The sequence below is a fragment of the Sphingobium sp. genome (genome assembly GCF_033795625.1).
Lineage (GTDB): Bacteria > Pseudomonadota > Alphaproteobacteria > Sphingomonadales > Sphingomonadaceae > Sphingobium.
This window is the reverse complement of sequence record NZ_JARYGI010000012.1, coordinates 1-57,671: the sequence shown is the minus strand read 5'-3', so window position 1 is coordinate 57,671 and position 57,671 is coordinate 1. Positions and strand designations below refer to the sequence as shown.

48 protein-coding genes and 2 tRNA genes (1 of these 50 running past the window's edge) are annotated in these 57,671 nt (G+C 61.9%); 29 read left to right on the top strand and 21 right to left on the bottom strand.

Features of this window, described 5'->3' with window-relative positions; all coding sequences use genetic code 11:
* From QHC67_RS08295 to astD, 8 genes are all read right to left on the bottom strand, one after another.
* A protein-coding gene (locus QHC67_RS08295) for a phosphoadenylyl-sulfate reductase (protein ID WP_319293122.1) crosses the window boundary here: on the bottom strand, positions 1–102 show its 5' portion. The gene continues 675 nt to the left of window position 1, outside the view; the window shows 102 of its 777 coding nt (coding positions 1–102); the start codon lies at positions 100–102; the stop codon falls past the left edge of the window.
* Positions 95–535 (bottom strand): DUF934 domain-containing protein, encoded by a 441-nt coding sequence (locus tag QHC67_RS08290; RefSeq protein ID WP_319293120.1) that lies wholly within the window; start codon positions 533–535, stop codon positions 95–97. The genes QHC67_RS08295 and QHC67_RS08290 overlap by 8 nt, the downstream gene beginning before the upstream one ends.
* On the bottom strand, positions 528–2,159 hold the full coding sequence (locus QHC67_RS08285) for a nitrite/sulfite reductase (RefSeq protein ID WP_319293118.1): 1,632 nt from the start codon (positions 2,157–2,159) through the stop codon (positions 528–530). The genes QHC67_RS08290 and QHC67_RS08285 overlap by 8 nt, the downstream gene beginning before the upstream one ends.
* A gap of 1 nt (position 2,160) precedes the next feature.
* Positions 2,161–2,457 (bottom strand): DUF2849 domain-containing protein, encoded by a 297-nt coding sequence (locus QHC67_RS08280; RefSeq protein ID WP_319293116.1) that lies wholly within the window; start codon positions 2,455–2,457, stop codon positions 2,161–2,163.
* Positions 2,454–3,230, bottom strand: a complete 777-nt coding sequence (gene cobA, locus QHC67_RS08275) for a uroporphyrinogen-III C-methyltransferase (RefSeq protein ID WP_319293204.1) — start codon at positions 3,228–3,230, stop codon at positions 2,454–2,456. Before cobA ends, QHC67_RS08280 begins: the two co-directional genes overlap by 4 nt.
* Positions 3,231–3,323: 93 nt before the next feature.
* Entirely contained in the window at positions 3,324–3,647 is a 324-nt protein-coding gene (locus QHC67_RS08270; RefSeq protein WP_319293114.1) for a hypothetical protein, read from the bottom strand.
* A complete protein-coding gene (locus QHC67_RS08265; protein ID WP_319293112.1) occupies positions 3,584–4,348 on the bottom strand; it encodes an acyltransferase in 765 nt (254 codons plus the stop codon). The genes QHC67_RS08270 and QHC67_RS08265 overlap by 64 nt, the downstream gene beginning before the upstream one ends.
* A gap of 124 nt (positions 4,349–4,472) precedes the next feature.
* Positions 4,473–5,906 (bottom strand): succinylglutamate-semialdehyde dehydrogenase, encoded by a 1,434-nt coding sequence (gene astD, locus QHC67_RS08260; protein ID WP_319293110.1) that lies wholly within the window; start codon positions 5,904–5,906, stop codon positions 4,473–4,475.
* Between the two features lie 169 nt (positions 5,907–6,075).
* Here astD and QHC67_RS08255 point away from each other — a divergent pair, with 169 nt between their 5' ends.
* The 4 genes from QHC67_RS08255 (at position 6,076) to QHC67_RS08240 (ending at position 9,815) form a co-directional block, all read left to right on the top strand.
* A complete protein-coding gene (locus tag QHC67_RS08255; RefSeq protein WP_413818511.1) occupies positions 6,076–6,975 on the top strand; it encodes an alpha/beta fold hydrolase in 900 nt (299 codons plus the stop codon).
* Complete coding sequence (locus QHC67_RS08250) at positions 6,968–8,098, top strand: glycosyltransferase (RefSeq protein ID WP_319293108.1); 1,131 nt, start codon at positions 6,968–6,970, stop codon at positions 8,096–8,098. The genes QHC67_RS08255 and QHC67_RS08250 overlap by 8 nt, the downstream gene beginning before the upstream one ends.
* 105 nt (positions 8,099–8,203) lie before the next feature.
* The gene (locus QHC67_RS08245; RefSeq protein ID WP_319293106.1) at positions 8,204–9,607 is read left to right on the top strand and encodes an NAD(P)H-dependent flavin oxidoreductase; all 1,404 of its coding nucleotides are present in this window, start codon (positions 8,204–8,206) and stop codon (positions 9,605–9,607) included.
* Between the two features lie 4 nt (positions 9,608–9,611).
* Entirely contained in the window at positions 9,612–9,815 is a 204-nt protein-coding gene (locus tag QHC67_RS08240) for a DUF2093 domain-containing protein (RefSeq protein WP_319293104.1), read from the top strand.
* On the opposite strand, the gene QHC67_RS08235 is transcribed toward QHC67_RS08240, so the two are convergent.
* Positions 9,812–10,810 carry a D-glycerate dehydrogenase gene (locus QHC67_RS08235; protein WP_319293102.1) on the bottom strand — a complete coding sequence of 333 codons (999 nt, stop codon included), beginning with the start codon at positions 10,808–10,810 and terminating at the stop codon, positions 9,812–9,814. The genes QHC67_RS08240 and QHC67_RS08235 overlap by 4 nt on opposite strands.
* A gap of 128 nt (positions 10,811–10,938) precedes the next feature.
* Here QHC67_RS08235 and QHC67_RS08230 point away from each other — a divergent pair, with 128 nt between their 5' ends.
* Together QHC67_RS08230 and QHC67_RS08225 are read left to right on the top strand one after the other, a co-directional pair.
* Positions 10,939–11,421, top strand: a complete 483-nt coding sequence (locus tag QHC67_RS08230) for an SH3 domain-containing protein (RefSeq protein WP_413818509.1) — start codon at positions 10,939–10,941, stop codon at positions 11,419–11,421.
* A gap of 46 nt (positions 11,422–11,467) precedes the next feature.
* Positions 11,468–12,145 carry a peptidylprolyl isomerase gene (locus tag QHC67_RS08225; RefSeq protein WP_319293100.1) on the top strand — a complete coding sequence of 226 codons (678 nt, stop codon included), beginning with the start codon at positions 11,468–11,470 and terminating at the stop codon, positions 12,143–12,145.
* Here the strand turns inward: QHC67_RS08225 and QHC67_RS08220 are convergent.
* From QHC67_RS08220 to QHC67_RS08205, 4 genes are all read right to left on the bottom strand, one after another.
* Positions 12,142–13,761 carry an NAD(P)/FAD-dependent oxidoreductase gene (locus QHC67_RS08220; protein WP_319293098.1) on the bottom strand — a complete coding sequence of 540 codons (1,620 nt, stop codon included), beginning with the start codon at positions 13,759–13,761 and terminating at the stop codon, positions 12,142–12,144. The two genes, QHC67_RS08225 and QHC67_RS08220, sit on opposite strands and share 4 nt — an antisense overlap.
* Before the next feature lie 132 nt (positions 13,762–13,893).
* Positions 13,894–14,268 carry a 50S ribosomal protein L7/L12 gene (rplL, locus tag QHC67_RS08215; protein WP_319293096.1) on the bottom strand — a complete coding sequence of 125 codons (375 nt, stop codon included), beginning with the start codon at positions 14,266–14,268 and terminating at the stop codon, positions 13,894–13,896.
* 83 nt (positions 14,269–14,351) lie between these two features.
* Entirely contained in the window at positions 14,352–14,867 is a 516-nt protein-coding gene (rplJ, locus tag QHC67_RS08210; protein WP_319293198.1) for a 50S ribosomal protein L10, read from the bottom strand.
* A 641-nt stretch (positions 14,868–15,508) separates the two neighbouring features.
* Positions 15,509–16,330 carry an aspartyl/asparaginyl beta-hydroxylase domain-containing protein gene (locus QHC67_RS08205; protein WP_319293094.1) on the bottom strand — a complete coding sequence of 274 codons (822 nt, stop codon included), beginning with the start codon at positions 16,328–16,330 and terminating at the stop codon, positions 15,509–15,511.
* Positions 16,331–16,607: 277 nt separating this feature from the next.
* Here QHC67_RS08205 and QHC67_RS08200 point away from each other — a divergent pair, with 277 nt between their 5' ends.
* The 4 genes from QHC67_RS08200 to QHC67_RS08185 all read left to right on the top strand — a co-directional run bounded on the left by QHC67_RS08200 (position 16,608) and on the right by QHC67_RS08185 (position 22,961).
* The gene (locus QHC67_RS08200; RefSeq protein ID WP_319293092.1) at positions 16,608–17,771 is read left to right on the top strand and encodes an efflux RND transporter periplasmic adaptor subunit; all 1,164 of its coding nucleotides are present in this window, start codon (positions 16,608–16,610) and stop codon (positions 17,769–17,771) included.
* Between the two features lie 7 nt (positions 17,772–17,778).
* Complete coding sequence (locus QHC67_RS08195) at positions 17,779–20,979, top strand: efflux RND transporter permease subunit (protein WP_319293196.1); 3,201 nt, start codon at positions 17,779–17,781, stop codon at positions 20,977–20,979.
* Positions 20,976–22,409, top strand: a complete 1,434-nt coding sequence (locus QHC67_RS08190; RefSeq protein ID WP_319293090.1) for an efflux transporter outer membrane subunit — start codon at positions 20,976–20,978, stop codon at positions 22,407–22,409. The genes QHC67_RS08195 and QHC67_RS08190 overlap by 4 nt, the downstream gene beginning before the upstream one ends.
* 144 nt (positions 22,410–22,553) lie before the next feature.
* Positions 22,554–22,961: a hypothetical protein gene (locus tag QHC67_RS08185; RefSeq protein ID WP_319293088.1), complete on the top strand. Its 408-nt coding sequence runs from the start codon at positions 22,554–22,556 to the stop codon at positions 22,959–22,961.
* 14 nt (positions 22,962–22,975) lie between these two features.
* Here QHC67_RS08185 and eda read toward each other — a convergent pair whose 3' ends face one another.
* The 4 genes from eda to zwf are packed head-to-tail and all read right to left on the bottom strand — an operon-like array spanning position 22,976 to position 27,878.
* The gene (eda, locus tag QHC67_RS08180; RefSeq protein WP_319293086.1) at positions 22,976–23,593 is read right to left on the bottom strand and encodes a bifunctional 4-hydroxy-2-oxoglutarate aldolase/2-dehydro-3-deoxy-phosphogluconate aldolase; all 618 of its coding nucleotides are present in this window, start codon (positions 23,591–23,593) and stop codon (positions 22,976–22,978) included.
* Between the two features lies 1 nt (position 23,594).
* Entirely contained in the window at positions 23,595–24,584 is a 990-nt protein-coding gene (gene glk / locus QHC67_RS08175) for a glucokinase (RefSeq protein ID WP_319293084.1), read from the bottom strand.
* Between the two features lie 5 nt (positions 24,585–24,589).
* The gene (gene edd, locus QHC67_RS08170) at positions 24,590–26,419 is read right to left on the bottom strand and encodes a phosphogluconate dehydratase (protein WP_319293082.1); all 1,830 of its coding nucleotides are present in this window, start codon (positions 26,417–26,419) and stop codon (positions 24,590–24,592) included.
* On the bottom strand, positions 26,412–27,878 hold the full coding sequence (gene zwf, locus QHC67_RS08165; RefSeq protein WP_319293080.1) for a glucose-6-phosphate dehydrogenase: 1,467 nt from the start codon (positions 27,876–27,878) through the stop codon (positions 26,412–26,414). Before zwf ends, edd begins: the two co-directional genes overlap by 8 nt.
* Positions 27,879–28,085: 207 nt before the next feature.
* Between zwf and QHC67_RS08160 the strand changes: the two genes are divergently transcribed.
* Positions 28,086–28,170, top strand: a tRNA-Leu gene (locus QHC67_RS08160).
* A 36-nt stretch (positions 28,171–28,206) separates the two neighbouring features.
* Here QHC67_RS08160 and QHC67_RS08155 read toward each other — a convergent pair.
* Complete coding sequence (locus tag QHC67_RS08155) at positions 28,207–29,511, bottom strand: cation:proton antiporter (protein WP_319293078.1); 1,305 nt, start codon at positions 29,509–29,511, stop codon at positions 28,207–28,209.
* Positions 29,512–29,800: 289 nt separating this feature from the next.
* Here QHC67_RS08155 and QHC67_RS08150 point away from each other — a divergent pair, with 289 nt between their 5' ends.
* From QHC67_RS08150 to QHC67_RS08135, 4 genes are all read left to right on the top strand, one after another.
* Complete coding sequence (locus QHC67_RS08150) at positions 29,801–30,718, top strand: cellulase family glycosylhydrolase (RefSeq protein WP_319293076.1); 918 nt, start codon at positions 29,801–29,803, stop codon at positions 30,716–30,718.
* Between the two features lie 48 nt (positions 30,719–30,766).
* Positions 30,767–31,114, top strand: coding sequence for a hypothetical protein (locus QHC67_RS08145; protein ID WP_319293074.1), 348 nt, complete (start codon positions 30,767–30,769; stop codon positions 31,112–31,114).
* A 112-nt stretch (positions 31,115–31,226) separates the two neighbouring features.
* Positions 31,227–32,267, top strand: coding sequence for a rod shape-determining protein (locus QHC67_RS08140; RefSeq protein WP_319293072.1), 1,041 nt, complete (start codon positions 31,227–31,229; stop codon positions 32,265–32,267).
* A gap of 87 nt (positions 32,268–32,354) precedes the next feature.
* Positions 32,355–32,428 (top strand) — tRNA-Gly (locus QHC67_RS08135).
* 26 nt (positions 32,429–32,454) lie between these two features.
* Here QHC67_RS08135 and QHC67_RS08130 read toward each other — a convergent pair.
* Positions 32,455–33,324: a GNAT family N-acetyltransferase gene (locus tag QHC67_RS08130; protein WP_319293070.1), complete on the bottom strand. Its 870-nt coding sequence runs from the start codon at positions 33,322–33,324 to the stop codon at positions 32,455–32,457.
* Between the two features lie 53 nt (positions 33,325–33,377).
* Here QHC67_RS08130 and QHC67_RS08125 point away from each other — a divergent pair, with 53 nt between their 5' ends.
* From QHC67_RS08125 to QHC67_RS08105, 5 genes are all read left to right on the top strand, one after another.
* Positions 33,378–33,941 carry a transcriptional regulator gene (locus QHC67_RS08125; RefSeq protein ID WP_319293068.1) on the top strand — a complete coding sequence of 188 codons (564 nt, stop codon included), beginning with the start codon at positions 33,378–33,380 and terminating at the stop codon, positions 33,939–33,941.
* A gap of 117 nt (positions 33,942–34,058) precedes the next feature.
* Positions 34,059–36,095, top strand: a complete 2,037-nt coding sequence (locus tag QHC67_RS08120) for an autotransporter assembly complex protein TamA (RefSeq protein WP_319293066.1) — start codon at positions 34,059–34,061, stop codon at positions 36,093–36,095.
* Positions 36,095–40,279 carry a translocation/assembly module TamB domain-containing protein gene (locus QHC67_RS08115; protein WP_319293064.1) on the top strand — a complete coding sequence of 1,395 codons (4,185 nt, stop codon included), beginning with the start codon at positions 36,095–36,097 and terminating at the stop codon, positions 40,277–40,279. The genes QHC67_RS08120 and QHC67_RS08115 overlap by 1 nt, the downstream gene beginning before the upstream one ends.
* A 63-nt stretch (positions 40,280–40,342) precedes the next feature.
* Positions 40,343–40,609 (top strand): hypothetical protein, encoded by a 267-nt coding sequence (locus QHC67_RS08110; RefSeq protein ID WP_319293062.1) that lies wholly within the window; start codon positions 40,343–40,345, stop codon positions 40,607–40,609.
* Positions 40,610–40,622: 13 nt separating this feature from the next.
* The gene (locus tag QHC67_RS08105; RefSeq protein WP_319293060.1) at positions 40,623–41,573 is read left to right on the top strand and encodes a YihY/virulence factor BrkB family protein; all 951 of its coding nucleotides are present in this window, start codon (positions 40,623–40,625) and stop codon (positions 41,571–41,573) included.
* A gap of 2 nt (positions 41,574–41,575) precedes the next feature.
* Here the strand turns inward: QHC67_RS08105 and QHC67_RS08100 are convergent, their stop codons facing one another.
* Positions 41,576–42,382, bottom strand: coding sequence for a DUF1206 domain-containing protein (locus QHC67_RS08100; RefSeq protein WP_319293058.1), 807 nt, complete (start codon positions 42,380–42,382; stop codon positions 41,576–41,578).
* 209 nt (positions 42,383–42,591) lie between these two features.
* Between QHC67_RS08100 and QHC67_RS08095 the strand changes: the two genes are divergently transcribed.
* From QHC67_RS08095 to glgX, 8 genes are all read left to right on the top strand, one after another.
* A complete protein-coding gene (locus QHC67_RS08095; RefSeq protein WP_319293056.1) occupies positions 42,592–43,458 on the top strand; it encodes a heparin lyase I family protein in 867 nt (288 codons plus the stop codon).
* 86 nt (positions 43,459–43,544) lie between these two features.
* A complete protein-coding gene (locus QHC67_RS08090; RefSeq protein WP_319293054.1) occupies positions 43,545–44,237 on the top strand; it encodes a hypothetical protein in 693 nt (230 codons plus the stop codon).
* A gap of 74 nt (positions 44,238–44,311) precedes the next feature.
* Complete coding sequence (locus tag QHC67_RS08085; protein WP_319293053.1) at positions 44,312–45,556, top strand: serine hydrolase domain-containing protein; 1,245 nt, start codon at positions 44,312–44,314, stop codon at positions 45,554–45,556.
* Between the two features lie 111 nt (positions 45,557–45,667).
* Positions 45,668–48,139 (top strand): glycogen/starch/alpha-glucan phosphorylase, encoded by a 2,472-nt coding sequence (locus QHC67_RS08080; protein ID WP_319293051.1) that lies wholly within the window; start codon positions 45,668–45,670, stop codon positions 48,137–48,139.
* A complete protein-coding gene (gene glgB, locus QHC67_RS08075) occupies positions 48,108–50,303 on the top strand; it encodes a 1,4-alpha-glucan branching protein GlgB (RefSeq protein WP_413818508.1) in 2,196 nt (731 codons plus the stop codon). Before QHC67_RS08080 ends, glgB begins: the two co-directional genes overlap by 32 nt.
* Positions 50,304–50,318: 15 nt before the next feature.
* The gene (gene glgC / locus QHC67_RS08070; protein WP_319293047.1) at positions 50,319–51,590 is read left to right on the top strand and encodes a glucose-1-phosphate adenylyltransferase; all 1,272 of its coding nucleotides are present in this window, start codon (positions 50,319–50,321) and stop codon (positions 51,588–51,590) included.
* Complete coding sequence (glgA, locus tag QHC67_RS08065; protein WP_319293045.1) at positions 51,587–53,020, top strand: glycogen synthase GlgA; 1,434 nt, start codon at positions 51,587–51,589, stop codon at positions 53,018–53,020. The genes glgC and glgA overlap by 4 nt, the downstream gene beginning before the upstream one ends.
* Positions 53,017–54,891 (top strand): glycogen debranching protein GlgX, encoded by a 1,875-nt coding sequence (gene glgX, locus QHC67_RS08060; RefSeq protein ID WP_319293043.1) that lies wholly within the window; start codon positions 53,017–53,019, stop codon positions 54,889–54,891. The genes glgA and glgX overlap by 4 nt, the downstream gene beginning before the upstream one ends.
* Here the strand turns inward: glgX and QHC67_RS08055 are convergent, their stop codons facing one another.
* Positions 54,892–55,911, bottom strand: a complete 1,020-nt coding sequence (locus QHC67_RS08055) for an SDR family oxidoreductase (RefSeq protein ID WP_319293041.1) — start codon at positions 55,909–55,911, stop codon at positions 54,892–54,894.
* Between the two features lie 425 nt (positions 55,912–56,336).
* Here QHC67_RS08055 and QHC67_RS08050 point away from each other — a divergent pair, with 425 nt between their 5' ends.
* Positions 56,337–57,599, top strand: coding sequence for an alginate export family protein (locus QHC67_RS08050; RefSeq protein WP_319293040.1), 1,263 nt, complete (start codon positions 56,337–56,339; stop codon positions 57,597–57,599).
* The last annotated feature ends 72 nt before the right edge of the window (positions 57,600–57,671 follow it).

Here is a 57,671-nt window from a genome sequence, read left to right as displayed (position 1 = left end):
CGTGTCGACGCCCGCGAATCGCGCGTTCAGAGCATCGGCATCGGCCTGCGTAAACACTGGGCGAGCGTCAATTATGTCTATCTTGCGTGCGGCCTCACCCATTTGCTGTCTCCGGGTGGCGCTTGGCCCAGACGGGCGTTCGGCCATCGATGGTTTTTTGATATACGTCGTCATAGCGGGCGAGCGTCGCATCCACGACGGCCTGATCGAAAGGATGATCGGGCTGAAAGCTGTCGAAACCGCAACGGCGCATCGCGACAAGCTGATCCACAAGCACGTCGCCTACAGCGCGCAATTCGCCGGTATAGCCTGCTTCCCGCAGGATACGCGCCGCCGAGTAGCCGCGCCCGTCGCCAAACGCCGGGAAGTTCACTTCCACGAGCGAAAGGCGGTCCAGCATCGGCAGCAATTCGCGTGCGTCTTCGCCCGGCTCGACGCGGACCGCGGTTGCGTTCGTCTGGCCCGCAATGGCTTCGAGCGTGACGGTCGGCTCCTGCGCGGGTTCGTCATCGCGAAATGACAGAAAATCAACCATATAGCGCGTCCTTGAAAGGCTTCATGCCAAGCCGGCGATAGGTGTCGAGGAAGCGTTCGCCCTCGATCCGCTCACGTACATAGATGTCCGTGACCTTCTCGATGGCATCGACAACGCCGTCTTCATCGAAGCCCGGCCCCGTTATGCTGCCAAGGCTCGCATCTTCCGCGCCGGACCCGCCGAGCAGCAACTGGAAGTTCTCCTTGCCGCGCCTGTCGACGCCCAGAATGCCGATATGCCCGGCATGATGGTGCCCGCAGGCGTTGATGCAGCCGGAAATCTTGAGCTTCAGTTCGCCCAGATCCCGCTGCCGGGCCGGATCGGCGAAGCGCTCGGCGATCTTCTGCGCGACCGGTATGGAACGCGCATTGGCAAGGCTGCAATAATCGAGACCGGGGCAAGCGATGATGTCGCTGATCAGGTCCAGATTGGCTTCGGCAAGGCCCACGTTGTCCAGCGCCTGCCAGACGGTGTGCAGGTCCGCCTTCTTCACATAGGGCAGCACGATATTCTGCGCATGGGTGACGCGCAGTTCGTCCAGCGAGTAGCGCTCGGCCAAATCGGCGATCAGATCGATCTGTGCGGAAGATGCGTCGCCGGGTATGCCGCCAGTGGGCTTGAGGCTGATGTTGACGATCGCGTAGCCCGCCTGCTTGTGCGACTTGACGTTCTGGTCGACCCAAAGCGCGAACGCTGGATCGGAACGGTCGATCTCTTCGGAGAGGCCGGTTTCGTAGGCCGGATCGGCGAAGTAGCTGCGGATGCGGTCAAGTTCGGCCTTCGGTGGATCGAGCGCGAGTTGCTTGATCGCGGCGAACTCTTCCTCGACCTGGCGGCGATATTCGTCCGCGCCCAGAGCATGGATCAGGATCTTGACCCGCGCCTTGTACTTGTTGTCGCGGCGGCCATAGCGATTATAGACGCGCAGGCACGCCTCGACATAAGAGATCAAGTCATCTTCGGCTACGAAGTCCTTGATTTCAGGCGCGACCATCGGAGTACGGCCCATGCCGCCGCCCGCGAATATACGCGCGCCGACCACGTCATCGCGCTTCACGAGTTCGATGCCGATATCGTGCAGGCGCATCGCGGCGCGATCTTCCTGCGTGGCGATCACGCAGATCTTGAACTTGCGCGGCAGGTACGTGAACTCGGGATGGAAGCTCGACCACTGGCGCAGCAGTTCGGCCCAGGGGCGCGGATCGGCGACCTCCTCGGCTGCGACCCCGGCATACTGATCGGACGAAATATTGCGGATGCAGTTGCCGCTGGTCTGGATGGCATGCATCTCGACCGTCGCCAGTTCGGCAAGGATGTCCGGCGCGTCTTCCAGCTTGATCCAGTTATACTGGATGTTCTGCCGGGTGGTGAAGTGCCCGTAATCGCGGTCGTACTTGCGCGCGATATGCGCCAGCATCCGCATCTGCCTGGCGCTCAGCGTGCCATAGGGCACAGCCACGCGCAGCATGTAGGCGTGCAATTGCAGATAAAGGCCATTCATCAGCCGTATTGGCTTGAACTGGTCCTCGGTCAGAGCGCCCGCCAGACGGCGCTTGGTCTGGTCGCGGAATTCCTCGACACGCGCCTCGACGATGGACTGGTCATATTGGTCGTAACGATACATGTCAGATCACCCACTGGCCGACATCTGGGTCGGCGGGTTTCAACGTTAGGTCGGGACGCACCGTAGGCCCAAGTGCCCGGATGCGATCCTTGATGTGAGCGGGGCGGGGGCCTTCGTCCGTCAGCGTGGCGTCGATGACATAGGCGCCGACAACATGCCGGGCCGCTTCCTCGCGCCGGGCGAGGTCGTCGCCTTGCTCGCCGACATCCACCGCATCCGCGACGCGCCGCGACCAGCCATCGCCGGCCCACCAGATGACATCGCCTGTCGGCAAGTCGTTGCCGGTCAGTATCTTCACGAAAAGCTCTCCACTTGGGCAGCGAACGCCGCCAGCCTGTCCTGCGCATTGCCGTGCAGGACGACGTCGCCCACTACAATCAGCGCGGGGCTCTGTACATGCTCGCGTCCAATCATTCCGCCCAAATCGGCAAGAATGGTGCGGATTGCGCGGCTGTCTCTGCGCGTGCCCTTCTCCAGCACCGCAACGGGAGTAGAGGGGGAGACGCCATCGGCCATCAGCTTGTCTGCAATGTCATTGGCTGTCGCTACGCCCATGTAGATCACCAGCGTTCGCCCAACACCTGCCAGCCCCGACCAATCCTGATCGGCAAGGCCCTTGCACTGGCCCGCAACGAAAGTGACGGCGCTGGACGCATCGCGATGCGTGAGCGGCATTTGCGCCTGCGCTGCGCAGCCGATTGCGGCGCTGATGCCCGGCACGACCTCAACGGGTACGCCGGCCGCGCGGCATTCTTCCGCTTCCTCCCCGCCGCGTCCGAAGATAAAGGGATCGCCGCCCTTCAGCCGGATCACGTCGCGCCCCGAAAGAGCCTCGCGGATCAGCAGGGCATTGATCTCATCCTGCGGCACCGAATGACGGCTACGGCTCTTGGCTACCGACACAAGGCGCGCATCGGGCCGCGCCATCGCCAGGATGGCATCATCCACCAACCCGTCATGCACGATCAACTCCGCCGCGCCGATCAGCCGCGCCGCCCGCAAAGTCAGCAGATCCGGGTCGCCCGGGCCTGCACCTACGAGATAGACTGTTCCGCATTCGACGGGAAAAATGGCAGGGTTCTTGAACACAGCCTCTTTATGGTGATGCTGCTTCGCCAATCCAAATCAGATTGGCTATCGATGGCATAAGCAAATGTTGAACAGTCAGATGGCGCTCGGCGCAGGCTTCGATATGTCTACGGACGCTTTACGTCGGGAAAGTTGCTGGCCAATCTTTATCATGGGCTGCTCGATCAAGTGGAAGGTCAGCGTTGACGCCAATATCCCTATGCCGAGCACCAACAGAGCATATTGCAGGAACACGACCTCGGGCGGTCCGGGCAAAAGCTCAACCACGCCTCTTGTGAAATGAATGACAGCGAAATGAACCAGATAGAGGCTGAAACTGATTTTCCCCAGATAACTCAGACCTGCGCCCTCGAAGATCCGGCTGCCGGAAACAGCAGCAAAGAAAACAATCCCGGCCAAATGTAGGATGTTGTGACACCGTTTCGTAAGATGCCGATGTCGCAAATCCCCACGAGGAAAAGGACTAACGCAGAAACCCATAAGCCTGCCGTTGCTGTTCTGGGATCCAATCGATCGACCCGGCTATCCCTCAACAAAAAGAATAAAGTAATTCCGAGCAGAAAAGCCGGCAGGCTCGTGATAAACCCGAAGTGGGAAAAGGGCGCGGCCACATCACCCAAAAACCTGGCCCCCGCAAAAGACACGATAGTTGCTACACCTAATGCGATCAGCGATCGATTGAGGGTCGTTAGGCAAGCAAGTATGAGTGGAAACGTCGCGTAGAACAGAGCTTCCGCAGCAATGCTCCAACCGCCGGGAACGACACTATTGATGCTGGAAAAAGTAAAGCCGTGCAGGAACGTCAGCGTGAGGCCGACATCAATCAAGGTGAATTTGCCATGCTCACCTGTCGCTTCGGCAAGCAAAGAGTAACCGACAATGGCAAGATAGAACATGGGCGCTATACGAAAAAAGCGCCGAACGTAAAAACTCCTGGGATCGAACGCCTTATAACGATAGGCGAAGGAAAGTGTCAGCGCACTCACAATGAAGAAGAGTTGTACACCGCGAAATCCATGAGCAGTAAAACGCGCAGCCCAGGGCGATAAACCATGCACCATCTGACCAACGTGAATCATCACGACGCCAATGATTGCCATTCCACGTAAGCCATCTAGATACGCGACGCGCTGCATCTTTGTTACCCCCCGGTATTCCAAAGTTTACGAGCGGTGCATGAATATTCTTCCCGTTACAACATCTATCTTCGAGCAGGAGCGGGCTTCAGTCCCCCATCGCCGCCACGTCGACTTCCTTGAGGCCCACACCCATCGTCGCGCGCGGCTGTTCGGATTCCGACGATACCACCGGATAGGCGCAGTAATCCGCGGCATAGTAGGCACTGGCGCGGTGATTGCCCGACAGGCCGACGCCCCCGAAAGGCGCGGCCGACGAAGCGCCGTTGGTCGGGCGGTTCCAGTTGACGATGCCCGCCCGCACATTCGCCCAGAATTGCTCGTATTGCTCGGGCGACCCTCCGATCAGGGATGCGGACAGGCCGTAGCGCGTGTTGTTGGCTTCGGCGATGGCGCTCTCGAAATCAGGAACCCGGATCACCTGCAACAGCGGCCCGAACAGTTCGATGTCCGGCCGCTCCCGCATGTCCGTAACATCAATGATGGCCGGCGAGACGAACGGCAGATCCTGATGCGGACGCACCATATGCTTGATCGGCCGCCCCCCGTTGCTCATCAGGATCAGGAAACTGTCGGTAAGTCCGTCCGCCGCCTCATTATCGATGACCGGCCCCATATAAGGCTGCGGGTCGGAGTGGGGGTGATCGACGATCATGCGGTCGGCCAGCTTCTTCACTTCCTTCAGCAGCGGACCGGCCAGACTATCGCGCACGATCAGCCGCTTCGCGGCAGTGCAGCGCTGCCCGGCGGAGAGGAAAGCCGATTGGGCGACGAGCACGGCGGCGCTCGGGATATCGGGCGTGTCCCACACGATGATCGGATTGTTGCCGCCCATCTCCAGCGCGAGGATTTTGTCAGGCTGTCCGGCAAAGGCCTTGTTGATGGCGATGCCGGTTGAGGCCGATCCCGTGAACAGGATTCCGCTGACATCGGAATGCGCGGTCAGCGCCCTGCCTTCGTCCGGGCCGCCGACGATCAGCCGGACCAGATCCTCGGGCACGCCGGCCTGATGATAGAGGTCGACCAGCATCGCGCCGACCGCCGGGGTCTTCTCGGACGGCTTGAAGACCACGGCATTGCCAGCGATCAAGGCCGGAACGATGTGGCCGTTGGGCAGATGCGCGGGGAAATTATACGGCCCCAGCACCGCCATGACGCCATGCGGTTTGTGCCGTACGGCCTGCTTCATGCCCATCGCGCCGTCCAGCCGCTTCATGCCGGTACGCTCGGAATAGGCGGCGATGGATATGTCCACCTTGCCGATCACCGCCGCGACTTCCGTCCGAGCATCCCACAGGGGCTTGCCCGTCTCGCGCGCGATCAGGTCAGTCAGCGCGTCTTCCTTGGCACGCACGGCATTGGCGAAGCGCCGCATCGTTTCGATCCGGATGGCGAGCGGCTTTGCGGCCCACAATGGCCAGGCTTCACGCGCACGCGCCACTTCGGCGGCGACATCGCTCAGCGGCTGCTCCCACAGCAGGGCGCCGGTTGCAGGTTCGATGGAAATCAGGGTCGAGGACATCGTGATGATATGGCCCAGATGCAGCGAGGGTTAAAGGGGTGCGAAACCGATGAGGCACCGAGGCTGAACCAATTCGGAACGCGTCGTGGACAGGTACGATGCCATTCCCTCCCCAGATGCAAAACCCGCATCCATTTCGCGGCTTGCGGGCGCTCCCGCATCGGGCGATATGGAGCGCGGCACGGAGGGATCGACATTGGCTGCATTTCGCGACGCTTACTGGTGGTCCAATGACGGCCTGAGACTGCATTACCGCGACTATACAGGCGATGACGAAACACGGCCGCCGCTCCTGTGCCTGCCCGGCCTGACGCGCAATGCCCGCGATTTTGAACCGCTTGCTGAGCGGCTGGCGGGCAATTGGCGGCTGATCTGTCCCGATCTGCGTGGGCGAGCCGAAAGCGCCTATGCCAAAGACCCGATGACCTATGTGCCGCTTACGTATCTGCAGGATCTGGAAAGGCTGCTCACCGATCTTGCGCTGACGCGGTTCGTGGTGGTCGGCACGTCGCTTGGCGGCATCATCGGAATGCTGATGGCGGCGACTCGGCCGGACCGGCTTGCGGGCGCAGTGCTGAACGATGTCGGACCGCTGATCGAGGAGGCCGCCCTCGCGCGCATTCGCGGCTATGTCGGCACGGGCAGCACGCATCCGACCTGGGTCCACGCCGCACGGGCGCTGGCGGAGAACAATGCCGACATCTATCCCGACTATACGCTGGAGGACTGGCTGGGCATGGCCAAGCGCCTCTATCGCCTGAACAGCGGCGGGCGTGTCGTGCTCGATTACGACATGCGCATCGCCGAGCCGTTGCGCGTGCCGGGCGGCGAGGCGGGCGTCGACCTGTGGCCCTCGCTGGCGGGCTTCCGCAATGCGCCGACCCTGATCCTGCGCGGGGAGCTTTCCGATCTTCTGAGCGTCGCGACGGCCGACCGGATGGTTCGGGAGATCGGCGCTACGGCGACGCTGGTCACGGTGCCACGAGTAGGCCATGCTCCCACGCTTGCCGAGCCGGAAGCGGCGGGGGCGATCGACCGACTGCTGGAGCGCATCCTGGCCGATGGATGACCGGCCGCGCCTGCTGCACCTCCACAGCAGTTTCGACCTCGGCGGAAAGGAAGCCCGCGCCGTCCAGTTGATGAACCATTGGGGCGACCGTGTGTCCCATGCGGTGGTAAGTGGCGTCACCGGCGCGATGAGCGCGCGGAACGCCATCGATTCAGGACTCTCGGTGGATTTCCCGGAGGCGCCGCCCTTGCAGGGCCGCCCCGGCCTCTCGAGATTTCGTGCTCTGGCGCGGTATATGCAGGGCTTCGACCTTGTGCTCACCTATAATTGGGGCGCGGTGGACGCCGTGATGGCGCACAGGCTGTTTGGACGCTTCATGAGGCTGCCGCCGCTGATCCATCATGAAGACGGCTTCAGCACCGACGAAGCCGACGGCCTGAAGCGAAATCGCAACCTTTATCGTCGTGTAGGGCTTGCCCGTGCCAACGCGCTGGTCGTGCCGTCGAAGGTTCTGGAACGGATTGCGCTGGAGCAATGGCGTCAGCCCCCCAGCCGCGTTCAGCTCATCCCCAATGGCATCGATGTAAGCCGCTATCTTGCGCCGCCGGACCCCGGCGCGCTGCCCGGTTTCACGCCGGCGCCCGGCAAAGTCGTGGTCGGCACGCTTGCCGGCCTGCGCACGGTCAAGAACATCCCCCGGCTGATCCGCGCCGTCGCGCCGCATCGGGATCGCGTGCAACTCGTGATCGTAGGCGAGGGGCCGGAGCGTGCGGCCATCGAAGGGGAAGCCGTTGCTCAGGGTCTGGACGATATCCACTTCGCGGGCTTTCAGCGGAACCCGTGGCGCTTCATCGGGACGTTCGACATCTTCGCCCTGTCGTCGGACAGCGAGCAGTTTCCGATCTCCCTCGTCGAAGCGATGGCCGCAGGGCTGCCTGTGGTTTCGACAGACGTGGGCGACGTGGCCGCCATGGTGTCGCCGGAAAACCTGCCGTTCATCACTTCGGACGAGTCCCGATATTCGGCCGCCCTCGACTGCCTCGCATCCGACTTGGAGTTGCGCCATATGCTCGGTGCCACGAACCGCGCCCGGGCGCAGGCGCTCTACGGCCAGGACGCGATGTTCGACGCTTATGCGCGCCTCTACGGCATGGCTCTGGCAAGGCCCGGCGTTTTGCGCTAGGGCGCGCCAGATTTTCCGGTCCTCGTGCGCAAAAACTTGGTATAGTAGCCAATATTGCAGTTGGGGCTGCCGGTACTATTTTGGCCCGAAAGTTGGGAGAGTATATTGTTCAAGGGTTTGAAACCCATCGTCTATGGCGGCCGCGAAGTGTGGCCGCTGGTCGAAGGCGGCAAGGGCGTTGCGGTGTCCAACCACATGAGTTCGGGCGCATGGGCGGCTGCGGGCGGAATCGGCACCGTGTCGGCCGTGAACGCGGACAGCTATGATGCGACCGGCAAGATCATCCCCCAGATCTATCACGCCAAGACCCGGCGCGAACGCCACGAGGAACTGATCGCCTACGCCATCGAAGGCGCGGTCGAGCAAGTGAAGCGCGCCTATGAAATTTCCGGCGGCAAGGGCGCGATCAACATCAACGTGTTGTGGGAAATGGGCGGCGCCCAGCGCATCCTGCATGGCGTGCTGGAGCGGACGCGCGGCATGGTCGCAGGCGTCACCTGCGGCGCGGGCATGCCCTACAAGCTCAGCGAAATCGCGGCGTCATATAACGTCAGCTATCTGCCTATCGTGTCCTCGGGCCGCGCTTTCCGCGCCTTGTGGAAACGCGCCTACAGCAAGGCGGCGGAGTTCCTGTCCGCTGTCGTCTACGAAGATCCCTGGCTCGCAGGCGGCCACAACGGCCTCTCTAATGCCGAAGATCCCCGCAAACCCGAGGACCCCTTTCCACGCGTGAAGGCCCTGCGCGACACGATGCGCGAAGGCGGCATTTCGGACGACGTGCCGATCGTCATGGCGGGCGGCGTCTGGCATCTGCGCGACTGGAACGACTGGATCGACAATCCCGAGCTTGGCAATATCGCGTTCCAGTTCGGCACTCGTCCGCTGCTGACGCAGGAAAGCCCGATCCCGCAGGAGTGGAAGGACCGCCTGCCGTTGCTGGAGGAAGGCGACATCCTGCTGCATCGCTTTTCACCCACCGGCTTCTATTCGTCGGCGGTCCGCAATCCGTTCCTGCGCCATCTGGAATCGCGTTCGGAACGGCAGATCGCTTTCAGCCTGGAGCAGGCGGGGGACCACACGCATCAACTCGATGTCGGCGTGAAGGGCAAGAATTTCTGGGTCACGCGCAACGACTTGCTCCGCGCCCGCCAGTGGTTTGGCGAAGGCTTCACCAGCGCCTTGAAGACGCCGGACAACACGCTTGTCTTCGTGACCGAAGACGAGAAGGGCATCATCCGCAAGGATCAGGCGGACTGCATGGGTTGCCTGTCGCAATGCGCCTTCTCAAGCTGGATGGACAGCGACACCAACTCTACCGGGCGTCTCGCCGATCCGCGCAGCTTTTGCATTCAAAAGACGCTGCAGGACATCGCCCATGGCGGTCCCATTGACCAAAACCTGATGTTCGCGGGACATGGCGCCTATCGTTTCGGCAAGGATCCGTTCTATTCCAATGGCTTCGTGCCCACGGTGAAGCAGCTGGTCGACCGCATCCTGACGGGTGAATAGGGCGGTGGCGGATATTCCCGGCTTGGCCGTGCTGCATTACGACACTCCTGATTTTCAGGTGGTGAAGGGCGGCACCTTCGTGCTCTGCGCGATCAGCGGAGAACGGATTCCGCTCGATCGACTGACCTACTGGAGCGCTGAATTTCAGGAAGCCTATCGCGGCGCAGTGGAAGCGACGCAGGGCTTCCTGCGCAAGCGCGGGGTCTAAACCCAGCCTTCCAGCACCTGGTCCGGCGGGCGGTGCCCGTCCACCCAGGTACGGATATTGGCGATCACCTTGGCCCCGGTAGCATCGCGGCCTTCGATGGTGGCCGATCCCACATGCGGCAGCAGCACTACATTGGACAACGCCAGCAGCCGAGGATCGACTGCCGGCTCATGCGCATAGACGTCGAGGCCCGCACCTGCGATCCGCCCCGCCGCGAGCGCGTCCACCAGTGCTGCCTCGTCAGTGATTTCCGCTCGCGAGGTATTGATGAAATAAGCGGATGGCTCGATCAGGCCGATCCGGCGCGCGTCGATCATGCCACGGCTATCGGCATTCAGCGGACAGTTCACCGAAATGATGTCGCTGGTCTCCAGCAGCATGTCGAGTTCGGGATGCCACATCGCACCCGTCTCCCGCTCGACGGCCTCGGGCAGCCTGTGACGATTGTGATAGGATATCGACAGGCCGAACGCGGATGCCCGCCGCGCCACGGCCTGCCCGATCCGGCCCATGCCGATGATCCCCAGGCGCTTGCCGCCGATGCGATGCCCCAGCATCGCTGAAGGACTCCAGCCCGACCATTCGCCGGAGCGCACCAGCTTTTCGCCTTCCGCCAGACGGCGCGGCACCGAGAGGATCAGCGCCATCGTCATGTCGGCCGTGTCTTCGGTGAGCACGCCCGGCGTATTGGTGACGATGATCCCCCTGGCTCGCGCCGCGCGCAAGTCGATATGGTCGACACCACTGCCGAAGCTGGCGATCAACTGCAGCCGGTCGGAAGCAAGCGCGATCAGGTCCGGTTCCAGATGATCGGTCACGGTGGGCACCAGCACGTCGCACCGAGTCATGGCCTCGGCCAGTTCTTCGCGCGTCATCGGCACATCATTCGACCGCAACCGCGTATCGAACAGTTCGCTCATCCGGCTCTCCACGGATGCAGGCAGACGCCGGGTCACGATGACGGTGGGTTTTGCCGGACGAGGTCTTTTGGCCATCCCTTGCCGCTATGCCCGGCGCGGACGGAGGTCAAGCGGATATGGCGGACGCTGCACAGCATGGTTGAACCTTGGGGCGCGGAGTGGCAATCAGGCGGCACGAACGGAATATGTCGAGGACGCCGATAATGCTGCGAGGAAAATGGGCGCACGACTTTTTGATTGCGGCGTTGGCCGTTGCGGTGATGCAGGTCGGCCCAGCCGTTGCCAGTCCGCGCAAGGCAGTACCCTACTGGGCTTCGATCTCCGAACCGGAAGCGCGGATGCGGGTCGGCCCGAACCTGGATTATCCGAGCAACTGGATCTACCGCCGCCGCGACTTGCCGGTGAAGGTGGTGCAAGTGCTGGGCAACTGGCGCAAGATCGAGGATAGTGCGGGAACGCAGGGCTGGATGCACGTACGCCTGTTGAGCGACGCGCCGACTGCGATCGTGATGGGCGGTGTCACGGAGATGCGCGGGAAGCCCAGCGATGAGGCCAGGCTGCTCTATCGCGTGGAACCAGGAGTAGTCGGCCGCATTTCGGACTGTGGATCGGGATGGTGCGCGCTGAATGTCGGCGGACGCAAAGGCTTCATTCGCGCAAGCAGCCTCTGGGGCGCCGTGCAATAGGGGAGGCCCGCGTCGTTGCGCTTCCCTCCACCTCAGACTGAGAGATATGTCTTTGAGTTTCAAGGCTGTACCGCATCTCCTCTTCGCATTTCTCGTGCTTTTCGCTCCCCATGTTTCAGCCCGCGAAAGGACCGCTCCCGGCATTGTCCGCGTCAGGCTGGTGACATCGAGCGGCCCCATCGTGTTGGCGCTGGATTCGCGGAGAGCGCCGCGTACTACGGCTAACTTCATGGCCTATGTGGATGACGGACGGTTCGACGGCACGACCTTCTACCGCGCAGCGCGGCGCAAGGCCCTGCCGGGCCGCGGGCTCATCCAGGCTGGCATTCGAACCAATGCGCGGCGCAGCCTGCCGCCGGTCGCCCACGAACCGACCAGCGTCACCGGCATCCGTCATCTGGACGGGACAGTCTCCATGGCGCGCGGGGGCGAGCCGGGCACGGCGATGGGCAACTTCTTCATTACCATCGGCCCCATCGCCAGCATGGATGCGCGCGGCGAATATCCCGGCTATGCCGCGTTCGGCCACGTCGCGTCCGGCATGGACGTCGTGCGCAAGATACTGGCCGAGCCGACGGGCGGCGGCGAAGGCCCGATGCGCGGACAGATGATCCTGAAGCCCATAACGATCATCCGCGCCGAACGACTGGATGGCCGCCCCAGGCCCACCGGCGGGCCAAAGCCCTGGCTGATCGAAATACCCTTGAGCAAGAAGCCGCGCTAGGCCGTCATGCTGAGCGCCACGGCTTCGGCGACCTTGATCCCGTCCACTGCCGCCGAGAGAATGCCGCCCGCATAGCCTGCGCCTTCGCCTGCGGGGTAGAGGCCGGCCGTATTGAGGCTCTGGAGATCCTTGCCCCGCGTGATGCGAATGGGCGAGGAGGTGCGAGTCTCCACGCCCGTCATCATCGCGTCGGGATGCGCGTAGCCGGGGATTTGCCGACCGAACACCGGCAACGCTTCCCGCATCGCCTCGATCACGAAGTCGGGGAGGCATTGCGCAAGATCGGTCAACGTCACGCCCGGCTTGTAGGAGGGCACCACCTCGCCAAGCGTCGTTGAAGGGCGGCCCGCAAGGAAGTCGCCAAGCTTCTGTCCCGGCGCGGCATAGCTGGACCCGCCCGCGACGAAAGCGAGCGACTCCCAGTGCTGCTGCAGCGCAATCCCCGCCAGCGGCCCTTGCGGATAGTCCCGCGCCGGATCGATGCCCACGACCAGCCCGGAGTTGGCGTTGAACTCCTGCCGCGAATATTGGCTCATCCCGTTCGTCGCCACGCGCCCGACTTCCGACGTGGCCGCCACCACGCGCCCGCCCGGACACATGCAGAAGCTGTAGACTGTCCGTCCATTCGCGCAGTGATGCGACAGGCTGTAGGCCGCGGCGCCCAGATCGGGATGCCCTGCACAGGCGCCGAACCGCGCCTTGTCGATCCAGGATTGCGGATGCTCGATTCGGACGCCGAGGGAGAACGGCTTGGGCTCGATGAACACGCCCCGCTCGTGCAGCATGTGGAAGGTATCGCGCGCGCTATGCCCCACCGCCAGCACGACATGGTCGGCTTCCAGATAATCGCCGGTGTGAAGCTGAAGGCCCCGAACCCGGCGCGTACCGTCCGGCTGGACGTCCGTATCGATGTCCTCGACCCGGTTGCCGAACCGATATTCGCCGCCCAGGCTTTCGATCGTCGCGCGGATGCTCTCGACCATCGTCACGAGGCGGAAGGTGCCGATATGCGGATGCGCTTCGGTCAGGATTTCCGGCGGTGCGCCCGCCTTCACGAACTCGGTCAGCACCTTGCGGCCCAGGAAACGCGGATCCTTGATCTGGCTGTACAGCTTGCCGTCCGAGAATGTGCCCGCGCCGCCTTCCCCGAACTGCACGTTGGATTCCGGATCGAGCACGCCGCGCCGCCATAGCCCCCAGGTGTCCTTGGTCCGTTCCCGCACCACCTTGCCACGATCGACGATGATCGGGCGGAACCCCATCTGCGCCAGGATCAGCCCGGCGAACAGCCCGCAAGGCCCGGTGCCGATGACGACCGGGCGCGGTCGGCCGGGCGGGGGCGAGGCGCCGGTCACGAAGCGGTATGTGGTATCGGGCGTCAGCCGCACATGGCCGTCGCTCGCGCACTTGGCCAGCACCGCAGCCTCATCCGCCACCGTCACATCGACCGAATAGACCATCAGGATCGCCGACTTGCGTCGCGCGTCATTGGCGCGTCGCGCGATGCTGTAGTCCAGCAGGTCCTCAGCCGCGATGTCCAGCCGCGCCAATATGGCCTGGCGCAGTGCCTCGGGCGGATGATCCAGCGGGAGCTTCAATTCGGTGACGCGCAACATGGCGTCGCTTTAGCGGGGATGCCTGCGCCGCGCCAGCGGCGGTGCAGCAGGATGCGCACAAGAAAAGGGCGGCCCCGCGGGACCGCCCTCTCATGTTCGTACGTCCATGAAGGACGCGCGACGCGATCTGAATTACTTCAGTTCGACGGTCGCACCGGCTTCTTCGAGCTGCTTCTTGACCTTCTCGGCCTCGTCCTTGCTCACGCCTTCCTTGATCGCCTTGGGAGCCGACTCAACCAGCGTCTTCGCTTCGGTCAGGCCGAGACCGGTGAGGGCGCGGACTTCCTTGATGACGTTGATCTTCTTGCCGCCATCGTTGACGAGAACGACGTCGAATTCGGTCTGCTCTTCAACAGCCGGGCCAGCAGCGGCAGCAGCCGGGCCAGCAACGGCAACAGCAGCGGCAGCCGAAACGCCCCACTTTTCTTCCAGAGCCTTCGACAGGTCGGCGGCTTCGAGAACGGTCAGGGCCGAAAGCTGATCGACCAGTGCATTGATGTCTGCCATGTTACTTCACATTACCTTTCTGGGCGGAGGCTTGAGGCCCCCTTAAACTAGAGTATTTTCGAACGATCGGAGGGGAGATCCGCTTACGCGGCATCCTTCTCCGCATAGGCGTTGAAGACGCGCGCCAACTGCGAAGCCGGGGTCTGGATGACCGTTGCGAGCTTGGTTGCCGGAGCTTGGATAAGCCCGATAATCTTCGCGCGCAGTTCGTCCAGGGACGGCATCGATGCGAGGGCTTTGACACCTTCCGCATCGAGCAGCATGCTGCCCATCGCACCGCCAACGATCTCAAGCTTGTCGTTGGTCTTGGCGAATTCGATCGCTATCTTTGCAGCAGCGACCGGATCGGCCGAGGTGGCCAGCGCAACCGGACCAGTCAGCAGATCGCTGAGTTGTTCGTATTGCGTGTCCTTCAGCGCGATCCTGGCGAGGCGGTTCTTCGTAACCTTGAAGGACGCACCGGCGTCACGCATTTTCTGCCGCAGGTCCGTCGACTGAGCGACGGTCATACCGAGGTTGCGTGTGACCACGACAACGCCGATTTCGGCAAAAGTAGCGTGCAGCGTGGTGACGACCTCGGATTTTTGATTACGATCCATGCCATTCTCCACTTCAAATCTCCCGGACTATCCGGAAGACGGCAAAACCCGCATGACGACGCGAACGCCGAAAGACGGGGCATTAGTCCGAAGGGGAGAGGTCGCCGGCCCGTATCGTTCGTTTGAAGGAACATGGGCAGACCCGGTGTGCACAAAGCACCCGGCAAAGAACTTTTCCCCGTCTAGGCTGGACATTAAGAGAGGCAAATTCCCCTCACCAACTGTCTCGGACGGACGCATCCCGAAAGATGCGGTGGCGGGCCGATAGCGGAAACCGGGGGGGATGTCACGGGGTTTTTGAGGATGCGGGAACCACCGCCAGTCGACATTCCCCCTGTCCTACAGCGCTTCGCCCGCGCTACACTCCCCGTTCGAGCCTTTAGCGTGCCGCCCTGTCAGCAGTCCGTCCGGCGTGCAATTCCTCAGGGGGCTTCGGCTGGCCTGAACTTATGTGGTGGAGAGGAGATGATGATGCACCAAGCCAGCAACTTTAGTCCGAGCACGGTCGTCGCTCTTAAGCCGCTGCCCGAACTGTCCAGCCAACCCCCGCACACCGAAAGGACCCCAGGTGGGGGGTGACGTAGTGTCACCTTTGTCACCTTCCGGCCCAACACGCGCTTCTCGGCGGCGTATGGCGCCAGCTATCCGACGCGCTCCGCGGACCATTGCGCGATGCCCTTGCGCGCGTCCTGCACGAAGCGCGAACGGCGCACGCCTTCAAGGAACAGGTTGCCGACGATCTTGCCGACGATGCCGACGGGCCGCTTGAACTGAATCAGCAGGACGATGCGCGTCTCGTCGGTCTCGTTCAGCACTTCATGATCGTAGCAATCGTCGAAGATCAACGCCTTGCCCTCGGTCCAGTGTACCCATTGATCGACCACGCGCATCCGGCACTTCTCCTTCTCGCGCGGCACCTGGATGCCCAAGTGACAGGTCAGGAACGCCTTGGTCACGCCGGTGTGCGGCGGAATGTGCGTGCCGGGCACCAGCACGGAGAAGAAGGCGGAATTGAGGCCGGGAATACGCTCGATGATCTCCGTGGTCTTCGGACATTTGGCGCAGTTCGCGTCGTCGCGATACCGATAGCCGATCAGGAAGAACGAGCGCCACCGGCCCGCGGGGGCGATGCGGCGGTGATCGGGGGAAATGGTGGCGAGCGGCGGCACCTTCTCCAGATCCTGCAAGGCAGCGGCCGCCTCCGTCCGGATCGTATCCCAGTGCGACTCCAGTTCCTTAACCCACGGGAACTGGGCGGTGTCGTAGACCGGCGGGTCGCCGAGCTTTGCAGAATTGGCGATCCAGCGGTTCGTCTTGGGCTGCATCCACTTGCCGAAGCGCATGATGAGGGGCTTCTTCGGCACCAGCTTCGAGCTTGGAGCAAGCGTTGCATCCATTGCATCGGGAATGGCAAGACCTGCACGCGGCGCATTCTTGTTGGGAAGACGATGGGAGTCAGTCACACGGAATCCATGTAGCGGGATTGATGTACGTTGACGCCGTTAACGGCTGCGGGCCGATTTCGCCACTGTATAACGGCGAGTAAGTGGCAGGCATCTCTGTGGCGGCTGATTTCTGTTGAAGTTGAGCGGAACAGAAGATGTAATAAAGTGTAACCTCACCAATCCGGGGTTGAAGCGCCATAAGCCTTCATCCAGACAACGATCGCCTTTCTCCATCAAGTAGACAATGACATTGCGCCAGCGAACAGACCGGTCGACATTCGGCCAACTTGCCTTCATGGCTTCAGCCTCCGCCTTGGTCCTCTCCGCTTGCAGTGGCGGGGAAGACGGTAGGGAAAAGCGAACGCCCCCGGTTCCGCAAGTCGGCTTCGTCGTAGTCCGCCATGCCAACGTTCCGCTGAACGTCGAACTCACCGGCCGGGTGGCGGCATTCCAGATGTCCGAAGTTCGTCCGCAGGTGAGTGGGATCATCCGGCGGCGGTTCTTCACCGAAGGCTCTCTCGTGCGTGCCGGACAGACCCTATACGAGATCGACCCGCGTCTCTATCGCGCTGCCGCCAACGAAGCGCAGGCGAACCTCGCCAGTGCCCAGGCCAATGCGGAGGCGACGCGGGTTCGGGCGGAGCGCTACCGCCCGCTGGCAGAGGCAGAGGCCGTCAGCAAGCAGGACTATACCGACGCCGCCGCACAGGCGCGACAGGCGAGTGCGGCGGTCGCGCAGGGCCGCGCCCAGTTGGAGACCGCCCGTATCAACTTGCGCTTCACCAGCGTTCCCGCTCCGATCTCCGGGCGGATCGGGCGATCGCTGTTCACCGAAGGGGCGCTCGTCACGAGCAATCAGGCCGATCCGTTGACGGTTATCCAGCGGCTCGATCCCATCTTCGTGGACATTCAGCAATCGAGCGCCGACCTGCTCGCCCTTCGACGGTCGCTGGCAGGGCAGGGGGCGGTGCCGTCCACGGCTTCGGTCAAGCTGATCCTTGAAGACGGCAGCGAATATGCGCAGACGGGCACGGTGCAGTTTTCCGAAGTCATGGTGAACGCCAGTACCGGCACCGTCACCCTGCGCGCCCGCTTCGCCAATCCGCAGGGGCTGCTGCTGCCCGGCATGTTCGTGCGGGCACGCTTTGCCCAGTCGATCAACACCAACGCCATACTCGTTCCGCAACCCGCGCTCAGCCGTACGACGAGGGGCGCGGCGAGTGTCTTTGTGGTAGGGCCAGGCAACAAGGCGGTTCAGCGCTCCGTGACGGCCGAGAGGACGCAGGGCCCGAACTGGGTGGTCACTCAAGGCCTCAAGCCCGGAGAGAAAGTCATCATCCAGGGCCTCGCCAACGTGAAGCCGAACGCCCCCATCCGGCCTGTGCCCGCCAGCAGCCCCCAGCGTGTCGCTCCGCCGCCGCAAGGCGCTCCTGCGGGACAACAGGGCAAGGGCGGCTGACCGGCAGATGTCGAGGATCTTCATCGAGCGGCCCATCTTTGCATGGGTGATCGCCATCATCGTCATGTTGCTCGGCACCGGCGCGATCTTCGCTCTGCCGATTGCGCAATATCCCGACGTGGCGCCGCCGCAGGTCAATGTCCGCGCGACCTATCCCGGCGCATCCGCTGAGACGATCCAGAACAGCGTCACGCAGATCATCGAACAGCAGCTGACCGGCATCGACGGCCTGCTCTATTTCAGTTCCTCGTCGAGTTCGCGTGGCCAGGTGACGATCAGCTGCACCTTCACCAAAGGCACAGACCCCGACATCGCTCAGGTGCAGGTGCAGAACCAGGTGCAGCAGGCGCTGTCCCGCCTGCCGCAGCAAGTGCAACAGCAGGGATTGCGCGTAACGAAGTCGAACCCCGATTTTCTGCTGATCGTGGGGGTCTATGACGAGACGAACCGCAGCACCAATCAGGACGTTTCCGATTTTCTGGTGTCGAATTTTCAGGACACCCTCGCCCGCGTCCCGGGGGTCGGCGAAACCAACGTCTTCGGCGCGCAATATGCGATGCGGATATGGCTCGATCCGGACAAGCTGGCGAGCTTTTCGCTGGTCCCGGCCGATGTCCTCACTGCGATCCAGAACCAGAACACGGAAGTCGCCGCGGGCGAGATCGGGGGTCAGCCTCAGCCAATGACACAGATGCTGAATGCGACCGTCACCGCGCAGTCACGTTTGCAGACGCCCGATCAGTTCCGCGCGATCATACTGAAGAACGATCCCAGCGGCGGTGCGGTGCGGCTGTCGGACGTTGCGCGCATAGAGCTGGGTGCGGAAAACTACGCGACGGTCAGTCGCATGAATGCCCATCCCGGCGCGGGTATGTCGATTTCGGTGTCGCCGGGTGCGGACGCACTGAGCACGGCGGAGCTCGTCAAGGCGCAGGTCCAGAAGTTGTCCGGGAGCTTTCCTGATGGATACAAGGTAGCCTATGCCAACGACACGACCGCCTTCATCAAGCTGTCCATCGAGGAAGTCGTCAAGACCCTGGTCGAGGCGATCATCCTGGTCGTGATCGTCATGTTCGTGTTCCTGCAAAGCTGGCGCGCGACGCTCATTCCCACCCTCGCCGTGCCCGTGGTGCTGCTCGGCACGTTCGCCATCTTCTACGTGGCAGGCTTCTCCATCAACACGATGACGCTGTTCGGGCTGGTGCTCGCCATCGGCCTGCTGGTCGACGACGCCATCGTCGTGGTGGAGAATGTCGAGCGGGTGATGAAAGAAAATCCGGGCATGAGTCCCAAGGAAGCAACCATCGAGTCCATGGACGAGATTCAGGTCGCCTTGGTCGCCATCGCCATCGTGCTCTCGGCCGTGTTCCTGCCAATGGCGTTCTTCGGTGGCTCCACCGGCGTGATCTACAAGCAGTTCTCTCTTACCATCGTTTCGGCCATGGTTCTTTCCGCACTCGTTGCGCTGATCCTGAGCCCCGCGCTTACCGCCACCTTGTTGAAGCAGCATACGGCAGAAGATCGCCAGAAGGTCGGCTGGTTCACGCGCCGCTTCCCACGCGCATCAGGGTTCGTCGGCCAGGCGCGCGACAAGTTCAATCGCGGTTTCGAGCGAGGTACAGATCGCTACGTTCATAGCATAGCCCGCGTGATCGACCGCAAATGGCTGTTCCTAGCCATATACGCCATCGTGGTCGCTTTGCTGGTCCTGCTTTTCGTCCGCCTGCCGACCAGCTTTCTTCCCACCGAAGATCAAGGGGCGGCCATCATCCAGTTCCAGTTGCCGGCCGGAGCAACCCAGGGCCGCACAACGCAGGTGCAGCGTCAGGTTGAAACCTACTTCTTCGAAAACGAACGGAGCAACGTGAAAGCGCTGTTTACCGTAGCGGGCGGCGGGGGCGGGGGTGCGAGTGGCCAGAACACAGGCCAGGGCTTCGTCAACTTCACGGATTGGGCAGACCGTCCCGGCAAAGAGAACACAGCCGGTGAAATCGTGAAGCGCGCCTCTGCGGCGTTCGCCAATATCCGTGACGCCCGCGTGTTCGCGCTCGTCCCCCCGGCAATTCGCGGCCTTGGCCAGTCCAATGGCTTCAACATGCAGTTCCAGAACGCGAGCGGGATGTCGCGTGAAGCGTTCGCCGCTGCGCGGGAGAAACTCCTGGCCGAAGCAAGCAGGGACCCTCTGCTCACCGGGGTTCGCCTTACCGAGCTTCCCGACGTGGCAACGTTGAAAGTGGACATCGATCAGGCGAAGCTCGCGGCGTTGGGCCTGTCGCAGGCGGACGTCAACAGCACGCTTTCGACGGCGTGGGGCGGGCGTTACGTCAATGACTTCGTGGATCGCGGACGCGTAAAGCGGGTCTATGTGCAAGGCGACGCGCCTTACCGGGATGCGCCTTCCGATCTGGACCGCTGGTTCGTGCGCACCTCCGATGGGCAAATGGCGCCGTTCTCCTCCTTCGCCCGGACATCCTGGTCCACGGCACCGACGACATTATCCCGGTTCCAGGGCATACCTTCCTACGAATTCCAGGGGCAGGCGGCAGAAGGCACCAGTTCCGGCGCGGCGATGGATCGGATGGCGGAACTGGCGTCCAAGATTCCCGGTACGACCGTCGCGTGGTCCGGCCTCTCCTTTCAGGAAAGGCTGTCATCGGGACAGGCGCCGCTGCTGTACGGCCTGTCGCTGCTGGTCGTCTTCCTGTGTCTCGCTGCCCTGTATGAAAGCTGGACCATCCCCATTGCCGTCCTGCTCGTCGTCCCACTTGGCTTGGTCGGGGCAGTGTTTGCCGTGACCCTGCGCGGGCTGGAAAATGACGTGTATCTGCAGATCGGCCTGCTGACGACGATGGGCCTTGCTGCAAAGAACGCCATTCTGGTGATCGAATTTGCCGAACGAGCGGAGAAACAGGGCAAGCGCGTGATCGACGCCGCGCTGGAGGCGGCACGGCTGCGCCTTCGTCCGATCCTGATGACCAGCCTCGCTTTCATCTTCGGCGTGCTTCCCCTCGCCATTTCCACAGGGGCGGGCGCGAACAGCCGCATCGCCATCGGCACGGCGGTGATAGGCGGGATGCTGACCGCGACGGTGCTCGCGATCTTCTATATTCCGCTGTTCTTCGTGCTCGTTCGCCGCACGGCCCGCGATGCCTTCAAGAAGTGGCGCAGGCAGGGCGACAGCCCGGATGGCAGGGGCGCGATCGCATGAAGCGCTTTCTCCTGATCCTCGCCAGCGCGACCGCCGGTTGCACCATGGCCCCGAAATATGTGCGGCCGGAGGCTCCCGTGCCGCCGTCATGGCCAGTGGGCGACGCCTATCTGAAGCAGGCAGAAGCGGCGCTTCCGATCCTGTCATACCGGGATGTGTTCGCCGATACCCGCTTGCAGCAGATCGTAGAGCAGGCGCTGGCGAACAATCGCGACTTGCGGATAGCCGCCGCCAATATCGCCTCGGCCCGCGCCCAGTACCGCATCAATCGCGCCGATATTTTCCCGCAGGTCGGCGCGAGCGGCAGCTACACTTACGCCGACAATGGGGGAAATGGAGGCAACGGCACATTCTCCACATCCAACAGCCGCTACACGGCGGACGTCGGAACGACTGCGTTCGAGCTGGACTTGTTCGGGCGTCTCCGTTCGCTTTCGGACGCGGCGCTCCAGCGCTATTTCGCCACCGAAGCCGCGGCGCGCGCCACGCGTCTCACGCTGATCGGGGACATCGCCGATGCCTGGTTGACCTATGCCGCCGACCAGAGCCTGCTTCGCATTGCCCAGGATACCGCCGTCAGCGCCGAACGCAGTGTCCGCCTGACGCGCCTACGCCTGGAAGGCGGCATCGCCCCACGAACCGACCTCCGGCAGGCCGAGCAGATCTTGACTACCGCGCAATCCGATTTGGCCGAGCAGCGGACGGCACTGGCGCAGGACATGAATGCTCTTCAACTTCTGGTCGGCGCGCCCGTGGACTCGGCACTGCTTCCTGCCTCGATCGAAGAGGTGGCGAAGACCATTCGGGAGCTTCCCGCAGGACTGGACTCCGGCATTCTCTTGCGCAGGCCGGATGTGGTGCAGGCCGAATATGAACTGCGCGCCGCCACTGCGGAGATAGGCGCTGCCCGTGCCGCACTGTTCCCGCGCATTTCCCTGACGGGTTTGGCGGGGTTCGCAAGCACCGCCTTGTCCTCGCTGTTCACTGGCGGCGCGTTCAACTACTCGGCCGGCGCGGATGTCAGCTATTCGATCTTCAATGCAGGGGGCTTGCGAGCGGGCGTAGCGCAGAGCCGCGCGCAACGCGAGGCTGCACTGGCCACCTATGAACGGGCGATCCAGGCTGCCTTCCGCGATGTCTCCGATGGCCTGGCCCGCCGCGGCACCATCGCCGAACAGTTGCGCGCCGATCGCGCAGCGACGGAGGCTGCCCGCGATACCTACAACCTCACCGAGGCGCGGTATCGCGGCGGGATCGAACCGTTTCTCACCAGCCTGGATGCGCAGCGCTCGCTCTATGCGGCGCAGCGTCGGTATGTCGCCACGCAGCTTGTCGGGGCTAGCAATCTGGTGACACTTTACCGGGCGCTCGGCGGCGACGCTCTCGCGGCACAGGACGGCACTGATCGATCCACAAGCCCGCGCGACTAATCATTGTGCGGCTCGATGTGCCGTATCAGGACAGCTTGGGGCGCTGTGGGCGTTAACCTTCCTTTAAGCATGACGGGCTCCCGCGCTGCTTTATACTTTCAGGAAATCCGATGACGTTCATCTGAAGGCCAAGGACTGATACGCATGAAGATCTTGATGGCATTAGCCGCAGCGCCTCTGCTTCTCACCTCCGCGGTATCGGCCGAGGCGTCCCAGCCGCGCGAGCAGGCGAAATGCTTCAAGAACAAGCGCGGGGAGCGCTTCTGCCAGGCGCCCTCGACATACAAAATTCGTGCTGCCCAAACGTCGACGCCGCGGGTGCGCAGGGTGCCTCCACCAGTGTTCCAACCGTCAAGCCCGATCTACCGGCCCGCAGCCTATCGCAGCACGCGGCAGGTCTGCCGATATGAAGATCACTACGCCTATTCGTCACGCCACGGCTATGGCTATGGGCGATACAATGTCGAGCCCCGGATCGTCAGCGTGGACGACGAACTGCGCAAGCGCGACATGCCGGTCTGCTTAAGGGGGCAGTACCCCTACGAGCGCTGACGCTAGAGGGGCGTCTAGCCTTTCAAGGATGCCGCCGCGCGCGCCAGTTCCTCGATCCGGCGCGCATCCACCGGACCTTTAGGCACCAGCCAGCTTCCTCCGACGCACTTCACTGCCGGTTCGGCCAGCCAATTGCCCGCGGTCTCGAACTTTATGCCTCCGGTAGGACAGAAGTGCGCCGTGTGGAACGGAGCGGCCAGCGCCTTCAATGCAGGCAGCCCGCCAGAGGTTTCCGCCGGAAAGAACTTGAAGCGGGACAGGCCCATGTCCATGCCCCGCATGATGTCGGCAGCCGTGGCGGTGCCGGGCAGGAATGCGACGCCGCTTGCAATCGCAGCCTTGCCAAGCGGCTCCGTCAGTCCGGGGCTGACGATGAACTGAGCGCCCGCCTCCAGCGCCTGATCGAGTTGCGACGGGTTCAGCACCGTGCCTGCACCGACGACAGCACCCGGCACCTTCGCCATCTCGCGCATCACGTCCAGAGCCACGGGCGTCCGCATCGTCACTTCCAGGGCGCGCAGACCGCCCTTCACCAGCGCTTCGGCAATCGGCGCGGCGTCTTCGATGCGATCGATGACGAGCACCGGAATTACGGGGGCGAGTTCCATCACCTGATCGACGGTCAATGCCATTTCAATTATTCTCCTCGGCCGGGCGGGCCTGTGCTGGAAGGAAGGCGGCGGCCGCCCCATAAAGTCCGATCTCGTCATGCACGGCAAGGCGCACGGCGGTCTGCGCCATCAGGCTCTGAAAGCGCCCTTTCGCCTTGAACCGGTCGTGGAAGCCGCTTTCGAGCAAGACTGCCTTCATCCGCTGCGTCAGTCCGCCGGCCAGGACGACGCAGCCCGGCCCATGTGCCAGCGCCAGATCGCCAGCCACCGAGCCGTAGCTCAGGCAGAAACGGTCGAGGGCATCTCGCGCAAAACGGTTGCTGCCGTCGAGCGCGGACTGCCAAAGCTCGGAATCCTCCATCAACTCTACACGAGCATGGGATATCGTCGCCATCGCCTTGTAGAGATTGTTGAGGCCGGGGCCCGACACGATCCGCTCGGTCGAGACGCGCAGAAATTTGTCGCGCAAATAATCGACGATGCGGCTTTCCATCGCATCCAGTGGCGCGAAATCGATATGGCCGCCTTCGGTCGCGATGACGTGGGGCAGGCCATCGTCGAACGAAATCAGCGCGACGCCAAGTCCGGTTCCCGGCCCGAGCACCGTCACCGACCCGCGATTGGGAAAGGGCACGTCGGGGCCGAAGAGCAGTTCGAGATTGTCGGTAGGCAGCTTCGCGACGGCATGCGCCACAGCCTCGAAATCATTGACGAGGCGCAGTCGGTCGAGCCCTAGCTCCTCGTCCAGCCGATCGGGACGAATGACCCAGCTGCTGTTGGTGAGCTTGATGACATCCCGTCCGATTGCGGTCGCGAAGGCAATCGAGGCGGCGCGGGGCAGCGGTTCCACCTCGTCCTGCGCGAATGCACCCCAGCAGGCCTGAAGGCTGGGATAATCCGCAACCTTATATTTGCGCACTTTGCCCAGCGTCGGCACGCCGCGGGGTGTAAGTGTCGCACGGGCGAAGCGGGCGTTGGTCCCGCCGATGTCGGCTGCAATGATCTCCGTCATGGCGCTCAGATTTCCGCTTCCATGGCGGCAAGGATAGGCGAGGCACCTGCCTCGGCAAGGTCACTATGCTCCCGGAACAGGGCGAACAGCTCGCGTCCGGTGTCATAAGGCGGAGGCGGTGGAACGGGCGCTTCTCGCGCCTGCCATTCCGCCGCGTCAACCAACGCTTCGACTATGCCGGTTTGCGCGCAGACACGGACGATGTCGCCATCGCGCAGCTTGCCGATAGGACCGCCGCCCAGTGCCTCGGGCGACAGGTGGATGGCGGCAGGCACCTTGCCCGACGCGCCGGACATGCGCCCGTCGGTCAGTAGAGCAACCCTGAAGCCTCGATCCTGCAAAACGCCCAGCGCGGGCGTCAGCTTGTGAAGCTCAGGCATGCCGTTCGCCTTCGGACCCTGGAAGCGCACGACAACCACCACGTCACGCTCCAGTTCGCCCGCCTTGAAGGCGCGGAGCACATCGTCCTGTGTGTGGAAGACGCGCGCGGGCGCTTCGATGGTCCAGCGATCCGGATCGACGGCGCTCGTCTTGATGATGCAGCGGCCAAGATTGCCCGCCAACAACCGCATGCCGCCATCGGGGCTGAACGGATCGGAAACCGGGCGCAGCATCGTTGGGTCGCGCGATTCCGCCGGTGCATCATGCCAAACCAGCGCGTCATTCTCCAGCGCTGGCTCCTTGCCATAGTCAGTCAGGTCCTTTCGAGCGACGGTGCGGATGTCACGATGCAGCAGGCCGTTGTCCAGCAGCTGCGTGATGATCCACGCCATGCCGCCCGCCGCCTGGAAGTTGTTCACGTCGCCGGGGCCATTGGGATACACCCGTGCCAGCAAAGGGATGACCTCCGACAATTCCGCGAAATCGGTCCAGTCGATGCTGATCCCCGCCGCCCGCGCGATGGCGGGCAAGTGGATCGCGTGATTGGTCGATCCGCCCGTAGCCAGCAGTCCGATGATAGCGTTTACGATGGCTTTTTCGTCCACACATTCGCCCAAAGGCCGGTAATCGTCACCATCCCAGCCAATGCTCGCCACGCGATGCGTCGCGGCCCGCGTCAACTCGCCGCGCAGCTTGGTGCCGGGGTTGACGAAGGCGGCATTGGGCATGTGCAACCCCATGATCTCCATCATCATCTGGTTGCTGTTCGCGGTGCCATAGAAGGTGCAGGTGCCCGCGCCGTGATAACTCGCCGATTCCGCTTCCAGTAGTTCCGCCTTGCCAACCTTGCCCTCGGCATAAAGCTGGCGGATGCGGACCTTCTCCTTGTTGGCGAGACCCGATGGCATGGGGCCGCCCGGCACCAGAATGGTCGGCAGATGCCCGAACCGCAAAGCACCGATCAGCAGGCCCGGCACGATCTTGTCGCAAATGCCCAGCAGCAGCACGCCCTCGAACATCGCGTGGCTCAGAGACACGGCGGTCGCCAGCGCAATGGTGTCGCGGCTGAACAGCGACAGGTCCATGCCCGCCTGTCCCTGCGTCACACCGTCGCACATGGCCGGTACGCCGCCTGCGACCTGTGCCGTCGCGCCGACTTCACGCGCCGCGATCTTGATCGCTTCGGGATAGCGGCCGTAGGGCTGGTGCGCTGACAGCATGTCATTGTAGGAGGTGACGATCCCGATGTTCACCGCTGCGCCCGATCGGATGACAGGCTTGTCCTCATCCGAAGCGGCAAAGCCGTGCGCCAGATTGCCGCACGAAAGCTGATCGCGGTTCGTGCCCGCATCCCGCCCGCGCAGGATCAGCTCGAGATACTTCTGTCGGCGCGGCGCGCTACGTTTGATGATGCGTTCCGTGACGGCGGCGATCGTGGGGTGCAGATCAGTCATGCCAGCTAGCTCCATCGCGTTCGATCAACGCAATGGCCGAAGATGGTCCCCAGTTCCCCGAAGCATAAGGAACGGCCTTGATTCCTGCGTCTTTCCAGCCACCGATGATCGAGTCGATCCACACCCATTGCGCTTCGACTTCGTCGCGCCGGACGAACAGCGTCGGATCGCCCTCCAGCAAATCGAGCAGCAACCGCTCATAGGCGATGCGCCGCCGCTGTCCCTCAAAGGCGTGCGCCAGTGAAACGTCGAGACCAACTTCCTGCAGCTTCACACCGCCGCGATCCAGCCCCGGTTCCTTGGCCATGATCAACAGCCTGATGTTTTCTTCCGGCTGCAACCGGATGATCAGCGTGTTCGGTTCCAGCCCGGAACCATGCCCAAGCTTGCCGAAGATGCTGTGCGATACCGGCTTGAACTGGATCATGATTTCCGACTGGCGGGCGGGCATGCGCTTGCCGGTACGGAGGTAAAAGGGAACGCCCGTCCAGCGCCAGTTGTCGATGTGCGCCTTCAAAGCCACGAAGGTTTCCGTGTCCGAAGGCTTGCCAAGTTCGTCGGCATAGCCAGTCACGATCTGACCTGCCACGGCGCCCGGCGTATATTGCCCGCGCACGCTGCAAAGCTTCACAAGCTCCGCATCCATCGGCCGGAGCGAGCGTAGCACCTTCACCTTCTCGTCGCGCACTGCCGTGGAATCGAGGCGGGCAGGGGGCTCCATCGCGATGATCGACAGGATCTGCAGCATGTGGTTCTGCACCATATCGCGCAGCGCTCCGACGCCATCATAATAAGAGACGCGGCCCTCGAGGCCCACAGTCTCTCCCACGGTGATCTGGACATGATCAATGGCCGTCGCGTTCCACAACGGTTCAAAAAGCATGTTGCCGAACCGTAGTGCCATCAGGTTCTGAACAGTCTCCTTGCCCAGATAATGGTCGACGCGGAAGATGGACTGCTCGTCGAACAGCGCGCCTATCGCGTCGTTCACGTCGCGCGAGGATGCCAGATCCTTGCCGATGGGCTTTTCCATGGCGATCCGCGTCTTCGGACCCACCAGTCCTGCTTCGGCAAGGCCCTGCGCGGTCGGCGCAAATAGCGATGGTGGCGTTGAAAGATAGATCGAAATTCCACGATCCAGCCGATCGTTCACACGCTCGGCCAGAGTGGCAAATTGCTCGGCATTCCCCGCTTCGACGGGGCAATAGATGATGATGTCGAATAGCCGCCTGGCGATATCAACGTCATAGCGCTCCGCAGGCAGGAACTTCCGCAGAGCCGCTTCGACATCCTCGTGAAACGCGGCATCGTCCAGCGCGGTGCGGCCGGACGCCACTACCAGGAAGTCTTCGGGCAGAAGGCCGTCGCTCAGCAGGTTATAGAGGGAGGGGAACAGCATCCGGCGGGCAAGATCGCCGGTCGCGCCGAACAGGATGAGTGTGGCAGATGGCTCAGTCAAAATAGCTCCATTGCTGGCAAAAGAGGAGGGATCTGCACGACCGCTCTTTCGTATAGCGTCGAACACGGAGCGGGCAAGTGCGGCCTTATGCAACCCTGCTGCCTAGGCCGCTCCAACTTCTTTACCGACCCTATGGAAATTGCATTTCGACTCCCTTATAGACCCCGAACCATCGATCGAATCCCTCCTGAAGTGATGATCGTCCACGCGGGCGTGGTGAAACTGGTAGACGCGCCGGACTCAAAATCCGGTTCCGAAAGGAGTGTCGGTTCGATTCCGACCGCCCGCACCATTACTGATCTCCGAATGGCAAGCAGTTCCGACTGACCTAGCGTTCATCGGCGGAGACGTGAGGATCGCGTGCCGACATGTCGGCATCGGGGTCCCGTCCATGCAACCGGTCGACCTGGCGCATCACTGGCGTGACCGTCAGTCCGTGCATCAGGATGGAGAACAGGACGACCACACCCAGCACCGCCCAAAGGCGCTCGCCACTACTCACATCGATGTGGTTAAGGCCGTAAGCGAGGTAGTAGAACGACCCGACGCCGCGTATGCCAAAGAACGCCAGCGTCAGCTTTTCACTCATATCGGCTTTGAAGCCCAGCAGCCCGATCAGCCCCGCCGCAGGCCGGATGACAAGCAGGATCACGGCGGCCGCGCAAGCTTCGATCCATCCAAGCGGCGCCAGCAGTCCGCTGACTAACGCTCCGCCGAACAGGATCAACCCGACCATCATGGCTATCCGCTCGATCTGTTCGGTGAAGTCGTGCATCTCTCGTTGGAAGTCATGGCTTCGATGGGCATGGCGGATTGCAAGCGCGGCCACGAACACCCCCAGAAACCCGTAGCACTGAGCCATCTCGCAAACACCATAGGAGATCAGCGTCGCCGCGATCGCGATGACGCCGTCGCCTGTCTGGGCAAGCTTGCTTTCTGCCGGAATGTGGAAGGTGACCCATCCGAACACTTGCCCGATGATCCAGCCGACCACGACTGCCGCACCGATCTCCCAAAGTACGTTGTGGAGTATCCATTCCCTGGCCCAAGGCGCGCCCGTGGCAGCAGACGCCGCTAGGGCCAACGCAAGGTTCACGAACGGAAAGGCCAGGCCGTCGTTCAGCCCAGCCTCGGAGGTGAGGCCGAACCGCACCTCGTCTTCTTCTCCAGTTTTGGGCGGCCCAACCTGCACGTCCGCTGCGAGTACGGGATCAGTCGGGGCGAGCGCGCCGGCCAGCAGCACCGCGATCGGCAGGGGCAGTCCAAGCATCCACACCCCCAATAACGTGATTGCTACGATGGTCAGCAGCATCGTGGGGCCGAGAAGCCGCCAGGTTACCGCCCAACGCCGCCAACTGAAGACGCGATCCAGCTTCAACCCTGCACCCATGAGGGCGATAAGGACGACAAATTCGGTGAAGCGCTCGACAAATAGTGGATAGCGCATTGGCAGGGGCTTGATCGGGATTGGAGCGAACTGGAACAGGAGCGCGCCGATCGCGATACAAACGATCGGAAGGGACAACGGCAATCGCCTGAGCACCAGCGGCAACCAGGCGACTAATGCGATCAAAAGCCCTGAGCCAGTTAGTATCAATATGTACGGATCAGGGGGCCAAGCGGCATTTGACATTGGTGCACAACGATCCAGCCGCACTAGTGTTCATTATGCGATGTTGGATTGCAATTGCCTCCAAGCGTCCATCTTACAGAACGCTTGATCGAAATTTTTAAGCTATTTTAATAACATAGATTTACGTCCGCCGCCGCAGCATCAAGCGGGGGCTTATCGCATGGCATTGTCGACACGGTATTCGTTGTTTCTTTTCCTTTTATCATCCGTCGGGTTGGCCGCCGCCGTACAGGCGGCCCCGGTTACGTCCGGCGCATCGCGCAATATCAATCTTGGAACGTCGCCGTTGATGGGCGTAAACCTTTCCGGATGCGAATTCGCAAGCGATGGCGCACTGTGTCCGTCTCCGGCAACGGTGAACACCTATATCGATAAGGGATTCCGCGCCATTCGTCTGCCGTTTCGCGGCACGCAGGCCAGTAATCCCGTTGTCGTCTCTAAAATGAAAGCCGCGGTCGATGCCGCCATCAAGCGCGGCGTCTATGTCATTCTGGACCGGCATGACTATGGCAACACCTTCGATCCAAAGGAGGCGGGCTGGTGGGGGTCCTTCATCAAGAACTTCCCCAACACGACCTACGTAATGATCGACACCATGAACGAGCCTCGCAAGGGGGCGTCGTATCAAGCCGATCCTTCGACCCGTAGATCCTACGCCACCGAAGTGAATGCCGGGATCTCTGCGTTCCGCAAGGCGGGATACAAGCACAAACTGCTGATCGAATGGCGCGGTTCTTCGGGCATGGTGCGCTTCGACAAACGGGAAGCCAGCAATGTGGCCTGCGAAAGCCCCGCATGTTCGTTCGATCGGGCTGGGGGTTTGAAGGACCCTCTGGGCCTGACCATGGTGTCCGGGCATCGCTACCCTGACTCCGATGGGTCGGGAACCAGTCCGGTCTGCGTTCCCAACACCACCGGAACCAAGCTGATCTGGAATACCGACCTTGCAGCTAAGGCGCGGGGTCTGAAGGTGTGGGTCGGCGAATTTGCCTTCGGGAACCACATCAAGGTCGATCCAATTTGCGACGCACTGGGTAAGGACGCACTCAAGCGCATGCGCTCTCTGCCCGAAACCTATGTCGGCGTTACATGGTGGGGCGGCGGAAATGGTTGGAAGGAAGATTATCTATACAAGATCGAGCCCCGGAAGGGCACCTTTGGTACGGCCGCGCCAAGCGCGTACCTAACTACGATAACTGGCCGCTGATTCACGCTCCTGCCAGCAGCCGCTGGCGGGCTTTTCCGAGAAGACCTTATGTCACACATTCGGCACGGGCGTCCCTTTCGTCCGGAGCACCTGATCGGCCTTGGTCTCGCGCTTCTGGGCGCGTGTTCCCAGACGCCGGAGAAGAAGGCGGAACAGCTTGTGGTCATCGCCGACCCTCAGGGCGCCAAATTCACTGCTCAATCAGTCTTGTCCGCGACGCCATCGCCCTCGGACTTCGCCGGCACGGCATTGGCGACCAACGCGGATTTAGCGCTGCCGCCCGCCGATGACCTACAGCAGGAAACGCTGCAGGCAGTCGCTCGCGACGCAGATCCTTATCGCGTCGCGGACTCTATCCTTTCGGAAGACGCGGACAGATTGACCGCAGGTAGTTAGAAAAGCGTTCGTCGCGGGAAACTGGCGGACTGGCGCACGGCGCTGTTGACGTGGAGGCCGTGTCTCCACAAGCCGCGCTCATCCTTGCCATCCGAAAGATCGTCACCAGTTCATGAAATTACCCCGGTTCTTCTCCTCCTCCGCATATGACATGGCAATCGATCTGGGGACGGTGAACACGGTCATCTACGTTCGGGACAGGGGGATCGTGCTCAATGAGCCTTCGGTGATAGCGATCGAAACGTTGAACGGCATCCGTCGGGTCAAGGTGGTGGGCAACGAGGCGAAGCTGATGATGGGCAAGACGCCCGCCAATATTCAGGCAATACGGCCTCTGCGCGATGGTGTGATCGCGGACATCGACGTCGCCGAGCAGATGATCAAGCATTTCGTGGACAAGGCATTGGGCGGCGCGTCTCGGCTCGGGCGGCGGCACGAAGTCGTGATCTGCGTGCCCTCGGGATCGACGATGGTAGAGCGCCGCGCATTGCGGGATGCGGCATCGAACGCCGGAGCTTTTCGGGTACAGTTGATCGAAGAGCCGATGGCCGCGGCGATCGGTGCAGGCTTGCCGGTCACCGAGCCTCGCGGCGCAATGGTCGTGGACATCGGCGGCGGCACGACGGAAGTGGCCGTGCTGTCGCTGCGGGGCATCGCCTATAGCAACTCGGTTCGAGTGGGGGGCGACAAGCTGGACGACGCGATATCTTCCCACGTACGCCGCACGCATAACCTGATGATCGGCGAGGCAACCGCCGAACGCGTCAAGCACCGTATCGGTGCCGCCGTTCCGCCGGACGGGGAGGGGCGACTGATCACGGTAAAAGGGCGTGATCTTGTGAACGGCCGCCCCGCAGAAATCACGATCAGCGAGGCGGAAATCGCCGATGCCCTGGCTGAGCCCGTCGGGCAGATCAAAAGCGCAGTGATGGCTGCGCTCGAGCAAACCGCGCCGGAACTCTCCTCCGACATCATCGACGAAGGCATAACCCTGACGGGCGGCGGCGCTTTGCTAGGGCGGATCGACGAGGCGCTATCCGAAACCACGGGCCTGCCGGTTAAGATAGCGGACGACGCCCTGATGTGCGTCGCGATGGGCGCGGGCCGCGCGTTGGAAGACGCGGCTTATGAGGGCGTACTGGCGGTGGCCTGAGCAGCCGGGCGGTTTGCAGATGAGGTTTACGTTGACGACCCTTGCGCCATTGTGGCAATCGGCTCCGTACGCTGGCCGAACGCCTCAGCGGGTGTAGCTCAATGGCAGAGCAGAAGCTTCCCATGCTTACGACGAGGGTTCGATTCCCTTCACCCGCTCCAGTGACGAGCGCCAGCGATGGTCCGGCTCAACCATTACCCTTGTTCAGCGGTTTAGCGAACCGATAGCTGGTTTGTTCAAACCCGGTGGTCCGGAAAAAGCCATGTGCATTCCTGATCTCGATATCGCTCATCGCTTCGATGGCGTTGCAGCCGGTCTTCGCCAGCGCCGCTTCCACAGTCTCCAGTAACTTCCGGCCCACGCCGCGTCGTCGAGATGCCTCTTGTACCAGGAGCACTGTGATGCGGCCGATCAAACCCTGCTGGAGCGTCAGGATCGTCGACCACGCCGCCACCCCGATCACTCCACCCTGATCCGCGACGATCATGCCGTTCTGTGAGCCTTTGAAGGGCGCGATGCGGCGCTTCAGTTCCTTATCGCCACCGTTCACCCGATTAAGACCGGCTAGCAATTTCGCAATGGCCGCCGCGTCATTCGCCTTCGCTGCCCTGATACGGAGTGGCGGAGGAGCCTTGCTCTTTTCCGGAATTTTTGTTTCTGAAGGCGCGGTCTTTGGTTTCACTGCGGAGCCAGAGCGAGCCTCTTGTTGAGGCGCCCGCTTGGCCGCCGGCTTCACGTCAGTCGTTGGCGGCGCGCTGTTCTTCTTGGCTTCCGTGGTCTTGGCGGACGTGCGCCATGTGTCGGCGATGCCGGAGCGCAGATAGCGCTCAATATCCTCGGCGTCGGCGGTCAGGCCATCTGCGCCGAACCCGAAAAGCTGCTTGCCCTGAGGGTCCGTCAGCCCGAACTTGCCGTAATCACCACTGCCCGGCGTGCGCTTGCGTGACTTGACCAGCCGAAGTCCGCGATTGCGCGCGACTTCGCGGAGTTCTTCTTCGCCGGGTGGAGCGGTAGCCATCTCTGCCAAACGCACAAGTTCCACAAAGTATCGAAGCATGAATCCATCATTTCCAACTGGTGGCTTCAGCCGGTTAGAGGCATTACGGGCACATGCTGGTTTTCCTCGACTTTGAAGCGTCCTCACTCGGCAAGAAAAGCTACCCCATCGAAGTCGCCTGGGTGTTCCAGGATGGACGTTCCGAAGAGTATCTCATTCGCCCTGCGCCTGACTGGACCGAATGGGATGCCGAGGCGGAGGCAATCCATCACATCCCGCACGCGCTGCTGCTGACTGACGGCATCCCGCATGATGTGGTCGCCCGACGCATGGTGGAGGTACTGGCAGAGCACGACCTTCTGGCAAGTGCGCCGTCATGGGACGGAAAGTGGCTCAGCACGCTCCTTCGCGCGGCGGGCTTGCCCCGGCACAGCCTGCGCCTGCGGGACAGTGATGACGCACATTATGAATGTGCCGCCACTATTCTGAGGCCCTTCGTGGCGGCCGAGCAACTGGATGCCAGCGTTCGCAACCTGCTTGCCCTGACCGAAGTCCGGTCCGCGGAACAGCCGCCAGCCCATAGGGCCCTTCCGGACGCTCTGGAGGAGCGGGAACGGTGGCTTGCCGTTGGCGAGGCCGCGAGAGCTTTCGTGCGCCATGGAACAAAAGGCGGTTAACGGAGTCTCACCTGTTGGACTGGTGGTGCGCTCGCTCGCTCCTCCGGCAAGGGGGGTCTGCTTACAATCATGCAATCTGGCGTTTCGGTGTTAAAGCTATGGGCGGCGGTGGCCTCCATGGGGCTCGTGTCTATTGCCAGCGCCCAGACCACAGATACTCAGGCTCCGTCGCCTCCCGAAACCATCATAGACGATCAGAGCTTCGACGCGCAGTTGCCGCCGCTTGGCGACGACATGAACGCGCCGCTTCCGAGCATCGACAGCTTCCTTGATGGCCCTGCTGCCACGCCAAAGGCGCCCGCGGTTCTGCCGGACGCGGCCGAGCCGAAGATCGACGCAGAACTCGCCCAACCCCTGACACCGTTAAATTCCGTCGATGTGACGCCAGTCGAAGTCGGGAAAGCCACGGACGCCCCGGCACCCACCGCAGTCCGCTACAGCGTCACTGTGGAAGGCCTTGAGGATGTCGGGCTCGAAGACCGCTTCAACGAGCTTTCCGCACTGCAGGATGGGAAAGGCCGTGCCGATACCGCGGCGATGGTGCAGGCGCGCGCGCGTGAAGACGAAGCGCTGGCTATCCGGCTGCTGCATTCCGAGGGATATTACGATGCGACGGCGCTTTCCTCGCTTGACCGTGCGCCGGGAGAGACTGGCGGACTTAACGCAGTCGTTACCGTAACGCCGGGCAAGCAGTACAAACTGGGAGAGATCATCGTGTCGGCCGCGGCGACCACGCCGCCCGATCTGATCCGCAGCAATCTGCCGCTGAAGGCAGGCGATCCGATCGTTTCCGAACGCGTCGAGGCGGCGGAAGCCAATGTCGCGCTGGAGTTGCCGCGCAATGGCTATCCCTTCGCGGAGATGGGACAGCGGGACATCGTCCTGGACGGCGCAGCCCTGACCGGAGACTATACGCTGCCTGTCGAAACGGGGCCGCGCAGCCGTTTCCGTGGCATCACCACCAGCGGAAAACAGGCATTTGGCGCCGATCACATTCAGGTGCTTGCCCGTTTCGACCGCGGCGATCTTTACGACAGCCGAGAAGTGGACGACCTCCGCCGCGCCTTGACCGCGACCAGCCTGTTCTCCAGCGTTTCGGTCGAGCCGGTACGGACTGGAGAGATGGCGCCGGACGGAGCGGAATATGTCGACATGCAAGTCGAACAGGAGGCAGGCCCGGCGCGTACTCTGGCGGGCGACGCTGGCTATGGCACGGGGCAGGGGTTCCGCGCGGAAGCGACATGGACTCACCGCAACCTGTTCCCGCCGGAAGGGGCGCTAATCCTGAACGCCATCGGCGGTACGCAGGAGCAAGCTGTGGGCGCGGCATTCCGGCGCTCCAATGCCGGACGCCGGGACCGCACCGTGCAGGCGTCGATTTCCGTCAACCATCAGGACTATGCCGCTTACGAGGCGTTCACCGCCACGCTGGCGGGCAGCATCTCGCGCGTTTCCACGCCCATCTTCCAGAAGCGCTGGACCTGGTCCTATGGCTTCGAAGTGCTCGCCTCGAACGAAAGGACGCTCGATCTCGCGACTGGTGACAGCTCTCGCCTGACATACTTCATCGGAGCGTTGCCGGGCCAGTTGGGCTATGACCTTTCCGACGATCTGCTCAACCCGACGCGCGGCGTACGGGCAACGATCCGGGTGTCTCCGGAAGCATCGCTGCAGGGCAATGTATCGCCCTATGTACGGGCAAACTTCGACTTGTCGGGCTATTATCCCGTGTCGGACAGTCTGGTCATCGCGGCGCGCACGCGGCTTGGAACCATCAGCGGGACGAGCCTCGCCAATGTTGCACCCTCGCGCCGGATCTACGCAGGCGGCGGCGGGTCGGTCCGGGGCTTCGGCTTCCAGGAGCTTGGCCCCAAGGACGCCGATAACGACCCGATCGGCGGCCGCTCGGTCAACGAGTTTGCGGTCGAGGCCCGCTATCGCTTCGGCAATTTTGGAATCGTGCCATTCCTCGACGCGGGGCAGGTCTACAACGGGTCGATCCCCAAATTCTCCGACATCCGCTTCGGCGCCGGCATCGGCGGACGATTCTACACCAACTTCGGCCCCTTCCGCGCCGACATCGCCATGCCGCTCAACCGGCAACCGGGAGAGTCCAAGTTCGCCGTCTATATCGGCATAGGGCAGGCGTTCTGATGGCCGAGGATATTCCAACAGCCCCAGCCAGGGCCAGGCGCCCCCTATGGCAGCGCATAAGCTTTTTGGCCATCAGTTTCATAGTCGGCTTGGCCGTTCTCGTCGGCGCGCTGCTGATCGGCCTGAACACCTCTCCGGGCAAACGCTTCCTCGTCAAGCAGATCGCCGCTCTCCAGCTCGAATCCGGCATGCACATCGACGTGGGCCGCATCGAAGGCTCCATCTATGGAGAGATGGTGATCCGCGATCTCGCCTTGCGCGATCCCAAGGGCGTCTTTGCGACCAGTCCAGAGGTCCGCGTCGATTGGTCTCCCTTCCAGTATATCCGCAACCACATTCAGGTCCGCTCGGTAACATCGCCGCTGATCCGCATCGCGCGAGCGCCCCAATTCAACCAGACGCCGACCGACCCGAATGCGCCTTGGCTTCCCGATCTCGACATCGACATCAACCGGCTGAAGATCGACCGTCTGGAGCTTGCTCCGCCAGTGACTGGCGCACGGCGGATCGTGGCGATCTCGGGCGCTGCTCACATTGCCGACGGTCGCGCGCAGATCAATGCCGATGCGCGAGCCGATAGCGGCGATCGCCTCCGTGCGTCTGTCGATGCTGTTCCGGACAGCAATCGTCTATCGATGCAAGGCCGTCTGGATGCGCCTGCAAAGGGCATCGTCGCCGCGATGACCGGCATCGCCCAACCGCTCACCATGACGCTGGACGGCACGGGTAGCTGGCAGGCGTGGAATGGCAAGCTGATCGCCACGTCTCCTAAAGGCAATCTGATCGACGTTACGCTCGCCGCGCGCGACGGCACTTTCACCGCGAGAGGCCCGCTGCGTCCCGGTCTGGTCATGGACGGTCCGGTGGCACGATTGACTTCGCCCGCGCTGGCGCTCGACATGGCCGCTGCACTTGCGGAACGACGCGTGAATCTGCGCGCCAGCCTGCGATCCACTGCAGTCGCCGCGACCGCTAACGGCCTGATAGATCTCGCGCAAAGCCGCTTCGGTGCATTGAAGATCAACGCGCAGCTGTTGACGCCCGGAGCCATCATGGAAAAGGTGCGCGGCCGCGACGTTCGCGCTGCGATCATACTGGATGGCGCTTTCGCCACGCCATTCATCGACTATGACCTTACTGCTGCACAGCTTGCTTTCGACGCCACCGGGATCGAGGGTCTCCGCGCAACCGGCCGCGCGGTGATCGACTCTGATCGCATCCGCATTCCCGTCACGGCCCGGGCGCGGCGTGTGACTGGCCTGAACGCAGCGGCGGGCGGCCTTCTTCAGAACCTGCGCCTCAAGGGCGACTTCGCCTATGCTTCGGGTAAGCTGATCAGCGACAATCTGAAGATCGATAGCGACAGGGTCGATGCGACGGCGATCGTGCTCGCCGATCTCTCCAACGCCATTTATCGCGGCGCTCTGAAAGGACGAGTCAACGACTACCGCGTGGACGGCGTGGGCATCGTCAATCTGACCACCGACGTGAAGATCGTTCCCGGCGCGAAGGGCGGCTTTGGTCTGTCGGGGCGGTTCGGCGTGCGCACGGCGAAGCTGGACAATGCGAGTGTCCGCGACTTCCTCGGCGGCAATGCGCTCGTCACCGGGCGGATCGGAATGACGCCGGAAGGCAGCTTCACTCTAGCGAACCTGAAGGGGGCTGCTCCCAACTTCACGATCCTGTCCGGATCGGGCCGATACGCTACCAATGGCGCGGTGTCCTTCGACGGTAGAGCTACGTCCCGCCAATATGGGCCGCTCGCTTTGTCGGTTCGCGGCACGCTGGACCGCCCCCAGGCAGTGCTCCGCGCGGCACGACCCAATGTAGGCGTGCAACTTAGCAATGTCGTCGCAAAACTCAACGGTGAAGCCGCTGGCTACAGGCTGGAGGCAACGGGTGGGTCGCCCTATGGCCCATTCTTTGCCAATGTGCTTATCCGCACCGCGCGCGGGCCGCTCATTATCGACATCTCCCGCGCCCGCTTTGCCGGAGTGGATTTCAAAGGCACACTGCGCCAGAACGCCGGAGGACCTTTCGCCGGGCGGCTCACCATGAACGGCTCAGGCATTGCCGGAGCCGTGCAACTAGCCAATGCCGGTGGCGTGCAGGGCGTCGATGTCGATGCTACGGCCACGAACGCCAAAGTTCCGGGCGACTATAACATCGTTATCGGCCGAGCGATCGTCGATGCCTCCATCCTGCTGTACGACACACCGCAGATAGTGGCCGACGTTCAGCTGGCGAACACGACCTACGGAGAATATGTGATCCGGCAAGCACGCGGCAAGGTGAACTACCGTGGCGGGCGGGGTACGGCCCAGCTCGTGGCGAACGGGACCAGCGGCGTACCGTTCAATGTCGCGATGAATGCGGCATTGCGTCCCAACCTGTATGCGGTGGCTTTGAAAGGGCGGGCGGATCGCGTCGATTTCCGCTTGGCCAAACCAGCGATCATCCGTGCCGATCGCACTGGCTATCGTCTGGAACCGACGTCCCTCGTCCTGCCGCAGGGCGCCATCAACCTTGCCGGGCATATCGGCGGGCAGACGTCGCTGCAGGCGCGCTTCAAGGATTTCGATCTCGCCATCGCCAACATCTTCATGCCGGGTATCGGCGTAGGGGGTACGGCGACTGGAACGCTCGACTTCGCGCAAAGCGGCAACGCGTTTCCCACTGCCACGACCCGTCTGGCGATCGCCAACTTCACGCGCTCCAGCCTGTCCGCGGTTTCCGAGCCTGTGGCCATCAACATGGAAGGCAGGCTGCAGAACGGCGGCGGCGACCTCCGCGCGCTGGTCCGCAGAAATGGTACGTCGATCGGCCGCGCAGTCGTCACCCTACGCGGCGCGAGCGGTGGCAGCTGGACCAACCAACTGATGCAGGGATCGCTGGGCGGCGGCATCCGCTACAATGGTCCTGCAGATGTGCTATTCTCCTTCGCCGGGCAGGCCGATCAGCAATTGACCGGCGGCATCGCGCTCGCCGCCGACTTTAGCGGCAGGGCAAACGACCCCCGGTTCAACGGACTGGTTCGGGCCAATGCGCTCACCTATGAGAATGAGACGTTCGGAACACGCGTCACCAACATGCAGTTCGACGGCCGCTTTACGCGTGACCAGCTGGAGATACGCCGCTTCAATGGTCGCGCGGGCGATGGCACCGTGCAGGCAAGCGGGCGCGTCAGTCTGTCCGCTGCCAACGGTTTCCCGATGGACATACGCGTGGCGCTGGACCACGCGCGGCTTGCCCGGAGCGATGCTCTTGGGACGGTCGTGACGGGTAATCTCGCCGTCACGAATTCGCCTGCGGCCGGGGCATTGGTTTCCGGCGACTTGAGCCTTCCCGAACTGCGCTATCAGATCATTCGGCAGGGCGGGGCGGAAATCCGGGAGTTGACTGGCGTGCGGCGCAAGGGCGAGGCGCTGCGTCCCATCAATGCAGTAGAACCTGGCAACGCGCCGCCCAGCCTCTTCAAGCTCAATATCCGTGTGCGGGCGGACAACCAGATATTCGTCACCGGGATGGGACTGGAGTCCGAGTGGAAGACCGACCTGCGGATCACCGGCACTACTGCCGCGCCCCGCATCGTAGGGCAGCTGGACGTGATCCGCGGCACCTACAGCTTCTCGGGGCGGCGCTTCGAACTGACGAAGGGCAACATCCGGTTCGGCGGAAGCGACCTGTACAATCCCTCCATCGTGATTTCCGCCAGCACTACGGTAGAAGGTGTGAACGCGATACTGAATGTCACCGGCACCGCCCAACGGCCCGAGATCGCCTTCACCTCGACTCCCAGCCTGCCGCAGGATGAGGTGCTCTCCCGCATCTTGTTCGGCAGCAACGTCTCTAACCTGTCCGCGACGCAGGCCATTCAGTTGGCGGCTGCCCTGAACAGCCTTCGCGGCAGCGGTGGAGGTCTCAATCCGCTCGGCAAGCTGCAGGGCGCTTCGGGTATAGACCGCCTGCGCATTCTGGGCGCTGACAAGTCGAACGGTCGGGGGACCGCCCTGGCCGCCGGACAATATCTCACGAACAACGTGTATGTTGAGATCATCACCGATGCGCGGGGCTTTACGGCGACCCAGTTGGAGGTTGCCTTGTCAAAGGCGCTGAGCGTCCTTTCTCAGACGGGCGGAGCGACGGGTACATCCGTTAACGTGCGATATTCCAAAGATTACTAAGAAACCGGAACAACCCGGCGGATGCGGCATTAGCCAATGTGGGCATCAACAGGGAAATACACGATGAATTTCATGATTAGAATAGCAGCCGCGACTGCAGGTACGCGTGTCGCGGCAGCGGCAGGCAAATACGGAATAATCGGCACGGTGGCAGGACTGCTGGTGACTAGCGCGGTATTGCGCTGGCCCGGCAAAGCCTTTCTGCTTGGCGCGGGCTTTGCGGCTCGCAAGCTTTGGCTCGAGCAGAACAAGCCCGTCGCTCTTCTCGAGCATCGGCCGGCCTCCCGCGACACCGTAGCCCTGGAACAGCCGCTGCAGAGCCTGGCCTGAAGTGGCGCAACACATGGGGGACGGAAGCGAGGCGAGCACGCCGGGCCAACTACCTGGTCATGCGTGGAAAGCAGTGCTCGGCCGTGTGTGGGCGAACAGCGGCAAGCATAATTTGGGGCTGATGTCTGCCGGAGTGGCGTTCTACGCGTTCCTGTCTTTTGTCCCCTTATTGGGCGCGCTGATCATGAGCTATGGGTTGCTCGCCGATCCTGCCGTGGTCGCGCAGCATATGCGCACGATCATCGAACTTGTTCCCAGAGACGCCGCGAAGCTCATCTATGAACAGCTGATCAATCTGACGACGGCAGCGGCGAGCAAGAAGGGGTTGGGACTGGTAGCTGCCCTTCTGGTCGCCATCTATGGCGCCACTCGCGCGTCGGGGGCGATAATCACGGCGCTCAATGTGATCTATGAAGAAGAGGATCGCCGCGGGATCGTAAGGGGCACCGTGACGGCCGCGCTACTGATAGTTGGCGCCATCATCATCGGCATCGTTGGCGTTCTGGCTGCCACGATGCTGAGCTATGCTCAAACCTTCCTTTCCGGAGCAGGGCCGTTAGGCGTCGCATTGATCAAGATCGTGACATGGCTTGCGGCAGGATTCCTCTGTTGCGTCACCATTGCCGGCATGTATCGTTTCGCGCCGGATCGCAATGATGCACGTTGGAGTTGGCTTAGCCTCGGATCGGTTATCGCGACGGTGCTGTGGCTTGGCGCGACATTGGGGTTCGGGGCCTATGCCTCGCGCTTTGGCGACTATAATGCCACCTACGGATCGCTGGGCGCGGTGGTCGTGCTCCTCATGTGGCTTTACGTGTCGGCCTACGCGATCCTGCTAGGCGGTCTCATCAACGCAGAAGCGGAGCGCCAGACTGCACGGGATACGACCGTCGGACCCGAGCGCCCGATGGGAACGCGCGGAGCGGTAATGGCGGATACCACTGCCGCGCCTCCCCAGGGATAGGGCTAAATATGTGCCTTGGGCACATTCACGCGGCGGAACCGTGCTTCGATCAGACTGAACACTCCGAATAGAGCCAGACCAACGGCCACTATCCCAAGCATCCAGGCACCATGTTCCTGCGCCTGGAGTTCTCGCAAAGCCCGACCCAATCCGCCAGCTTCCTCTGCATTGTTATTGCGTGCCGCCGAAATCACGAACCATCCCACCATGGCAAATATCACCGCGCGTGCGGCGTAACCCAAACGGCCGATCCAGTGCACATATCTGGGAGCTGGTACGTCGATGGACAGGTCATCGAACTTTGCAGAATAGGCCTTGAAGGCTTGCGCGCCGGCTACGACGATCAACAACACTCCGGCAGCGATCAGCAAAGCCTCGCCGCCGGGCTGCTCCAGGAGCCAGGCCGACCAGCTTTGTGCGCTCTCATCACCCGGCGCGCCTGTAGTTGCGGGAGACTCGCGCAATGCCAGCTTGGCAGCGAGGACCATCAGGACGAGATGCGTGATACCGCTGATGGCGTAGCCCGCCCGCTCGAAACGGCCCCGCGTCGATTTGCTGCGCCCTTCGGGATCGACCGCCGCCTGCATCAGCCGCCAAAAGGCATAGCCGGCGAAACCCAGGGCGCACAAAGCCAGCAGGACCTTGCCAAACGGAGCATCGACCAGTGTCGCCATGGCCCCCTGATTGTCGCTTGGGCGGCTTCCCTGCCGTGCGGCGTCCAACGCGAACCAGCCCACCAGCAAATATACCAGCCCCCGGGCGGCGAAACCCAATCGCGCCAAAAGGGTCATGCGGTCATTATAGGTCATTCGGGCACCTCCAGCTGTTTCTAGGTAATGTCTGGTGCACCCCGACGTTCCCAAGCAACCTTCGGCTAAATTGAACGGGTGATGCCTCAACACGAAACTCAGACCATCTAGTTACGCTGAATCAATGATTTACCATCTTTAAACTTCCCCCTGTCATTCTGCTCAAACCAGCGAGCGGAAAGTCAGTATCAGTGAAGAACTTGGTGAAAATGTCGACGAGTTACTTGAGCATCCTGGCCCTGTCCGCATGTGGAGGCGGTGGCGCACAACCAGCGCCGACCTCGCAGGTGCCGGCCAGCAGCGGCGCGACGCCCGTCACCATCACGCAGCCGCAACCTGCGCCTATGCCGCCGCCCGTTCCCAATCCCATGCCGTCTTCATCGACAAAGGAAGAAGTCGTTCAGGCTACGTCGGGGCCTGAAGGATGGAAGCCCATGAACCTCATCTCTCTTACTTTCCGCCAGCAGAATACCGGCGCATCCTGGAGCTATGCCGAACAGCAGGGCGGCATTCGCCGCTATGAGTTGCGGGGAGGCGATGGCCTGCCTGTAAATACCCCCGGAGCCACGGAGCGCTCCGAATCCTATGACACCTACAAAATGCTGACGGGCAAGACCTATCAGATCGCCTTCAAGTTCCTTGTGGAGCCCGGTGAAACCAACAAGGCGGCCTGGCTGCTGCTGACGCAGCTCGGCGCGGTTCTCGATCCGGGCGAAGCAGAACATAGTCCATCTTTTGCACTGGAGCTGGCGGGAGACCGCCTGCGTGTCGTGACGCGCGATTCCAGCCCCGCATTATCTACACCGAGCGACATCCGCTACGTCCGTCACTTCGATGACAGCCAGCCGCTTACGCGGGGCCAGTGGTATGATATGAAGGTACAGATCGTCCTTGGCCCCTTCGGAAATGGCAGGCTCAAGGTGTGGCGCGATGACAAGGTGCTGGTGGACTTCACTGGCGCCCTGGGCTTCAACGACCTTGTCGGCCCCTATCTGAAACAAGGCGTCTATCGTAGCCCCACGGCCCAGACCTTCGCTGCGCAGTTCAAGGACATTCAGTTTGGATCGGTAGACTGAGGCGCCATCGACTTCCTAAGTGTCCTCTATTCGATTAACGCGCCAAGAGCCCTTTGTTGGCTTTCATATTTGCAGGAAGCCGCAGCGTGATACCAAGGTTGTTAGTCGATACCGCCGACATACCCGGCAGCGCGCCGGGGGATGGCGGCCAGCTCAAGCTGTTTCGACGGGGAGAAGAATTCTCCATCATGTTGGGTGGCAACGAGTTGATGAACAGCCGTCTCAGCGGATCGGAAGAGGCGTTGGCCGCGTTTGCTTGCGAGCGGCTGGGGAACGCTTCTGGCGTGCATATGCTCATTGGCGGACTGGGGATGGGCTTCACCCTGCGTGCCGCGCTGGATCTGCTTCCCACCGATGCCAAGGTGAGCGTCGCCGAGCTTGTGCCTGCTGTGATTGCCTGGGCTCGTGGGCCCATGGCTCAGATCTTTGGCAACAGCCTGACGGACCCTCGTACCAACATCAGGGAAGGCGATGTCGGTGCAATCATCAAAGAGAGCCCCGGCCGCTATGACGCGATCCTGCTGGACGTAGACAATGGTCCGGACGGCCTCACGCGGGCAAGCAATGATTGGCTCTATAGCGCAGGCGGTCTCGACTCCGCGCGACGTGCGCTTCGTCGGGGCGGCGTAATGTTGATCTGGTCCGCCGGGCCAAGCGTCGCCTTCACGCGGCGGCTGACGGATGCGGGCTTTCGCGTTGAAGAGAAAGTTGTCCGCGCCGCTCGTAGCGGCAAGGGTGCAAGGCACGTCATCTGGGTGGCGCAGCGTCCGGACCTTTGACTGCTAGACATGGTGGGAGCGCCTTGCGGTCCTGAGCGAGGTGCCCTACCTCCGCGACCATGATAAGGAACAGCGTGAGCGAGACTTTCGTTACTGGAGCCGCAGAAAGCGCAGGGTTCGACCCCCGCAGGCTGAACCGGCTCGCCGCCTTCCTCGATCAGCAACTGGTTTCAGGTAAGCTGCCCCACGCGCAGCTATTGCTATCCCGCGACGAACAGCCGGTCGCTTTTTGCACGCTTGGCCACGCGCGAGAAGACGGGACGCCGCTGCAGGAGGACGCGCTGTTCCGGATCGCGTCGATGACCAAGCCGATTACGTCAGTGGCTTTCATGATGCTGGTGGAGGATGGCCTCGTTGGACTGGATACCCCAGTCCATCGAATATTGCCTGAGTTCCGTGATCTGGCGGTACGCACTGGAGGGGGGGAGGACGGAGAGCCCTTCTCCACGCGGCCCACGGAAGCGCCGATGCGTATGATCGATCTCCTTCGGCATAGCTCGGGCCTAACCTACAGCTTTCAGCAGCAGAGCCCTATCGATGCAGCCTATGCCGCGCAGAAGCTGGATGTCTTTCATCAGGCGCGGACGTCCGATGAGTATATTGCTGCGCTTGCCGCCTTGCCGCTGGAGTTTTCGCCTGGAGCAGGATGGAATTACTCCGTCTCAACCGATGTCCTGGGGATTGTGGTTGAACGTCTATCCGGACTCTCTCTTGCCGATTTTTTCGCGGAACGGATCTTCTCGCCGCTGGCGATGACCGATACGTTTTTCGAAGTGCCTCCCGATCATCAGCCGCGGCTGACCGATGCCTGGCAGGCGGACAATAGCGGAACTCGAACCTTGTACGACCGCGGCCAGAACAGCCGGTGGCGACTGCCGCCGCGCTCTTATTCCGGCGGCGGCGGGCTCGTTTCATCGACGCAGGATTATCACCGTTTCTGCCGCATGCTTCTTCGTGGAGGCGAGCTGGACGGAACGAGGCTGCTGTCACCAAAAATGGTTGCGCTCATGACCGCGAACCATCTGCCCGGCGGGGGCGACCTTGCCGGAATTTCCCGATCGATGTTCAGCGAAAGCCAGAATGCCGGTATCGGTTTCGGCCTTGGCTTTGCTGTCACATGTGATCCGGTAGCGGCCATGTTGCCGGGTTCGATCGGCGAATATTATTGGGGTGGAATGTTGTCGACGTTCTTCTTCGTCGATCCGGTGGAGAGGATCGTCGCGATCTTCATGACGCAGGTGATGCCTTCCACTGCGATCTCGGTGCGCCGGGAGCTGAAAACCCTGATCTATGCCGCGCTGACCGAAAGCCGCGCCTGATCCGTATAGGGAACCAAGAAAGGCTTGGCGCGCTGGGGGCTGCTGTGCAATCCTGACGATAATAAAAGGAGAGGATGCAGCTTCGTTTCGTCTCAGGGGATTTCCCGCATCATGAATATCGTAACACCCGCATCCAGTCTCCCGAAACCTGCGCCTCGCCAGTCCGATCCTTCCGTGCTTGCGCAGGAGATCGTCGAGCGGCTGACCTACCGGCTCGGCAAGGACGCAACGGCGGCGCAGCCGCACGACTGGCTGCACGCAGTCATCCTGTCGATCCGGGATCGCGTGATAGACGCCTGGATCGCCTCTACCCACAAGACCTATGAAGAGCGGGGCCGGAGAGTATATTATCTGTCCCTCGAGTTTCTTATCGGTCGGCTGATGCGGGACGCGGTTTCCAACATGGAACTGCTGGATGAGATGCAGCAGGCGCTCGCGTCGATAAATGTCGACATTGACGTGATCGCCGAACTGGAACCTGATGCGGCGCTGGGGAATGGCGGTCTTGGACGGCTGGCGGCGTGTTTCATGGAGAGCATGGCGACGGTCGATGTTCCCGCCTATGGCTATGGCATTCGCTATGTGAACGGCATGTTCCGTCAGGAGATATCGGATGGCTGGCAGGTCGAGCTTCCGGAGACCTGGCTCACGCATGGCAACCCGTGGGAGTTCGAGCGCCGTGAAGCCAGCTATGAAGTCGGCTTTGGCGGTCTGGTCGATCCTGCCGAAGGGAATGAAACCACGCCCCACCAGATGGTCTGGAAACCGGCCGAGCGCGTGATCGCGACTGCCTTCGACACGCCCATCGCAGGTTGGCGGGGAAAGCGCGTCAACACGCTCAGGTTGTGGACGGCTCAGCCGATCGACCCGATACTGCTCGATCGCTTCAATGCAGGCGATCATGTCGGTGCGCTTCAGGAAAGCAACCGCGCCGAAGCCCTCACGCGCGTGCTTTATCCCGCCGACAGCTCGCCGGCCGGTCAGGAGCTACGGCTGCGGCAGGAGTATTTCTTCTCCGCCGCCTCGCTTCAGGACATCGTACGGCGCCATATTCAGTATTTCGAAGATATCAGGACGCTGCCGGACAAAGCCGCGATCCAGCTCAACGACACGCATCCTGCCGTGTCCGTCGCGGAACTGATGCGACTCCTGCTCGATGTGCACGGCCTCGATTTCGACGAAGCCTGGGACATCACCCGGCGCACCTTCAGCTACACCAACCACACGCTTCTGCCAGAAGCTCTGGAAAGCTGGCCGGTCCCATTGTTCGAGCGCCTGCTGCCCCGGCACATGCAGATCGTCTATGCCGTTAACAGCCGCCTGCTTGCCGAAGCACGGCGCGCGGGTGGTTTCGACGATGCAGCGATCGGCACGATCTCGCTGATCGATGAAGGCGGGGAGCGCCGCGTGCGGATGGGCAACCTGGCCTTCGCCGGATCGCATAGCATCAATGGCGTATCGGCGCTGCACACGGACCTGATGAAGCAGACGGTGTTCGCAGACTTCCACCGCCTCTACCCGAGCCGTATCAACAACAAGACCAATGGCGTCACATTCCGCCGCTGGCTGATGCAATGCAATCCCGGCCTGTTCGGATTGATCCGCGAGGCGATCGGCGACCGCTTCATGGACGATGCCGAGGCGCTCCGCGATCTTGAAGCCTTCGCTCATGACAGCGCGTTTCAGGACAAGTTCATGGCCGTGAAGCGCGCCAACAAGGAGCGGCTGAGCCAAGTTCTGCGCGAGCGAGTCAATGCGCGCATCGATCCCTCGGCACTGTTCGACATTCATATCAAGCGCATCCATGAGTATAAGCGGCAGTTGCTCAACATCATCGAAGCGGTGTCGCTCTACGACCAGATCCGCTCGCATCCCGAGCGCAACTGGGTGCCGCGCGTCAAACTGTTCGGCGGCAAGGCTGCGCCCAGCTACCACAATGCAAAGCTCATCATTAAGCTGGCCAATGACGTGGCCCGTGTCGTCAATCACGACCCGGCGGTGCAGGGGCTGCTGAAGATCCAGTTCGTGCCCAATTACAATGTCTCGATGGCGGAGATCATGATTCCCGCCGCCGACCTGTCCGAACAGATATCGACCGCGGGCATGGAAGCGTCCGGCACCGGGAACATGAAGTTCGCCGTCAACGGGGCCCTGACCATTGGGACACTAGACGGCGCGAACGTGGAAATGCGGGATCATGTGGGTGAGGAGAACATCCTGATCTTCGGTCTTACCGCTGAAGAAGTGAACGAGAAACGCGCCAACGGCTATGACCCGCGCTCCATCATCGATGGGAGCAGCGAACTTTCTCAGGCGCTGAACGCCATTCGTTCGGGCGTGTTTTCCCCGAGCGACCGGGATCGGTACGCCGACCTGATCGGTGGCATCTGCGATCACGACTGGTTCATGGTCGCTGCCGATTTCGACAGCTATGCGGCTGCACAACGGCGCGCCGACGCGCTGTGGAACGATAAGGCCGCCTGGGCGTCCAAAGCTATATACAATGTGGCGCGCATGGGCTGGTTCTCATCAGACCGGACTATCCGTGAATATGCGAAGGACATCTGGAAGGTGCTGGCGTGAACGGGAGGTGTTGACACCGGAGCGGATCGAAGCGCTCGTTATGGGCCGCGAAAGCGACCCCTTCTCCATCTTGGGCGTGCATCCGGCAGCCAGGGATTTCATTGCCCGGTGCTTTCTGCCGGATGCGGTGGAAGTGAGTGCGTCGACTCTCGACGGTAATCCGGCGGGCACGCTGCAACGTATCCACGAGGCAGGCATCTTTGAAGGGAAGGTCGCGATCAGGCAGCGGCAGGTGCTGCGGTATCGCGCCCGCTATCCTGATGGCGCTACTCACGAAGTCATCGATCCATATAGCTTTGGCCCCGTCTTGGGTCCTCTCGACGATTATTTCCTCGCCGAGGGATCGCACCTGCGCCTGTTCGACAAGCTAGGCGCGCATGTCATGACGCACGAAGGCGTGGCAGGAACGCATTTCGCGGTCTGGGCGCCGAATGCGAGCCGGGTCTCGGTCGTCGGGGACTTCAACGCCTGGGATGGCCGCCGCCACGCGATGCGCCTGCGCGCCGACAGCGGCACCTGGGAGATTTTCCTGCCAGATGTAGGTCCGGGCCATGCTTACAAATATGAGATAGTCAGCGCGAATGGCGTTGTCCTGCCTCTAAAGGCTGATCCCTTCGCTTTTCGATCTGAACTGCGTCCGGCGACCGCCTCGATCATTGCGGATACCCCCGCGCATATATGGGGCGACGCGGAACATCGCGAGTATTGGAGAACCGCCGATCCGCGCCGCCAGCCCATTTCGATCTATGAGGTCCACGCCGGGTCCTGGCAGCGGGATGAGTTCGGGCAATTCCTGCATTGGGATGCGCTTGCCGACCGCCTGATCCCTTATGTGGTCGACCTTGGCTTTACCCATATCGAGTTCATGCCGATCAGCGAGCATCCCTATGATCCAAGCTGGGGGTACCAGACGACAGGGCTATACGCGCCATCGGCCCGCTTCGGCGACCCCGACGGGTTTGCGCGATTTGTCGACGGCGCCCATCGCGCAGGGATCGGGGTCATACTCGATTGGGTGCCGGCGCATTTCCCGACTGACGCGCACGGCCTTGCAGAATTCGACGGTACTGCGCTGTACGAGCATGCAGATCCGCGAAAGGGTTTCCATCCCGACTGGAACACGGCCATCTACAACTTCGGCAGGCGGGAAGTTGCCGCCTTCCTGACGAACAACGCCTTGTTCTGGACCGAGCGCTACCATGTCGATGGCCTGCGGGTAGATGCCGTGGCGTCGATGCTTTACCTCGATTACTCCCGCAAAGCAGGCGAGTGGATCCCCAATGCCGATGGCGGGCGGGAAAACTGGGAGGCCGTCGAGTTCCTTCAGGGCATGAACCGTGCGGTGTACGGAACTGGCTCGGGCGCGGTGACCATGGCGGAGGAATCGACCAGTTGGCCCAAGGTTTCCCAGCCGGTGCACGAAGGCGGCCTGGGTTTCGGGTTCAAATGGAACATGGGCTTCATGCATGACACATTGCGCTATCTGCAGCTCGACGCCGTGCATCGGCAGCATCACCATGACGACATCACCTTTGGCCTGCTCTATGCCTTCACGGAGAATTACGTCCTGCCTTTGAGCCATGACGAGGTCGTCCATGGCAAGGGATCGCTGCTCAACAAAATGTCCGGCGATTATTGGCAGAAATTCGCCACCCTGCGCGCCTATTTCGCGATGATGTGGGGCTATCCCGGCAAGAAGCTGCTATTCATGGGGCAGGAATTCGCCCAGCGCGCCGAGTGGAACGAGGCGCGGGCGCTGGACTGGCATCTGCTGGATCACACGCCGCACCGTGCCGTTCAATCTCTCGTTCGTGACCTGAACTGGCTCTACCGGGGGAAGCCCGCACTTCATGCACGCGACTGTGAAGGGGAGGGGTTCCAGTGGCTGCTCGTCAATGCCGCTGAGGATTCCGTATTTGCCTGGCTTCGTTTGGCTCCGGGTGAAAAGCCGATTGTGGTCATCAGCCATTTTACCCCGCTCCTGCGGCATGGTTACGGAACGCGTCTTCCTTTTGGGGGGCGGTGGCGCGAGATACTGAATACCGACGCCAGCGACTATAATGGGAGCGGAGCAGGCAACTGGGGCGTTGTAGAAGCGGCGCAGGACGGCTGGGCGCATCTTACCCTGCCGCCGCTCGCCACGATAATGCTGGAAGCGGAATAAGGGCAGGAGAGACTGATGGACCGGAGAACGCATCCCATTGCCCGCGACGCCATGGCCTATGTGCTTGCCGGGGGACGTGGCAGCCGTCTGGGTGAATTGACGGATATCCGGGCAAAACCTGCGGTCCACTTCGGCGGCAAGACGCGGATTATCGATTTCGCGCTCTCCAATGCCCTGAACAGCGGCATCCGGCGGATCGGCGTCGCCACGCAGTACAAGGCGCACTCGCTGATCCGGCACCTGCAGCGCGGCTGGAACTTCTTCCGCACCGAACGCAACGAAAGCTTCGACATTTTGCCGGCCAGCCAGCGCGTATCCGAAAGCCAATGGTACGAAGGTACTGCCGACGCGGTGTTTCAGAACCTCGACATTATCGAAGCTTATGCACCTGAATATATGGTGATCCTGGCTGGCGATCATATCTATAAGATGGATTACGAGCTGATGCTTCAGCAGCACGTCGACAGCGGCGCGGACGTCACGGTCGGCTGCCTCGAAGTGCCGCGGATGGAGGCAGTCGGCTTCGGCGTGATGGCAGTCGACGAAAACGACTGGATCACTGACTTCGTGGAGAAGCCTGCGGTTCCTCCCTGCATTCCCGGTCAGCCCGATCGCGCACTGGCATCGATGGGTATCTATGTGTTTCGCACCAAGGTTCTCGCTGAGCAATTGCGCCGCGACGCCGATACGCCGGACAGCAAGCGCGACTTTGGCGGAGACATCGTTCCTTACATGGTGAAGCACGGCAAGGCCGTGGCGCATCGTTTCGCCAGCAGCTGTGTTCGGGCGGAGAGTGAAGTCGAGGCCTATTGGCGCGATGTCGGGACCATCGATGCGTACTGGCAGGCGAATATCGACCTGACGGACGTGGTCCCTCCGCTGGACATCTACGATACGAGCTGGCCGCTGTGGACCTATGCGGAAGTCACTGCTCCGGCAAAATTCGTCCATGACGAGGAAGGGCGAAGGGGGTCCGCGACATCATCGCTGGTGGCCGGGGGCTGCATCGTCTCTGGATCGGCGCTGCACAGGAGCCTGCTGTTCACAGGCGTTCGAACCCATAGCTTCTCCTCGATAACGGAGAGCATCATCTTGCCCAATTGCGAGATCGGGCGGGGCGCGCAACTGCATAAGTGCGTACTCGATTCCGGCGTGCGAATTCCATCGGGCCTTGTTGTTGGCGAACATCCTGAGCAGGACGCAAAGTGGTTCCGGCGGACCGATAACGGAATATGCCTTATTACCCAGTCCATGATCGAACGGCTACCGGATAGACTGACCGCATGAAAGTCCTGGGGGTAGCGTCGGAGGTCCAGCCTTTAATCAAGACCGGGGGACTTGCCGACGTGGTTGGCGCTTTGCCCCCAGCTTTATTGGCAGAGGGCGTGGCCGTCAGGACGCTCGTGCCGGGTTATCCCTCAGTCATGGCGAAACTAGGGAAAGCGAAGAAGCTCCATCGTTATCCTGCTTTGTTCGGAGAGGCCGCAACGCTTCTGTCGGCCAAGGTGGGTTCGCTGGAGCTGATCATTCTCAACTGCCCCGCTTTCTTTACCCGCAAAGGCGGGCCCTATGATGACGCCTCGGGCACGGGTTGGGCCGATAACTGGCGTCGCTTCGCGGCGCTTTCACGCGCAGGAGCGGATATTGCTGCAGGGCTGTTGAAGGGCTGGCGGCCCGATGTGGTGCATGCGCATGATTGGCAGGCGGCCATGACGCTCGCCTACATGCGATTTGGCGCTGCGAGTACGGTGCCGAAAGTCATCACAGTGCACAACCTCGCGTTTCAGGGCCGGTTCGACGCCGATGTTTTTGCCGCATTGGACCTGCCACCCAAAGCATGGGGCGTCGACGGCGTGGAATATTATGGCGGCATCGGCTTCCTGAAGGCCGGGCTTGTCTCTGCCGACGCCATTACGACGGTCAGCCCCACTTACGCCGGGGAAATCCTGATGCCCGCAGATGGAATGGGGCTGGATGGCTTGCTGCGCGGGCGGGCAGACCATCTTCATGGCATCTTGAACGGGATCGACGTCGCGGAATGGAATCCGGCGTCAGATTCACTGCTGGCCAAGCCGTTTTCCCATCGCTCCCTGTCTTCGCGGACGACCAACCGGCGCATGGTCGAACGCAGCTTCGCGCTGGATGTGGACAAGAGCCCGCTATTCATCGTCGTCAGCCGCCTGACATGGCAAAAGGGTATGGATCTGCTGGTCGATGCCCTCGACCATCTTGTCGCCCTGGGAGCCAAGATCGCAATTCTGGGCTCGGGCGATCAGCCTTTGGAAGGCGGTTTTCTTGCGGGCGCTGACCGGCATCATGGCCGCGTGGGCGTCCGGATTGGCTATGACGAGCCGTTGTCTCACATGATGCAGGGCGGGGGCGATGCGATCCTGATACCCTCCCGGTTCGAGCCATGCGGGCTCACGCAGCTATATGGGCTCCGCTATGGCTGCGTGCCTGTCGTGGCGCGGGTGGGCGGCTTGGCGGATACTGTGATCGACGCCAACGAAGCCGCTTTGGCGGCAGGCGTGGCGACAGGTATCCAGTTCACGCCACCCGATGTCGCCAGCTTGCGCCGGGCCATCGAGCGGGCAGTTGCGCTCCATGGCGATGCTCCGCAATGGGCTGCGATGCAGCGCGCAGGAATGAAAGCGGATTTCTCCTGGGGTAGGAGCGCCGCGCGTTATGCGGCGCTCTACCGTTCGCTGGTACGATGACGCCCGCCGATCTTCCGGCACTTGGTCCTCAACTCCGAGTTGGCGGAACCGATTTCGCGATATGGTCGGCGGCTGAGACAATGTGGCTCTGCGTCTTCGAAGAAGGCAGGGAAGTTAAGCGACTGCCGATGGTGCAGCAGGGCGGCATTTTCTCGCTCTTTGCGCCGGGCTTGGGTGAAGGCGCGCGATATGGCTTTCGCGCCGACCGCCCCTATGATCCTGATGCGGGCCTCTGGTTCGATCCGGATAAGCTTCTGCTTGACCCTTATGCAACGCGAATCGATCGTGCCTATGCTTATGACCCCCTGCTGGCGGCGCGCAGGGGGCAAGGCGTGGATACTGCGGCACTGGTTCCCAAGGCGGTGGTTGAGGCGCCACAGGCGTGCATCCCGGCTGCACCCCCTCTATTCCGGCCGGGCGGGCTGATATACGAGCTTCAGGTCCGATCCTTCACGATGTTGCACCCTCAAGTACCCGAGGATCAGCGCGGGACATTGCGCGCACTCACGCATCCCGCCGTCATCGACCATCTGAAGCGGTTGCATGTGGGCGCGGTCGAGTTGATGCCGATCAATGCGTGGATAGATGAACGGCACCTGCCGCCGCTGGGTCTGACGAACGCGTGGGGATATAATCCGGTCAGCTATTTCGCGCTCGACCCGCGTCTGGCGCCGGGCGGCATCTCGGATCTACGTGCGGCGACTGCGGCTTTGCGCGATGCAGGGATCGGCGTGATCCTCGACATGGTCTACAACCATAATGGCGAAAGCGATGCGTTCGGAAGCACCTTGTCCTTCAGGGGCCTGGATGCCCGGACCTACTTCCGGCATGGCCCCGACGGACAACTAATCAATGATACCGGGACAGGGAACAGCGTAGACTGCAATCATCCCGTTTGTCGGCGGCTGATCTGCGATTCCATGCGCTATTTCGTCGAGCATGCCGGCGTTGATGGCTTTCGCTTCGATCTAGCTCCAGCGCTGGGAAGAGAGCCCACGGGCTTCTCGCCCAACGCGCCGCTCCTGCGCGAGATTGCGGACGATCCGATCCTTCGCGACCGGATCATGATCGCCGAGCCCTGGGATATCGGGCCGGGTGGATATCAGCTTGGCCAATTTGGCAATGATTGGCTGGAATGGAACGATCGATATCGCGACGACGTACGGCGGTTCTGGCGCGGTGATCCGCATATGCTCGGCGCGCTGGCTACGCGCATCTCCGGATCGAGTGACATTTTCAGGGGTCAGAAGAGCCGCAGCGTGAACTTTCTGGCCGCCCATGATGGCTTCAGTCTGGCAGACGTCACCGCATATTCGGAGCGGCACAACGAGGCGAACGGCGAACACAATCGCGACGGCCACGGCGAAAACTTCAGCTGGAACTGCGGCACCGAGGGCGAGGCGTCCGACCCGCAGGTGCTGGAGCGACGCTGCACGGACATCAAGGCGATGCTTTCCACATTGTTCGTGTCCCGCGGCACCATCATGCTGACGGCAGGCGACGAATTCGGCCGCACGCAGCGAGGCAACAACAACGCCTACGCTCAGGATAATCCGGTCACATGGATCGACTGGGAAGGTCGCGATCGTGATATCGAGCAACACAGCATGGTGCTCTCCGCCATTCGGACAACCTATGCCGCGTTGATCGACACATCCCTGCTTAGCGACGATCAGGTTTCGTGGCTTAGCCCTGGCGGCCAGCCGATGACGGTCGAAGAATGGGAAGCCTCTACCGCCGACGCGCTGGCTTTCCGTCTTTCGCCCGATGGCCCCACGGTCTGCATCAATCGCAGCTATGCCACTGTCGAGTTCCAGACAGCGGAGCGCTCCATCGCAGTGAAAGCGCGCAGCGTCGAAATCGCGATCTGACTAACTGCGCTGCTTCAACCCTCGTCTTGCGAACGCCATCAAGCCAAGACCGACGGCGGCGCCAACCCACGCTGCACCCGGCAGCTTTTGCGCTGCAACCGCGGCGCTGGTCTTTCGCAGCCACATGCGTTGCGTGCCGGTCACTCGGCTGTCCGCGCGATAGGCGTACAGATTGTCACGCATTGCGGGATCGCCGGGGTCTCCGGGCTTCTGCTGCATCCTCGTACCGATGGCTTCCATGACCTTGTCCGTCAAGCGCGGCGCGATTTGCCCGATCAGCGACGAAGCCACGCCACCTCCACCTATATACATGACGCGTCTGGGTGTTTCGCACGCGAACAGGATGGCGTCCGCAATTATGGAAGGATGATATAGCGGCTGTGGAATTCGCGGCGGCTGGTCCATGTAGTTCCGGGCATGCTCTGGGTAAGGCGTACCGCATCCGCCGGGCTTGACCAGCGTCACCGATATGTTCGCGCCCTCGCGCTCCAGCTCCATTCTCAAGGTGTCGGTAAGTGCCTGAACCGCATGTTTCGTGGCTGAATAAGGCCCCTGCTGAACTATCGTCCGGTCTCCCAGGATCGATCCGATGTTTATGATCGCTCCACTCGGCCTGGATCTGAGGTGCTCCGCAGCGATCAGGCAACCATGCAACGTACCGAAGTAGTTGACGTCGAACGTCTGACGGTGGTCGGGCAGGGGCACCTGGTCCAGTCTGCCATACAGGCCGACGGCGGCATTGTTCACCCAGCTATCGAAGCCGCCGAACTCCTCTATGGCCTTCTCGGCTATGCGACTGACATCTTCCGGATCGGAAACGTCCGCGACGACGCTGGCCACGCGGCCGCCTTTTGCGGAAAGATCGCGTTCTATCGTGATAAGCGCCTCGGGATTGCGGGCAGCTATGACAAGGGAAGCGCCACGCCGAACGGCTTCCTGGGCAGTCGCCAACCCGTTTCCGCTGGTCGCGCCTGTAATCACGATCACCTGCTCGTGCAGGGGCTTAAGCTTAGGCCGCATTGTCTTACCCTCTCAGGGCAATTCAGCGCCCATTCCAATAACTGCCGTGCGTGGGATGGGTTCAATTCCGCTCTTTAGCAAGACGACGGATTGCACCCCTGTATTTTGATCTTGCACTGCAACAATATTGATGTCAGCTTGGCGATGCTCGCACAAGGATGTGCAGCTTCATAAGCGATGTCATTCAACGAAGAGTGACATCGCGTCAGTCTTGATGGAAGTCAGACTGCAAGGCAACGACGCCGCCCGAGTCCATTCCGATGAATGGCGTTCGAGGCGGTTTTTTTGCGTCCGATCAAGAAGGTAAAATGGCCATCGGGGAGGCTTATACCAGCAGTTGCAGTGCACCCGTAGCCGATCCCCCAGGGCTCTCGCCCTCGGCAACGGATCTAATCATTTCATAGTCAATCATAGGGGGCTAGAAAATGCGTTACAGGCGAACCATCATCTTCGGCGCGTCGATCGCCGGGGTCACAATAACACAGCCCGCGCTTGCCGATCCCTTCAAACTGAAGCCGATAGTGGAAACGCGGCTTCGATATGAAGGTGTGGATCAGCTTGGCCTGGCCAGGGATGCCGATGCGGTTACGTTGCGTATGCGCAGCGGCGTCGAAGCGATCGCCGGCGACTTCTCGATACTCGTCGAGGGGGAAGGTACGTTGGCGCTATCAGGAAAATACAATAGTGGAGTGAATGGCAAGGCCGCCTACCCGATCGTCGCGGACCCAGAGACCATTGAGCTAAACAGAGTCCAGCTACAATTCAGGGGCTTAGCCAAGACCCTGATGACAGTAGGCAGGCAACGCATCAACCTGGACGACCAGCGCTTCGTCGGCTCCGTGAACTGGCGTCAGAACGAACAGACCTTTGACGCTGCCCGAGTGGAGTGGACAGGGATCAAGGACGTCAAAGCGGACGTCACTTACGCCTGGAGTCAGCGCACCATTTGGGGGATCGACGGCTCAGGTGCGCGCCAACAGGCAGTGAGTGGCGACAACATCCTGGCGAACCTTTCATGGAAGCTGAAAACCGGAACACTTACCGGCTTTGCGTACGTCGTGGATCAGGACGAGGCGGCGATCACCTATCTCGGACGGCCGTTCAGCATGTCCAGCAAGACATTCGGCGGGCGTGCGGCATTCGCTATTCCCATCTCGCACGCGGTCAAGCTGAACCTGCTGGCAAGCTACGCCCGCCAGTCGGACTATCATCGCAGCCAGATCGACTACGCAGCGGATTACTGGCTTGGCGAAATCGGGCTCGCAACCAAGGGCTGGACGCTGACCGGCGGATACGAAGTGCTAGGTGCAACCGGATCGGCTCGCAATCTCGTGACCAATGCGCAGGTCAGCGCCAGCGTTCAGACGCCGCTCGCGACCCTGCACAAATTCAATGGCTGGGCCGACAAGTTCCTGGTGACACCGCCCAACGGCCTGCGCGACGCCTATGCCAGCCTGGGCTACGTTGTTCCGAAGCTGGGTGGAACGGGACCGCTAAGTTTGCTGGTGACTTATCATCGCTTCGACAGCGACCCATTATCGATCGACTATGGCAGCGAATGGAATGCGCAGGCGTCGTTGAAGCTGAACAAGAAGCTGACTGCTCTGGTCAAATACGCGGATTATGATGCCGACGCCTTTGCAACGGATACCCGAAAAATGTGGGTCCAGCTCGACTATGGGCTTTAACAGGTCGCGGAAAAAGGCTCTTCACCTGACCGTGTTGGCATGATTCAATGCCCTAAGCGAGATTTGAGGGGA

What these genes read in the sequence shown, in the direction of transcription:
- QHC67_RS08290 (WP_319293120.1), bottom strand. Translation starts at nt 535, where the DNA reads ATGGTTGATTTTCTGTCATTTCGCGATGACGAACCCGCGCAGGAGCCG.
- QHC67_RS08285 (WP_319293118.1), bottom strand. Translation starts at nt 2,159, where the DNA reads ATGTATCGTTACGACCAATATGACCAGTCCATCGTCGAGGCGCGTGTC.
- QHC67_RS08265 (WP_319293112.1), bottom strand. Translation starts at nt 4,348, where the DNA reads ATGGCAATCATTGGCGTCGTGATGATTCACGTTGGTCAGATGGTGCAT.
- astD (WP_319293110.1), bottom strand. Translation starts at nt 5,906, where the DNA reads ATGTCCTCGACCCTGATTTCCATCGAACCTGCAACCGGCGCCCTGCTG.
- QHC67_RS08255 (WP_413818511.1), top strand. Translation starts at nt 6,076, where the DNA reads ATGGAGCGCGGCACGGAGGGATCGACATTGGCTGCATTTCGCGACGCT.
- QHC67_RS08250 (WP_319293108.1), top strand. Translation starts at nt 6,968, where the DNA reads ATGGATGACCGGCCGCGCCTGCTGCACCTCCACAGCAGTTTCGACCTC.
- QHC67_RS08235 (WP_319293102.1), bottom strand. Translation starts at nt 10,810, where the DNA reads ATGGCCAAAAGACCTCGTCCGGCAAAACCCACCGTCATCGTGACCCGG.
- QHC67_RS08230 (WP_413818509.1), top strand. Translation starts at nt 10,939, where the DNA reads ATGCTGCGAGGAAAATGGGCGCACGACTTTTTGATTGCGGCGTTGGCC.
- QHC67_RS08225 (WP_319293100.1), top strand. Translation starts at nt 11,468, where the DNA reads ATGTCTTTGAGTTTCAAGGCTGTACCGCATCTCCTCTTCGCATTTCTC.
- QHC67_RS08220 (WP_319293098.1), bottom strand. Translation starts at nt 13,761, where the DNA reads ATGTTGCGCGTCACCGAATTGAAGCTCCCGCTGGATCATCCGCCCGAG.
- rplL (WP_319293096.1), bottom strand. Translation starts at nt 14,268, where the DNA reads ATGGCAGACATCAATGCACTGGTCGATCAGCTTTCGGCCCTGACCGTT.
- rplJ (WP_319293198.1), bottom strand. Translation starts at nt 14,867, where the DNA reads ATGGATCGTAATCAAAAATCCGAGGTCGTCACCACGCTGCACGCTACT.
- QHC67_RS08200 (WP_319293092.1), top strand. Translation starts at nt 16,608, where the DNA reads ATGGCTTCAGCCTCCGCCTTGGTCCTCTCCGCTTGCAGTGGCGGGGAA.
- QHC67_RS08195 (WP_319293196.1), top strand. Translation starts at nt 17,779, where the DNA reads ATGTCGAGGATCTTCATCGAGCGGCCCATCTTTGCATGGGTGATCGCC.
- QHC67_RS08190 (WP_319293090.1), top strand. Translation starts at nt 20,976, where the DNA reads ATGAAGCGCTTTCTCCTGATCCTCGCCAGCGCGACCGCCGGTTGCACC.
- QHC67_RS08185 (WP_319293088.1), top strand. Translation starts at nt 22,554, where the DNA reads ATGAAGATCTTGATGGCATTAGCCGCAGCGCCTCTGCTTCTCACCTCC.
- eda (WP_319293086.1), bottom strand. Translation starts at nt 23,593, where the DNA reads ATGGCATTGACCGTCGATCAGGTGATGGAACTCGCCCCCGTAATTCCG.
- glk (WP_319293084.1), bottom strand. Translation starts at nt 24,584, where the DNA reads ATGACGGAGATCATTGCAGCCGACATCGGCGGGACCAACGCCCGCTTC.
- edd (WP_319293082.1), bottom strand. Translation starts at nt 26,419, where the DNA reads ATGACTGATCTGCACCCCACGATCGCCGCCGTCACGGAACGCATCATC.
- QHC67_RS08155 (WP_319293078.1), bottom strand. Translation starts at nt 29,511, where the DNA reads ATGTCAAATGCCGCTTGGCCCCCTGATCCGTACATATTGATACTAACT.
- QHC67_RS08150 (WP_319293076.1), top strand. Translation starts at nt 29,801, where the DNA reads ATGGGCGTAAACCTTTCCGGATGCGAATTCGCAAGCGATGGCGCACTG.
- QHC67_RS08145 (WP_319293074.1), top strand. Translation starts at nt 30,767, where the DNA reads ATGTCACACATTCGGCACGGGCGTCCCTTTCGTCCGGAGCACCTGATC.
- QHC67_RS08140 (WP_319293072.1), top strand. Translation starts at nt 31,227, where the DNA reads ATGAAATTACCCCGGTTCTTCTCCTCCTCCGCATATGACATGGCAATC.
- QHC67_RS08130 (WP_319293070.1), bottom strand. Translation starts at nt 33,324, where the DNA reads ATGCTTCGATACTTTGTGGAACTTGTGCGTTTGGCAGAGATGGCTACC.
- QHC67_RS08125 (WP_319293068.1), top strand. Translation starts at nt 33,378, where the DNA reads ATGCTGGTTTTCCTCGACTTTGAAGCGTCCTCACTCGGCAAGAAAAGC.
- QHC67_RS08120 (WP_319293066.1), top strand. Translation starts at nt 34,059, where the DNA reads ATGGGGCTCGTGTCTATTGCCAGCGCCCAGACCACAGATACTCAGGCT.
- QHC67_RS08115 (WP_319293064.1), top strand. Translation starts at nt 36,095, where the DNA reads ATGGCCGAGGATATTCCAACAGCCCCAGCCAGGGCCAGGCGCCCCCTA.
- QHC67_RS08110 (WP_319293062.1), top strand. Translation starts at nt 40,343, where the DNA reads ATGAATTTCATGATTAGAATAGCAGCCGCGACTGCAGGTACGCGTGTC.
- QHC67_RS08105 (WP_319293060.1), top strand. Translation starts at nt 40,623, where the DNA reads ATGGGGGACGGAAGCGAGGCGAGCACGCCGGGCCAACTACCTGGTCAT.
- QHC67_RS08100 (WP_319293058.1), bottom strand. Translation starts at nt 42,382, where the DNA reads ATGACCTATAATGACCGCATGACCCTTTTGGCGCGATTGGGTTTCGCC.
- QHC67_RS08095 (WP_319293056.1), top strand. Translation starts at nt 42,592, where the DNA reads ATGTCGACGAGTTACTTGAGCATCCTGGCCCTGTCCGCATGTGGAGGC.
- QHC67_RS08080 (WP_319293051.1), top strand. Translation starts at nt 45,668, where the DNA reads ATGAATATCGTAACACCCGCATCCAGTCTCCCGAAACCTGCGCCTCGC.
- glgB (WP_413818508.1), top strand. Translation starts at nt 48,108, where the DNA reads ATGCGAAGGACATCTGGAAGGTGCTGGCGTGAACGGGAGGTGTTGACA.
- glgC (WP_319293047.1), top strand. Translation starts at nt 50,319, where the DNA reads ATGGACCGGAGAACGCATCCCATTGCCCGCGACGCCATGGCCTATGTG.
- glgA (WP_319293045.1), top strand. Translation starts at nt 51,587, where the DNA reads ATGAAAGTCCTGGGGGTAGCGTCGGAGGTCCAGCCTTTAATCAAGACC.
- glgX (WP_319293043.1), top strand. Translation starts at nt 53,017, where the DNA reads ATGACGCCCGCCGATCTTCCGGCACTTGGTCCTCAACTCCGAGTTGGC.
- QHC67_RS08055 (WP_319293041.1), bottom strand. Translation starts at nt 55,911, where the DNA reads ATGCGGCCTAAGCTTAAGCCCCTGCACGAGCAGGTGATCGTGATTACA.
- QHC67_RS08050 (WP_319293040.1), top strand. Translation starts at nt 56,337, where the DNA reads ATGCGTTACAGGCGAACCATCATCTTCGGCGCGTCGATCGCCGGGGTC.